The sequence below is a fragment of the Streptomyces sp. NPDC107517 genome (assembly GCF_055582645.1).
In genome coordinates, this window is the sequence record NZ_JBVJPM010000027.1 from 57,118 (window position 1) to 97,741 (window position 40,624).

General features: G+C 70.7%; 45 protein-coding genes and 1 pseudogene (1 of these 46 cut by a window edge). 19 read left to right on the forward strand and 27 right to left on the reverse strand.

Going from position 1 to position 40,624, the window contains the following annotated elements; translation table 11 throughout:
• Window positions 1-132, forward strand: partial view of an ATP-binding protein gene (locus tag ACZ67T_RS37810; RefSeq protein ID WP_469990441.1) — the 3' portion only. Its footprint begins 918 nt before the window's first position; 132 of the gene's 1,050 nt are visible here — the last part of the coding sequence; its start codon lies off the left edge, out of view; it ends in the stop codon at window positions 130-132.
• Here the strand turns inward: ACZ67T_RS37810 and ACZ67T_RS37815 are convergent.
• The gene (locus ACZ67T_RS37815) at window positions 129-1,556 is read right to left on the reverse strand and encodes an MFS transporter (RefSeq protein WP_469990443.1); all 1,428 of its coding nucleotides are present in this window, start codon (window positions 1,554-1,556) and stop codon (window positions 129-131) included. The two genes, ACZ67T_RS37810 and ACZ67T_RS37815, sit on opposite strands and share 4 nt — an antisense overlap.
• A gap of 264 nt (window positions 1,557-1,820) precedes the next feature.
• Here ACZ67T_RS37815 and ACZ67T_RS37820 point away from each other — a divergent pair, with 264 nt between their 5' ends.
• The 3 genes and pseudogenes from ACZ67T_RS37820 to ACZ67T_RS37830 all read left to right on the forward strand — a co-directional run bounded on the left by ACZ67T_RS37820 (window position 1,821) and on the right by ACZ67T_RS37830 (window position 3,877).
• Complete coding sequence (locus ACZ67T_RS37820) at window positions 1,821-2,693, forward strand: helix-turn-helix domain-containing protein (RefSeq protein WP_469990445.1); 873 nt, start codon at window positions 1,821-1,823, stop codon at window positions 2,691-2,693.
• A gap of 162 nt (window positions 2,694-2,855) precedes the next feature.
• Window positions 2,856-3,026 (forward strand): annotated as a pseudogene (locus ACZ67T_RS37825) (3-oxoacyl-ACP reductase); the annotation flags it as partial.
• Window positions 3,027-3,031: 5 nt separating this feature from the next.
• Window positions 3,032-3,877, forward strand: coding sequence for a MaoC/PaaZ C-terminal domain-containing protein (locus ACZ67T_RS37830; RefSeq protein ID WP_469990510.1), 846 nt, complete (start codon window positions 3,032-3,034; stop codon window positions 3,875-3,877).
• Here the strand turns inward: ACZ67T_RS37830 and ACZ67T_RS37835 are convergent.
• From ACZ67T_RS37835 to ACZ67T_RS37845, 3 genes are all read right to left on the reverse strand, one after another.
• A complete protein-coding gene (locus tag ACZ67T_RS37835) occupies window positions 3,857-4,504 on the reverse strand; it encodes a TetR/AcrR family transcriptional regulator (protein ID WP_469990447.1) in 648 nt (215 codons plus the stop codon). The two genes, ACZ67T_RS37830 and ACZ67T_RS37835, sit on opposite strands and share 21 nt — an antisense overlap.
• 126 nt (window positions 4,505-4,630) lie before the next feature.
• Window positions 4,631-5,977: a dicarboxylate/amino acid:cation symporter gene (locus ACZ67T_RS37840; protein ID WP_469990448.1), complete on the reverse strand. Its 1,347-nt coding sequence runs from the start codon at window positions 5,975-5,977 to the stop codon at window positions 4,631-4,633.
• Between the two features lie 397 nt (window positions 5,978-6,374).
• Window positions 6,375-6,671, reverse strand: a complete 297-nt coding sequence (locus ACZ67T_RS37845; RefSeq protein WP_469990450.1) for a DUF4229 domain-containing protein — start codon at window positions 6,669-6,671, stop codon at window positions 6,375-6,377.
• A 106-nt stretch (window positions 6,672-6,777) separates the two neighbouring features.
• On the opposite strand from ACZ67T_RS37845, the gene ACZ67T_RS37850 reads away from it, so the two are divergent.
• Window positions 6,778-7,302 (forward strand): GNAT family N-acetyltransferase, encoded by a 525-nt coding sequence (locus tag ACZ67T_RS37850; RefSeq protein ID WP_469990452.1) that lies wholly within the window; start codon window positions 6,778-6,780, stop codon window positions 7,300-7,302.
• Window positions 7,303-7,391: 89 nt separating this feature from the next.
• On the opposite strand, the gene mqnE is transcribed toward ACZ67T_RS37850, so the two are convergent.
• Both mqnE and ACZ67T_RS37860 read right to left on the reverse strand, forming a co-directional pair.
• On the reverse strand, window positions 7,392-8,555 hold the full coding sequence (gene mqnE, locus ACZ67T_RS37855; RefSeq protein ID WP_116511303.1) for an aminofutalosine synthase MqnE: 1,164 nt from the start codon (window positions 8,553-8,555) through the stop codon (window positions 7,392-7,394).
• A gap of 90 nt (window positions 8,556-8,645) precedes the next feature.
• Window positions 8,646-9,101, reverse strand: a complete 456-nt coding sequence (locus ACZ67T_RS37860; RefSeq protein ID WP_329571395.1) for an Lrp/AsnC family transcriptional regulator — start codon at window positions 9,099-9,101, stop codon at window positions 8,646-8,648.
• Between the two features lie 172 nt (window positions 9,102-9,273).
• Here ACZ67T_RS37860 and ACZ67T_RS37865 point away from each other — a divergent pair, with 172 nt between their 5' ends.
• The gene (locus tag ACZ67T_RS37865; protein WP_267893758.1) at window positions 9,274-9,405 is read left to right on the forward strand and encodes a hypothetical protein; all 132 of its coding nucleotides are present in this window, start codon (window positions 9,274-9,276) and stop codon (window positions 9,403-9,405) included.
• Here ACZ67T_RS37865 and ACZ67T_RS37870 read toward each other — a convergent pair.
• The 3 genes from ACZ67T_RS37870 to ACZ67T_RS37880 are packed head-to-tail and all read right to left on the reverse strand — an operon-like array spanning window position 9,402 to window position 12,464.
• Window positions 9,402-10,082: a UbiX family flavin prenyltransferase gene (locus ACZ67T_RS37870; RefSeq protein ID WP_469990454.1), complete on the reverse strand. Its 681-nt coding sequence runs from the start codon at window positions 10,080-10,082 to the stop codon at window positions 9,402-9,404. The genes ACZ67T_RS37865 and ACZ67T_RS37870 overlap by 4 nt on opposite strands.
• Window positions 10,083-10,113: 31 nt before the next feature.
• Window positions 10,114-11,016 carry a menaquinone biosynthesis prenyltransferase MqnP gene (gene mqnP / locus ACZ67T_RS37875; RefSeq protein ID WP_469990456.1) on the reverse strand — a complete coding sequence of 301 codons (903 nt, stop codon included), beginning with the start codon at window positions 11,014-11,016 and terminating at the stop codon, window positions 10,114-10,116.
• The gene (locus ACZ67T_RS37880) at window positions 11,013-12,464 is read right to left on the reverse strand and encodes a menaquinone biosynthesis decarboxylase (RefSeq protein ID WP_100597997.1); all 1,452 of its coding nucleotides are present in this window, start codon (window positions 12,462-12,464) and stop codon (window positions 11,013-11,015) included. Before ACZ67T_RS37880 ends, mqnP begins: the two co-directional genes overlap by 4 nt.
• An 88-nt stretch (window positions 12,465-12,552) precedes the next feature.
• Between ACZ67T_RS37880 and ACZ67T_RS37885 the strand changes: the two genes are divergently transcribed.
• From ACZ67T_RS37885 to ACZ67T_RS37895, 3 genes are read left to right on the forward strand one after another with little or no spacing between them, the layout of a single operon-like run.
• Window positions 12,553-12,948: a PLD nuclease N-terminal domain-containing protein gene (locus ACZ67T_RS37885; protein ID WP_469990457.1), complete on the forward strand. Its 396-nt coding sequence runs from the start codon at window positions 12,553-12,555 to the stop codon at window positions 12,946-12,948.
• Window positions 12,945-13,403, forward strand: coding sequence for a nucleoside deaminase (locus ACZ67T_RS37890; protein WP_469990459.1), 459 nt, complete (start codon window positions 12,945-12,947; stop codon window positions 13,401-13,403). Before ACZ67T_RS37885 ends, ACZ67T_RS37890 begins: the two co-directional genes overlap by 4 nt.
• A gap of 59 nt (window positions 13,404-13,462) precedes the next feature.
• Window positions 13,463-14,446 (forward strand): isopenicillin N synthase family dioxygenase, encoded by a 984-nt coding sequence (locus ACZ67T_RS37895; RefSeq protein WP_469990461.1) that lies wholly within the window; start codon window positions 13,463-13,465, stop codon window positions 14,444-14,446.
• Between the two features lie 15 nt (window positions 14,447-14,461).
• On the opposite strand, the gene ACZ67T_RS37900 is transcribed toward ACZ67T_RS37895, so the two are convergent.
• From ACZ67T_RS37900 to hemL, 10 genes are all read right to left on the reverse strand, one after another.
• Complete coding sequence (locus ACZ67T_RS37900) at window positions 14,462-15,010, reverse strand: SRPBCC family protein (protein WP_469990462.1); 549 nt, start codon at window positions 15,008-15,010, stop codon at window positions 14,462-14,464.
• 84 nt (window positions 15,011-15,094) lie between these two features.
• Window positions 15,095-16,093: a CU044_5270 family protein gene (locus ACZ67T_RS37905; RefSeq protein ID WP_469990464.1), complete on the reverse strand. Its 999-nt coding sequence runs from the start codon at window positions 16,091-16,093 to the stop codon at window positions 15,095-15,097.
• Window positions 16,090-16,722, reverse strand: coding sequence for an RNA polymerase sigma factor (locus ACZ67T_RS37910; protein WP_469990512.1), 633 nt, complete (start codon window positions 16,720-16,722; stop codon window positions 16,090-16,092). Before ACZ67T_RS37910 ends, ACZ67T_RS37905 begins: the two co-directional genes overlap by 4 nt.
• Before the next feature lie 73 nt (window positions 16,723-16,795).
• Window positions 16,796-17,887, reverse strand: a complete 1,092-nt coding sequence (gene ccsB, locus ACZ67T_RS37915) for a c-type cytochrome biogenesis protein CcsB (protein WP_469990466.1) — start codon at window positions 17,885-17,887, stop codon at window positions 16,796-16,798.
• Window positions 17,884-19,584 carry a cytochrome c biogenesis protein ResB gene (gene resB, locus ACZ67T_RS37920; protein ID WP_469990468.1) on the reverse strand — a complete coding sequence of 567 codons (1,701 nt, stop codon included), beginning with the start codon at window positions 19,582-19,584 and terminating at the stop codon, window positions 17,884-17,886. The genes ccsB and resB overlap by 4 nt, the downstream gene beginning before the upstream one ends.
• Before the next feature lie 3 nt (window positions 19,585-19,587).
• A complete protein-coding gene (locus ACZ67T_RS37925; protein WP_469990470.1) occupies window positions 19,588-20,364 on the reverse strand; it encodes a cytochrome c biogenesis CcdA family protein in 777 nt (258 codons plus the stop codon).
• 6 nt (window positions 20,365-20,370) lie between these two features.
• The gene (locus ACZ67T_RS37930; RefSeq protein WP_469990472.1) at window positions 20,371-20,991 is read right to left on the reverse strand and encodes a TlpA family protein disulfide reductase; all 621 of its coding nucleotides are present in this window, start codon (window positions 20,989-20,991) and stop codon (window positions 20,371-20,373) included.
• 99 nt (window positions 20,992-21,090) lie between these two features.
• A complete protein-coding gene (locus ACZ67T_RS37935) occupies window positions 21,091-22,341 on the reverse strand; it encodes a polysaccharide deacetylase family protein (protein ID WP_469990474.1) in 1,251 nt (416 codons plus the stop codon).
• Window positions 22,342-22,518: 177 nt separating this feature from the next.
• Window positions 22,519-23,214 carry a histidine phosphatase family protein gene (locus tag ACZ67T_RS37940; RefSeq protein WP_469990476.1) on the reverse strand — a complete coding sequence of 232 codons (696 nt, stop codon included), beginning with the start codon at window positions 23,212-23,214 and terminating at the stop codon, window positions 22,519-22,521.
• A complete protein-coding gene (gene hemL, locus ACZ67T_RS37945) occupies window positions 23,211-24,575 on the reverse strand; it encodes a glutamate-1-semialdehyde 2,1-aminomutase (RefSeq protein ID WP_469990477.1) in 1,365 nt (454 codons plus the stop codon). Before hemL ends, ACZ67T_RS37940 begins: the two co-directional genes overlap by 4 nt.
• Window positions 24,576-24,858: 283 nt before the next feature.
• Between hemL and ACZ67T_RS37950 the strand changes: the two genes are divergently transcribed.
• Window positions 24,859-25,458, forward strand: coding sequence for a hypothetical protein (locus ACZ67T_RS37950; protein ID WP_469990479.1), 600 nt, complete (start codon window positions 24,859-24,861; stop codon window positions 25,456-25,458).
• Between the two features lie 3 nt (window positions 25,459-25,461).
• On the opposite strand, the gene ACZ67T_RS37955 is transcribed toward ACZ67T_RS37950, so the two are convergent.
• The gene (locus ACZ67T_RS37955) at window positions 25,462-26,931 is read right to left on the reverse strand and encodes a sensor histidine kinase (RefSeq protein ID WP_469990481.1); all 1,470 of its coding nucleotides are present in this window, start codon (window positions 26,929-26,931) and stop codon (window positions 25,462-25,464) included.
• Window positions 26,932-26,933: 2 nt separating this feature from the next.
• Window positions 26,934-27,641 (reverse strand): response regulator transcription factor, encoded by a 708-nt coding sequence (locus tag ACZ67T_RS37960; protein ID WP_469990514.1) that lies wholly within the window; start codon window positions 27,639-27,641, stop codon window positions 26,934-26,936.
• Window positions 27,642-27,851: 210 nt separating this feature from the next.
• Between ACZ67T_RS37960 and ACZ67T_RS37965 the strand changes: the two genes are divergently transcribed.
• Together ACZ67T_RS37965 and ACZ67T_RS37970 are read left to right on the forward strand one after the other, a co-directional pair.
• Window positions 27,852-29,126 carry a glycosyltransferase family 4 protein gene (locus ACZ67T_RS37965; protein WP_469990483.1) on the forward strand — a complete coding sequence of 425 codons (1,275 nt, stop codon included), beginning with the start codon at window positions 27,852-27,854 and terminating at the stop codon, window positions 29,124-29,126.
• Between the two features lie 19 nt (window positions 29,127-29,145).
• On the forward strand, window positions 29,146-30,915 hold the full coding sequence (locus ACZ67T_RS37970; protein WP_469990485.1) for a hypothetical protein: 1,770 nt from the start codon (window positions 29,146-29,148) through the stop codon (window positions 30,913-30,915).
• Window positions 30,916-30,944: 29 nt separating this feature from the next.
• On the opposite strand, the gene ACZ67T_RS37975 is transcribed toward ACZ67T_RS37970, so the two are convergent.
• The 3 genes from ACZ67T_RS37975 to ACZ67T_RS37985 form a co-directional block, all read right to left on the reverse strand.
• The gene (locus tag ACZ67T_RS37975) at window positions 30,945-31,544 is read right to left on the reverse strand and encodes an FMN reductase (RefSeq protein ID WP_469990486.1); all 600 of its coding nucleotides are present in this window, start codon (window positions 31,542-31,544) and stop codon (window positions 30,945-30,947) included.
• On the reverse strand, window positions 31,541-32,656 hold the full coding sequence (locus tag ACZ67T_RS37980; protein WP_469990487.1) for an LLM class flavin-dependent oxidoreductase: 1,116 nt from the start codon (window positions 32,654-32,656) through the stop codon (window positions 31,541-31,543). Before ACZ67T_RS37980 ends, ACZ67T_RS37975 begins: the two co-directional genes overlap by 4 nt.
• Window positions 32,657-32,765: 109 nt before the next feature.
• The gene (locus tag ACZ67T_RS37985) at window positions 32,766-33,347 is read right to left on the reverse strand and encodes a TIGR03086 family metal-binding protein (RefSeq protein ID WP_469990516.1); all 582 of its coding nucleotides are present in this window, start codon (window positions 33,345-33,347) and stop codon (window positions 32,766-32,768) included.
• Window positions 33,348-33,593: 246 nt separating this feature from the next.
• Between ACZ67T_RS37985 and ACZ67T_RS37990 the strand changes: the two genes are divergently transcribed.
• Complete coding sequence (locus ACZ67T_RS37990; protein WP_469990488.1) at window positions 33,594-34,121, forward strand: GNAT family N-acetyltransferase; 528 nt, start codon at window positions 33,594-33,596, stop codon at window positions 34,119-34,121.
• Here ACZ67T_RS37990 and ACZ67T_RS37995 read toward each other — a convergent pair.
• Both ACZ67T_RS37995 and ACZ67T_RS38000 read right to left on the reverse strand, forming a co-directional pair.
• A complete protein-coding gene (locus ACZ67T_RS37995; protein WP_469990490.1) occupies window positions 34,102-34,533 on the reverse strand; it encodes a GNAT family N-acetyltransferase in 432 nt (143 codons plus the stop codon). The genes ACZ67T_RS37990 and ACZ67T_RS37995 overlap by 20 nt on opposite strands.
• Window positions 34,534-34,653: 120 nt before the next feature.
• Window positions 34,654-35,052 (reverse strand): hypothetical protein, encoded by a 399-nt coding sequence (locus ACZ67T_RS38000; RefSeq protein ID WP_469990492.1) that lies wholly within the window; start codon window positions 35,050-35,052, stop codon window positions 34,654-34,656.
• 309 nt (window positions 35,053-35,361) lie between these two features.
• Here ACZ67T_RS38000 and ACZ67T_RS38005 point away from each other — a divergent pair, with 309 nt between their 5' ends.
• The 3 genes from ACZ67T_RS38005 (at window position 35,362) to ACZ67T_RS38015 (ending at window position 36,712) form a co-directional block, all read left to right on the forward strand.
• Window positions 35,362-35,700, forward strand: coding sequence for a YnfA family protein (locus ACZ67T_RS38005; RefSeq protein ID WP_469990494.1), 339 nt, complete (start codon window positions 35,362-35,364; stop codon window positions 35,698-35,700).
• Window positions 35,701-35,762: 62 nt separating this feature from the next.
• Complete coding sequence (locus tag ACZ67T_RS38010) at window positions 35,763-36,539, forward strand: SDR family NAD(P)-dependent oxidoreductase (RefSeq protein ID WP_469990496.1); 777 nt, start codon at window positions 35,763-35,765, stop codon at window positions 36,537-36,539.
• Window positions 36,539-36,712: a hypothetical protein gene (locus tag ACZ67T_RS38015; RefSeq protein WP_469990497.1), complete on the forward strand. Its 174-nt coding sequence runs from the start codon at window positions 36,539-36,541 to the stop codon at window positions 36,710-36,712. The genes ACZ67T_RS38010 and ACZ67T_RS38015 overlap by 1 nt, the downstream gene beginning before the upstream one ends.
• 20 nt (window positions 36,713-36,732) lie before the next feature.
• On the opposite strand, the gene ACZ67T_RS38020 is transcribed toward ACZ67T_RS38015, so the two are convergent.
• Window positions 36,733-37,926, reverse strand: a complete 1,194-nt coding sequence (locus tag ACZ67T_RS38020) for an RtcB family protein (protein ID WP_469990499.1) — start codon at window positions 37,924-37,926, stop codon at window positions 36,733-36,735.
• A 213-nt stretch (window positions 37,927-38,139) separates the two neighbouring features.
• Here ACZ67T_RS38020 and ACZ67T_RS38025 point away from each other — a divergent pair, with 213 nt between their 5' ends.
• The 3 genes from ACZ67T_RS38025 to ACZ67T_RS38035 form a co-directional block, all read left to right on the forward strand.
• Window positions 38,140-39,033: a DUF3558 domain-containing protein gene (locus ACZ67T_RS38025; protein ID WP_469990501.1), complete on the forward strand. Its 894-nt coding sequence runs from the start codon at window positions 38,140-38,142 to the stop codon at window positions 39,031-39,033.
• Window positions 39,034-39,162: 129 nt separating this feature from the next.
• Window positions 39,163-40,038: a DUF3558 domain-containing protein gene (locus ACZ67T_RS38030; protein WP_469990503.1), complete on the forward strand. Its 876-nt coding sequence runs from the start codon at window positions 39,163-39,165 to the stop codon at window positions 40,036-40,038.
• 199 nt (window positions 40,039-40,237) lie between these two features.
• The coding region (locus ACZ67T_RS38035) for a DUF2637 domain-containing protein (protein WP_469990505.1) at window positions 40,238-40,624 on the forward strand (387 nt) is incomplete at its 3' end.

Here is a 40,624-nt window from a genome sequence, read left to right on the forward strand (position 1 = left end):
GGTGCCTTCCGCATGACGGCGGCCACCCGCGCGTACGGAAAGCATCTGCTGGAACGGCTCGGCGAGGACGCCGAGTTCCGGCGGCGCTGCCTGGCGCACTGCCTGCACAACGCCCCCGCCCTGCCGTCCTAGCCCTTCTTCCCGGGCAGGGCCCAGGCCGCCAGCGCCGCCGTCACGCACAGGAGCCCGCCCGCGACGATCAGGCTCGTACGCATGCCCCCGAGGGAGAAGCCGTCGCTCGTGCCGCCCGCGACGAGGGAGCCGAAGAGGGCGACGGCGAGGGCGCCGCCGGTCTGGCGGAACGCGTTCAGGAGGCCGGAGGCCGTGCCCGCGCGGGCCGCCGGGACGCTGTCCATGAGCAGGGCGGTGAGCGCGGGGACCGCGAACGCGCCGCCCATGCCCGTCGGGACGAGCAGCAGAAGGATCAGCCAGACCGGGGTGTCCGCGGCCAGCGGCAGGAGGCAGAACATGCCGAGGGCGAGGACGGCCTGCCCGGTCACGATGACGGGACGGCGGCCGAAGCGTTCGGCCATCGGCGGGGAGATCAGGTTGGTCGACGTGATGATCGCCGCCAGTGGTACGAACATGAGGCCGGCCTCGGTGCCGGACATGCCGCGCAGCTGCTGGTAGTAGAGGCCGAGCAGGAAGATCGCGCCGTAGAAGGCCACGTTGACCGCGAAGCCGATGGCGAGGGACACGCTCACGTCGCGCCGCCGCAGCAGGGGCAGCGGGACCATGGGCGCGCGGTGGCGCTTCTCGGCGGCGAGGAAGGCGAGCGCCCCGGCGACGGCCACGGCGAGTGCCGCGAGGACCGACGGGGCGGTCCAGCCGGCGTGGCCGCCCTCGATGACCGCGAAGGCGAGTCCGGCAAGCGCGAGGACCGCGGTGACCTGACCGGCCAGGTCGAGCGGGGCGGGACGGCGCGGGGAGCGCGGGACGCGGACGAGGAGGACCAGGATCAGGGCGCCCACGGGCAGGTTCAGGAAGAAGACGGCGCGCCAGCCGGCGGCCTCGGTGAGTATGCCGCCGAGGACAGGGCCTACGGCCATGGCGACCGAACCGCCCACGGTCCACAGCGCGATGGCCCGGGCGCGGTGCCGCGCGTCGTCGTAGGCCTGGCGGATCAGCGCGAGCGAGGCCGGCATCACGACGGCGGCGGCGCCGCCCTGGACGACACGGGCCGCGACGAGCGTGCCGATGCCGGGCGCGAGGGCGCAGGCGAGCGAGGCCAGCGTGAACAGTCCGACGCCCCAGGCGTAGGCCCGCCGCGCACCGGCCCGGTCGGCGAGCGCACCGGCGGAGAGCATGAGCGCGGCGAACATCAGGGTGTACGCGTCGACGATCCACTGAAGCCCGGTGATGCCGCCGTGCAGCGACGTACGGATGGCGGGCAGGGCGATGTTCACGGCGGACACGTCGATGGTGATGACGGTGAAGCCGAGGAGCGCGGCGGCGAGGGCGTATCCGGACGCGGGTACGCGTGCCGGGGCACCGGCCGCCGGGCTCGGGGCACGGGTCGGGTTCCGCTGGTCGGGGCGGATGGCGACGGACGGCATGTTCGGGGCTCCTCGGGTGGAGAAACGGGTGGGCGACGTGGTCCGTCGTTCCTCCCCGGTAAGGCTTCGTGCGGGCGGCTCCGGCGACCGCGTCCGCGGCCCGGTGTCGTGCACCCCCTGGGTCCGCGGTGGCCGGGCCGCCCGCAACGGGGTCCACTCTGCGCGGAGTTGGCGCGAGGTGGCAGGGCGCCGTTCACCGGGGCGCACTGTTCCTGGCCCTGACACGGCCCCCCACAGACGTCGCCGGGCAGGGAGAATGGGGGTATGGCTGGTGGAGCGACGCAGGACGGCACGGAACTGGGCAGGTACCTCAAGGCGCGGCGCGCGCTCGTGAGCCCGGCGGACGCGGGGCTGCCCGCGGGCGCGGGCATCCGGCGGACGCCCGGCCTGCGCCGCGAGGAGCTGGCGACGCTCTCCGGCGTCAGCGTCGACTACTACACGCGGCTGGAGCGCGGCCGCGAGACGAACCCGTCCACGGCCGTGATCGACGCCATCAGCCGGGCCCTGCGGCTGTGCGGCGACGCGCACGAGCGCCTCCACGACCTGGCCGAGCTGGCTTCGGGCCGCCTCACGGAGCCCCACCCCACGACCGACCGCACGGTGCGCGACTCGGTCCTGCGGGTCCTGGAGGCGCTCAGCCCGCTGCCCGCGTACGTGGTGAGCCCGCACAACTACGTGCTGGCGGCGAACCCGGCGGGCCGCCGCCTCCTGCCCGGTCTGTGGGACTGGCCGGACGAGGAGCGCAACATCACGCGGTATCTGTTCCTGCACCCCGTGGGCCGCAAGCTCTACGTCCCCTGGGAGGAGACGGTCGCGCAGTCGGTGGCGCACCTGCGCGCGGTGGGCGGCAAGGACCCGAACTCGCCGGAGCTGGCCGCCCTCGTCGGTGAACTCGTCCTGAAATCACCGGAGTTCGCGAAGCTCTGGGACCGTTACGAGGTTCTGGAGCGCGGCGGCGGCACCAAGACGTTCGCGCACCCCAAGGTCGGCGCGATGACCCTCACGTTCGAGGTCATGCAGCTGGCGCGCACGGGCGGGCAGCGCCTCGTCACCTATCAGGCCGAGCCCGGCAGCCCGGACGAGGCGGCGATGCTGCGCCTGGACCCGGCGGCCCGCGCGGACCGCCGGGAGTCCTGAACCCCCTTACGCCTCAGTCCCGTTGGAGCGCCCCTGCACGCCTGGCGCGCAGGGCGTTCCGTCTCGACCAATTCCTGACTCTTGAGTAACCTTACTGTGAAGTAAATTACCGACAGCGCAGGAAGTTGGACCATGGCCGACCGCTATCCGAACTTCACCGGCACGGCCGCGGTCCCCCTGTTCCGCCGCGAGGCGGGCCGCCGCATGAACTCGCTCGGGCAGGGCGGGCTGCCGGTGGACGTGGCGGAGCCGACGGCGTGGTTCGCGCGCCCCACCGGCGCCGTCAACGGCCAGGTCGTCCGCGTCTGCGGCCAGAGCCTGCTGGGGGCGTGACGACCATGACGACCGTCACGCTCACTGCCGCCCCGTCCCTGCCGCCGCTCCTGGCCCGCGGCGCCCTGTTCTCCCCCCTCAAGCGCCCGGGCCCCGGCGCCGAAGCCCCCGCGACCCGCCTGGTCCTGCCGGCCGCACGCGCCGACCGCACCCGCCTGGCCGCGTACCGCGAGGTGTGCGGCTTCGACCGGGACTCCGCCGCGCTCCCGGTCACGTATCCGCACGTCCTCGGCTTCCCCCTGGCGATGCGGATCATGGCCGAGCGGCGCTTCCCGCTCCCCCTGCTCGGCCTCGTCCACACCTCCGTCACCGTCACCCAGGGGCACGACCTGCCGGTCGACGAGGCGTACGAACTCTCCGTGCACGTGACGGAGCTGGCGCCCCACCGGCGCGGCACCGAGGCCACCGTCGTCACCGAGCTGTGGGCGGGCGACACGCGCGCGTGGACCTCGACCAGCACCTACCTGGCGCGCCACCGCACCGACGCACCCGCCGGAGCGGCGGCCGAGGAGCGTCCCGAGCCGCTGCCCGCAGTGGCCGAGTGGAAGCTGCCCGGCGACCTGGGCCGCCGCTACGGCGCCGCGTCCGGCGACCGCAACCCCATCCATCTGCACCCGCTCGCGGCCCGCCTCTTCGGCTTCCCGCGCGCCATCGCGCACGGCATGTGGACCGTCGCCCGCTGCCTCGCCGAACACGGCGCGGAGGGCGAGGTGCAGGTGCGCGCCGCGTTCAAGGCACCCGTACTCCTGCCGGCGAGCGTGACGTACGCGTCCCGGGGGCCCGCCTTCGAGCTCCGCTCGGGGACGCGCACCCATGTCACGGGCGAGGTGCTACGCGCCGGGGGCGGGTGACCAGCGCCGGCCCTCCATCAGGTTCCCGAGGCCCGACCAGGCGAAGTTCATCAGCGTGGCCGCGGCCTCCTTGGCCGTGACCGACGGGTCCGTGTTGGCCCAGCCGGCCAGCGACTCCGCGGCCCCGACCAGCGCCTGCGCGAGCCCGGCGACCTCGCGGTCGGGCAGCGCGGGATCACCGTGCGCCTCCCTCGCCGCCGCGGCGATCAGCCCCGTCACGAACGCGACGATCTCCTCGCGCATGGCCGTGACCTCGACGGCGAACGGCTCACCGCCCGCCGGCGCGTGACTGTGCAGGACGGCCCAGCCGTCGGGGTTCTGCGCCGTGTGCGTGAAGAAGGCCCGCAGCCCGTCCCACAGCTGCCGGTCGGCGTCCCCACCGCCGGAGACACCCGTGCGGACCGCCGCGATCAGGGCCTCCGACTCGCGCTGGATGCACGACGAGAAGAGCTCTTCCTTGGAGTTCAGATACAGGTAGACCAGCGGTTTCGACACCCCGGCGAGCTCGGCGATGTCGTCCATCGACGCGGCCCGGTACCCACGCTCCCCGAACACCCGCACCGCCGCGTCGAGCATCTGACGCTCCCGCACGGCCCGCGGCATCCGCTTGACCCTCACTTCGCCCACCCCGGCCGCCCGCCTTTCTCCACACCGCGTCCGCCCGCAAGCGTAGCCACCACAACGCACACACCCCGCACCACGACCGGAGGGAACCGGCGGGTGCGGGGCGCGGACGGGTACGAGCCTGGGGACTCAGGCGGCGGCACCCACCACCTGAGGCTCGTCCTCGTGCTGGCTCTCGACCACGAGCTCCTCGACGGGAGACGCGGTGGCGTTGTCGTACTTCACGCGGTCCAGGATGTTCTCGCGGGCGGCCACGATGACCGGCACGAGCGCCTGTCCGGCCACGTTCGTGGCGGTGCGCATCATGTCCAGGATCGGGTCGATGGCGAGGAGCAGGCCCACGCCCTCCATCGGGAGGCCGAGCGTCGACAGGGTCAGCGTCAGCATGACCGTGGCGCCGGTCAGTCCGGCGGTCGCGGCGGAGCCGATCACCGAGACGAACGCGATGAGCAGGTACTCCTTGATGCCGAGCTGTACGTCGAAGATCTGCGCGACGAAGATCGCGGAGATCGCCGGGTAGATCGCGGCGCAGCCGTCCATCTTGGTCGTCGCGCCGAACGGCACGGCGAAGGAGGCGTAGTTGCGCGGGACGCCGAGGCGCTCGGCGGACTGCTGGGTGACGGGCATCGTGCCGACGGAGGAGCGGGACACGAAGGCCAGCTGGATCGCGGGCCAGGCGCCCTTGAAGAACTGCAGCGGGTTCAGCTTGGCGACGGTCGCGAGGAGCAGCGGGTAGACGCCGAACAGGACCAGGGCGCAGCCGACGTAGATGTCGATCGTGAACGTCGCGTAGTTGCCGAGGAGGTCCCAGCCGTACTGGACGATGGCGCGGCCGATGAGGCCGGCGGAGCCGATCGGGGCGAGCAGGATGACCCACCACAGGGCCTTCTGCAGCAGCTCGAGCACCGACTCGGACAGGGAGAGGATCGGCTGGGCCTTCGGGCCGATCTTCAGGATGGCGACACCGGCGACGACCGCCATGAAGACGATCTGCAGGACGTTGAGCTGGGTGAACGGCGTGACGACATCGGTCGGGACGATGCCGGTCAGGAAGTCCAGCCAGGAGCCCGCGTGGTCGGGCTTGGAGCCGTCGGCCGGGGTGAGGTTCGAGCCGTTGCCCGGGTTGGTGATCAGGCCGATCGCGAGGCCGATGACGACCGCGATCAGCGAGGTGATCATGAACCACAGGAGGGTGCGGCTGGCGAGCCGCGCGGCGTTGTTGACCTTCCGCAGATTGGTGATGGACACCAGGATCGCGAAGAAGACCAGCGGGGCCACGGCCAGCTTCAGGAGCTGGATGAAGATGCCGCCGACCTTGTCGAGGGTCGTGGCGAGCCAGGACACGTCGTAGGTGCGGGCGACGTAGCCGAGCACGAGGCCGACGACGAGGCCGAGCAGGACCTGGGCCCAGAAGGGGATGGGTATCCGGAAGCGGGGCTTCTGCTTCTCGGACGCGGACGCGGTGTTCGCGGACACGGACACACTCCAGTGATGACGCGCGGGTGGGGTCGGACGTAAGGAAGCGGCCACCGCGGGAGGAAGAACCAGGGGCGCCGCTGCATCGGGGGGAGTCGCTTCAGAGGCGACAGGCCGCGGACATGCAACGGCAGAGGTCGACATGCAGGCGCGCCACGAGCGGAACGCTCATGGGCATGCGGGCTGCGGATGTCTTCATGCCAATCACGTTAACACTCATGCTTTGAGAACATCAAAGGGGTTCTTTGGGGAAGAAATGACCCGCTCCATGGCCCTTGAGCCTGGAAAACGCAGGTGGCCCCGACATCGGGCGATGCCGGGGCCACCTGCGTTGTGACGAAGCTTACGAGTCCCTTACGCGGGACTTCGGGGACGAGGCTCTCGGGGACGAGGCGCGTTACGAGGCGCTCTGGGCGCGGGCCGCGTCGTCCGCGATGTCTTCCTGCGTGCGGTTGCGTTCGTAGTTGGCCTTCGTGCGGTCGACGCGCTCGACGATCTGGACCGAGGCCCGGTCGCGCTCCTTGCGCAGCACGACGTAGCTGATCGGCGCGGAGATGACGAGACCGAGCAGGGCGATCCACAGGAAGTACGAGCTGCCGGCACCGCGGGGCACGATGCCCGTCGAGGCGAGGCCCCAGACGACAAGGAAGCAGCCCGCGAAGATCCCGAAGCGCATCAGCGTGTAGCGGAGCATGTCAATCCACTCTTCCGTTCCGAATCGGTCCTACGCACCACCAAGTGAAGCATGCGGCCCCGGAAGGGCATTGAGCGGTACCGCAAGTAATGGTTAGAGTGGCCCAATGACCCTTACGTTTCAGCTGGACCCGCCGATCGACCCGGCGCTGCGGGACGACGTCCTCGCACTCTGGGCCGACGTGTCCAACGCGGGCGGAGCGGTCGGCTTCGTCCCGCCCGTGACCACCGAGGACATCCGCCCCGAGCTGGTCAGGCACCTCGCCGCGATGACCGAGGGCCGCACCCGGCTCCTGGTCGGACGCGACGAGGAGGGCGCTGTCGCGGCGACGGCCTTCTTCACGTACAACCAGCACCGCCTGCAGAAGCACTACATCTGGCTGTACACGGTGATGATCCACCCGCGGCACCAGGGCAAGGGGTACGGGCGGGAGCTGATGGCCGCCGCGGCCGACGCCGCCCGCGCCTTCGACGGCATCGAGGCGATCCGCCTCACCTGCCGCGGCGGCACCGGCGCCGACCGCTTCTACGCGGCGTGCGGCTACAAGGAGGTCGGCCGCGTCCCCGGCGCGATCCGGGTGGCCCCCGGCGACGATCGCGACGACATCACGATGCTGCTGCCGGTGATCTGACCTGAGCGAAGAGGGGCCCCGGCCACCGGCCGGAACCCCTCTTCACCCTTGCGCCTGCCGTCGGAGACGTCGTCGGATCAGCGACGACGTCAGACCCGCATCGCCTGCGGCGTCTCGCGCCGTGCCGGGTCCGGGCCGTCGTACTCGCGGATGATCTCGTACCGGGTGTTCCGCTCGACGGGCCGGAAGCCGGCGTCGCGGATCAGGTCGAGCAGGTCCTCGCGGGTCAGCTTGTTCGGCGTCCCGTAGTTGTCCGCGTCGTGCGTGATCTTGTACTCGACGACCGAGCCGTCCATGTCGTCGGCGCCGTGCTGGAGCGCGAGCTGGGTGGTCTGCACGCCGTGCATGACCCAGAAGCACTTCACGTGCGGCACGTTGTCGAACAGGAGCCGGGAGACCGCGAAGGTCTTGAGCGCCTCGGCGCCGGTCGCCATGGTCGTCCGCGCCTGGAGGCGGTTACGGACCTTGCCGTCCTTCATGTCGACGAAGTCGTGCTGGTAGCGCAGCGGGATGAAGACCTGGAAACCACCGGTCTCGTCCTGGAGTTCGCGCAGGCGCAGCACGTGGTCGACGCGGTGACGGGGTTCCTCGATGTGCCCGTACAGCATCGTGGAGGGGGTCTTGAGACCCTTCTCGTGCGCGAGGCGGTGGATCCGTGACCAGTCCTCCCAGTGGGTGGCGTGGTCGACGATGTGCTGCCGGACCTCCCAGTCGAAGATCTCGGCGCCACCGCCGGTCAGCGACTCGAGGCCGGCGTCGATCAGCTCGTCGAGGATCTCGGAGGCGGAGAGCCCGGAGATCGTCTCGAAGTGGTGGATCTCCGTCGCCGTGAACGCCTTCAGCGCGACGTTCGGCAGCGCCTCCTTGAGGGCCTTCAGGGAGCGCGGGTAGTAGCGCCAGGGCAGCGTCGGGTGCAGGCCGTTGACGATGTGCAGCTCGGTGAGGTTCTCGTTCTCCATCGCCTTGGCGAGGCGGACGGCCTCCTCGATGCGCATCGTGTACGCGTCCTTCTCGCCCGGCTTGCGCTGGAACGAGCAGTACGCGCACGAAGCGGTGCACACGTTCGTCATGTTGAGGTGGCGGTTGACGTTGAAGTGGACGACGTCGCCGTTCTTGCGTGTGCGCACCTCGTGGGCGAGCCCGCCCAGCCAGGCCAGGTCGTCCGACTCGTACAGCGCGATGCCGTCCTCACGCGACAGCCGCTCGCCGTCCCGCACCTTCTGCTCCAGCTCGCGCTTGAGCCCTACGTCCATTGCCATTGCTCCTCACCAAAGACTGCGGCCAACCGTACTCCCCCACCCTTCGGGCGGGAGGGGCCCCCATCAGGCACTTCGCGCCCGCCTCTACTCCTCCTCGGGCAGCTCCCCCACCCGGTTCTCCCACTTGGTGGACAGCACGATCGTGGTGCGCGTGCGCGAGACGCCCTTCGTGCCGCTGAGCCGGCGGATGGTGCGCTCCAGGCCGTCCACGTCGCCGACCCGCACCTTGAGCATGTACGAGTCGTCGCCCGCGATGAACCAGCAGTCCTCGATCTCGTGCAGGTCCTTGAGCCGGCGCGCCACGTCCTCGTGGTCGGCGGCGTCGGAGAGCGAGATGCCGATCAGGGCGGTGACGCCGAGGCCGAGCGAGGGCGAGTCGACGGTCGCGCGGTAGCCGGTGATGACGCCGGCCGCTTCGAGACGGTTGATGCGGTCGGTGACGCTGGGCCCGGACAGGCCTACGAGGCGTCCCAGCTCGGCATACGAGGCGCGGCCGTTCTCGCGCAGAGCCTGAATGAGCTGCCTGTCCACGGCGTCCATAGGTCCATGCCTTTCATTATTCTGCGTTGACGCGAGTTTACGTGTAGAATCTAAGGCGCGCAGGGCATTGACCCTGTGAATCTTTCAGCCGAAACCCAGTTTCGCCTTCGGCTGCCCTTCCAAGCGATCTTCGACTACCGATCAAAGACGATCATTCAGGAGTGTTGCCACCGTGTACACGATCGAGATGGCCTACGCCCGCATGCGCGAGCTGCAGGACCAGGCCAACCGCTCGCGTGCCCACCAGTCCGCCGTCGAGGCGCGTGCCGCTGAGAAGCGGGCCGCGCGCGCCAAGAAGCGCTAACGGTCCAAAGAGCCGCCCCCGAGCTCTCCCTGCCACCGGCGGTAGAGCCGATGCGGCACCTCCGCCGCGTCGAGCGCCCGCCCGGCGACGAAGTCCACCAGATCCTGGATGTGCGTCGCCCCCGCGTAGAACGCCGGAGAGGCGGGCAGCACCACGGCGCCCGCCTCGTCCAGCGCCACCAGATGCTTCAGCGTCTGCCCGTTCAGCGGCGTCTCGCGCACCGCGACGACCAGCCTGCGCCCTTCCTTGAGCGTCACGCTCGCCGCGCGCTGAAGCAGATCCTTCGAGAGGCCGAGCGCCACGCCCGCCACGCACGCCGTGGACGCGGGCACGATGATCATGCCCTTGGCCGGGTACGACCCGGACGACGGTCCCGCCGCCAGATCCCCGGCGGACCAGTACCTGACCTGGTCGAGGCGGTCGCCCACCGCGAACGTGTCCGGCTTCCCGTCCGCCCCGCGCGCCAGCCACGCACCCAGGTCCTCGTGCCAGTGCGCGTCCCGGAACGCGATGCCCGTCTCGTCGAGCAGCGTCAGCCGCGAGGCCCGCGAGACGACGAGGTCCACGCTCTCCCCCGCGTCGAGCAGCGCGCGCAGAACCGCGGCGGCATACGGGGTCCCCGACGCGCCGGACACCCCCACGATCCAAGGCCGGCGCCCAATTTCTCCTGCGGTCATGCCGTCGAGCCTATCCGGCACCCGGCCGCGGTCAGACAGTCAGGCCGCGCACGAGGAGGTCGAGCAGCGCGCACACGAACAGGGCGATCCCGATAAAGCCGTTGACCTGGAAGAAGGCCCGGTTGAGCCGGGACAGGTCGCGCGGCCGCACGATCGTGTGCTCGTAGAGGAAGGCACCCGCGACGACGGCGAGGCCGAGCCAGAAGAACGCACCCGCGTCCGTGGCGAGCGCGTACCAGACGAACAGCGCCGTGGTGAGCGTGTGGCAGCCGCGCGCTCCCCAGATCGCCGCCGGGATTCCGAAGCGGGCCGGCACCGACATCACGCCGACCTCACGGTCCGTCTCCACGTCCTGGCAGGCGTAGATGAGGTCGAAGCCGCCGATCCAGATGCCGACCGCGAGCCCGAGGATCACCGCGTCCCACGACCACTCGCCGGTGATCGCCAGCCAGGCGCCGACCGGCCCCATCGCCTGAGCGAGACCCAGGATGGCCTGCGGGAAGTTCGTGAACCGCTTGCCGTACGGATAGACGACCATCGGGATCACCGCGATGGGCGCGAGCGCCAGGCACAGCGGGTTGAGCAGGGCGGCCGCGCCGAGGAAGACGACGAGCGCGATGAGCGCGCCGGTCCAGGCGGACTTCACGGACATCGCGCCCGTGACGAGTTCGCGGTGCGCGGTCCTCGGGTTACGGGCGTCGATCTCGCGGTCGATGATCCGGTTCGCGGCCATCGCGAACGTGCGCAGACCGACCATCGCGATCGTCACGAGCAGCAGCCGCCACCAGTGGATGTTCCCGTCCATGCGGAACATCGCGGTGAGCGCCGCGATGTACGCGAAGGGCAGAGCGAACACCGAGTGCTCGATCATGACGAGCCGCAGGAACGCCTTGGTGCGGCCCGGCTGCGGGATCGCGGCGGAAGCGCTGGTCACAGGCCGTACTCCTTCCAGCGGCGGTCGACCGTCGCCGCCGTCTGCGGGTCGGACAGCACCATCTCGGGCCAGCCGCCGTCCCGCGTGTAGCCCTCCTCGGGCCACTTCTTCGTCGCGTCGATGCCCGCCTTGCCGCCCCAGAACTGCTGGTACGACGCGTGGTCGAGGTGGTCGACGGGACCCTCGGCGACGGTCAGGTCACGGGCGTAGTCCGTGTTCCCGAGCGCCCGCCACGCGACCTCGTGCAGATCGTGCACGTCGCAGTCCGAGTCGACGACCACGATCAGCTTGGTCAGCGACATCATGTGGGCGCCCCACACGGCGTGCATCACCTTCTGCGCGTGTTTCGGGTACTTCTTGTCGATCGAGACGATCGCGCAGTTGTGGAAGCCGCCCGACTCGGGCAGGTGGTAGTCCACGATGTCCGGCACGATGATCTTGAGGAGCGGCAGGAAGAAGCGCTCCGTGGCCCGGCCGAGGGGACCGTCCTCCGTCGGCGGGCGGCCCACCACGATGGACTGCAGCAGCGGACGCTTCCGCATCGTCACGCAGTCGATCGTCAGCGCGGGGAAGGGTTCCTGCGGCGTGTAGAAACCGGTGTGGTCGCCGAACGGGCCCTCGGGGAGCATCTCCCCGGGCTCCAGCCAGCCCTCGAGGACGACCTCGGCGTTCGCCGGCACCTGGAGCGGCACCGTCTTGCAGTCGACCATCTCGATCCGCTTGCCCTGGATGAACCCGGCGAAGAGGTACTCGTCGATGTCCCCGGGCAGCGGCGCCGTCGACGCGTACGTCACGGCGGGCGGGCAGCCGAAGGCGATCGCGACCGGCAGCTTCTCGCCCTTCCTGGCGGCCACCTGGTAGTGGTTGCGGCTGTCCTTGTGGATCTGCCAGTGCATGCCGATGGTGCGCCGGTCGTGGCGCTGGAGCCGGTAGAGCCCGAGGTTGCGGATGCCGCTCTCGGGGTCCTTGGTGTGCGTGAGGCCGAGGTTGAAGAAGGAGCCGCCGTCCTCGGGCCAGGTGAACAGGGCCGGAAGCTGGTCCAGGTCCACGTCGTCGCCGCGCAGGACGACCTCCTGCACCGGAGCGTCCTTCACCTTCTTCGGCGGCACGTGCACCATCGAGCCGAGCTTGCCGAACGCCTCACGCACGCCCACGAAACCGTGCGGCAGCTCGGGGCGCAGCAGGCCGCCGATCTTGTCGCTGATCTCCTCGTAGGACTTGAGGCCGAGCGCCTTGAGCAGGCGCCGGTCGGTCCCGTACACATTCATCGCGAGCGGCATCGAGGAGCCGCGCACGTTCTCGAAGAGGAGAGCGGGGCCGCCGGACTTCTGCACCCGGTCGACGATCTCACCGACCTCCAGATAGGGGTCGACCTCGGCCTTGATGCGCTTGAGGTCACCCTCGCGCTCCAGCGCCCGCAGGAGGGAGCGAAGATCGTCGTAAGCCATGCGTCCCAGTATCGAGCACCGGCTACCCTGACCCGGTCACCGGGGGCCTGCGTCGGCCCCACGCCGCTCCTTGGGGGATCGCGACACCATGCTCCGCTACTTGCCGTTCCTGTTGGTACTGGCGTTGTGGATCTACGCCTTCATCGACTGCCTGAACACTCCGGAGGAGGAGGTCAGGGGCCTGCCGAAGGTCGTGTGGGTCATCATCATCCTGCTCTTCGGCGAGGTGCTCGTCGGCCCGATCGCCTGGCTCGTCGCGGGCAGGCAGCGGCACGCGCCCGCGAACGGCTCGACACCGTCCGAGTGGCACCGCAGCCACCGCACCCCCTTCGTCGCGCCCGACGACAACCCCGAGTTCCTGCACTCCCTGCGCGAGGAGAACAAGAAGGACGAGGCGCTCCTCAAGGACTGGGAGGCCGATCTGCGCCGCCGCGAGGAGGAGCTCAAGAAGCGCGAGCGCGAACAGGGCGGCGAGCAGGCGTGAGCGCCTTCGACCCCGAACTGGCGCGGACCTGGCTGGCCACGGCCGTCGAGGAGGCGCGGGCGGGGCTCGCCGAGGGCGGCATCCCGATCGGCGCGGCCCTCTACTCGGCGGACGGGAAGGTCCTCGGGCGCGGGCACAACCGCCGTGTGCAGGATGCGGATCCGTCCGTGCACGGCGAGACCGACGCCTTCCGCAACGCGGGCCGGCAGCGCTCGTACAAGGGCACGACGATGGTGACGACGCTCTCGCCGTGCTGGTACTGCTCCGGTCTGGTGCGGCAGTTCGGCATCTCGCGGGTCGTCGTCGGTGAGGCGCGGACGTTCCACGGCGGGCACGACTGGCTGGCCGAGCACGGCGTGGAGATCGTGGTCCTCGACGACCCCGGGTGCGTCGCCATGATGGAGGAGTTCATCGCGGCCCGCCCCGAGCTGTGGCACGAGGACATCGGCGAGTAGGCGGCTCCGGCCGGTCAGGCGTCATTGCCCAGGTGCTGCGCCACGTCCACAGTGGGGGCATGACGCAGCCCCCTACGCCGCAGCCCCGTATCCCCACGATCGATCTGCGGCCCTGGCACACGGGCGGCCCCGACGCGCGGGCCGAGATCGCCCGTACCGTCGACGAGGCACTGCAGACCGCCGGATTCCTGCTGGTCACAGGGCACGGCGTGGACCCGGGCCTGCGTTCCCGGATCCGGGAGGCGGCCCGCGGCTTCTTCCGGCTGCCGCCCGCGGTGAAGGAGCCGTACGCCGTGAAGGTGGGCGGGCGCGGCTGGCTGGGCCCCGGCGCCGAGGCGAACGGCCACGCGGAGGGCACCGAGACCCCGCCCGACCTCAAGGAGTCCCTGTCGTACGCCTCCGAGCTGCCCACCGGGGACGCGGAGATCGACGCGGAGTGGTTCCTGCCCAACACCTGGCCCGCCGAGACGCCCGAGCTGCGCGCGCTCGTCGAGACGTATCTCGGGCGGATGCGGGAGCTGTCCGACCTGCTGCTCGAACTCCTCGCGGTCGCGCTCGGCGAGGAGGAGGACTTCTTCACCCGGCACACCGCGCACCCCACCTGGGGCTTCAACATCAACTGGTACCCGGGCACGGACGTCGTGGGCGCGCCCGAGGAGGGCCAGTTCCGCATCGGCCCGCACACCGACTTCGGGACCGTCACGGTCCTCGACCGGCAGGCCGGCAGGGGCGGGCTCCAGGTCTACACCGACGAGGGCGGCTGGGAGGACGCGCCCTTCGACCCGGACTCGTTCACCGTCAACATCGGTGACCTGATGGCGCGTTGGACCGGCGACCGCTGGCGCTCCGGCCGCCACCGCGTCCTGCCGCCCCCGGCCGACCTGCCCGCCGAGGAGCTGATGTCGCTCGTCTACTTCTACGAGTGCGACCCACGCACGACCGTCAGCTCCGTTCCCGCGCCGAAGGGCCGGGTCGCGCACGAGCCGGTCGACTCGCACACGTATCTGCGGGCGAAGCTGGACGCGATCACTGTGGAGTCTTGATCACTGGGGGCCAGATCACTGTGGAGCCTCGAGATAACCGTCCCTGAGCTGCTGCCAGCGGGCCGGGGTCCAGGCCGCCCAGGCCCGCTCGTCCGTCGGTCGCCCGTCGAGCGCGGCGGCCAAGTGCTCGAAGTGGTCGTGCCAGGCGGCCAGATAGTCCAGGCGCGCCGCGTCGTCGCCGTCGATCTCGCCGGTGAACCGCAGGGTCGTCGCGTCGGGGGCCGTCGGCTCCAAGTGGAAGCGCATCCGGCCGTGCCCGCCTTCGAACGTGTACTCGGCGACGCGCTCGCCGTCCCACGCGGTGACCCGGCCCTGGTGGGCGCGCCCGTTGTTGAGCCACCGCAGCGTGACCGCGCCGCCGAGCCGTGGTTCCAGCACATCGGCGGCGGCCAGCCACCCCGGCAGACCCTCCGGGGTGGCCACCGCCGCCCAGACCTCCTCCACAGGGTGCGGAAGAGGGATCGTGAAGTGCAGGGTGTGGGTGTGACCCGCGGTCCGGCTCGTGCCGGGCGCGACGGGTGTGGCAGGTGCCGCGGGCTCGGTGGGGTGGCTGGATTCGGTCATACCTCCAGGCTGGCGCGCCCGCGCGCTTCGCGCACCCGTACGGACCGGATCCGCTGCCCTCGTACCCAGGGCCTTTCGTTCGGATCAGGCCGGACCGGGGAGCGGGTGGATCAGGCCGGACCAGGGAGCGGGGTCATATCCAAACCAAAAGCCCTGGGGCCGCTGCCCCGGCTTGTCGACGACGGCCCGGTTCACGACCGCCGTATTGCTCGTGACCTGGCCCTTCTTCACCCCGCCCGACCAGGCTTCGGTGGCGACGGTGCGCTCGCCCAGGAACTCGTGGGTCTTCACGTCGAAGATCCACTCGTCGCGGCTGGGGTTGTCGGGGTCCTTGCGGGCCACGGCGATCCCGGGCCGGCCCGCGGCGTCCTTCACGCCCTTCACCACGGTCACGCCGGGGATCCTGGCGGCGGCCCGGTAGAGCGCGGCGCCCACCTCCGGCGGCACGAGCGCATCCCTGATCAGGTCGCCGACCAGCACGAACATGGCCTGGTCGGCCTTCCGGCCGCTGCGCTCGGGGGCCGCTGCGCGCAGCCGGCGCAGCATCGCGTCGGGGTCGGTGGGCAGGGTGGCCAGGTGCCGGTAGCCGGTGGACGTCTCGTAGCCGGGCGTGCCCGGGACCGGCCCGGTTTCGGTCGCCCACTGGCCTCGGCCCTTCTCGCGTACGAGTCCCTTGCGGGTGCCGTCCACGGACTGCCAGGTCTCGAGCCGGTGCAGCGGCGGAATGCTCGTCTTCATGCCCTCGCCGCTCTGCGAGTACGACACGAGGCTGTCGACGTAGACGAACTGGTCGTCGCGGATGCGGGCGGGCGTATCGGCGCGCTCGGCGGCGAGCGCGACGTCCTCCAGGAGCGCCACGGCCTCCTTGGTCGGCGGCGGGGCGCCCGCGCCGTCCGACGGCAGCGCGACGAAGGTGACGGCCGCCGCGGTCGCCACGGCAACGGCGGCGACCGCGGGCCGCGGCCAGTTCCGGCGACGCGGTGCCCGCGCGGGTGCTTCGGTCTCCCGGATCTCGGTCATCAGATGCTCCTTGAGGAGTCGGTGCTGGCCCGGCGGAAGGTCCTTCTCAGGAAGCGTGTTCATCGGTTTCCCTCCTGCATGGGCCCGGCCACGGGAGCGTGGCCGCCTTTCATCTGTCCGTCGGGAGGCGGGAGTTCCATGGCGCGGGCGAGTTTCGCGCGGGCTCTGAAAAGCCGGGAGCGGACCGTGCCGGCGGGGACGCCGAGCGCCCTGGCGGCGGTCGGGTGGTCGAGGCCCGACCAGACGCACAGGGCGAGCACCTCGCGTTCGGGGCGCCGCAGTGTCGCCAGCGCGGTGTGGACGAGGGCTATGCGGGTCTGGTCGTCGATGCGTCCCGCGACGTCGTCGGCGAAGTCGGCCTCGGCTTCCGCGCGCGGGAGGCGGGAGACCGCGGCGGCGTGTCTGCGGGTGGCGCGGCGCAGGTTGCGCGTGACGTTCGTGGCGCCGCCGAGCAGCCAGGGCCGCAGCGAGCCGCCCTCGGGCTCGACCCTGTCGCGCAGCCGCCACGCTTCGAGGAAGGTCAGCGAGACGACTTCCTCGGCGGTCGACCAGTCGCCGGTCAGGCTGTAGGCGTGGTTGTAGACGGATCGGGCGTAGGCGTCGAAGAGCTCGCCGAACGCGTCGGCGTCACCGTCCCTCACCCGGGTTCTGCGTGCTTGATGTGCCCCCTGATTCTTCTTCACGCCCCCCATCTGTCCGTACGACGAAGGCCGGTTCCCGTGACTCACGTCACATGGGAACCGGCCGTCGTGGGCTGCCGCGGTGTCAGACGCCGGCGTAGGAGTGTTTACCGGTGACGAAGATATTTACGCCGTAGTAGTTGAACAGCCAGCAGGCGAACGCGATGAGGGCCAGGTAGGCGGCCTTGCGGCCCTTCCATCCGGCGGTCGCGCGGGCGTGCAGGTAGCAGGCGTACGCGACCCAGGTGATGAACGACCAGGTCTCCTTGGGGTCCCAGCCCCAGTAACGGCCCCACGCGTCGCCGGCCCAGATCGCGCCCGCGATGATCGTGAACGTCCACAGCGGGAAGACGGCCGCGTTCACGCGGTAGGAGAACTTGTCGAGCGAGGCCGCGGCGGGCAGGCGCTCCATGACGGAGGTCGCGAACTTCCCGGGCTTGCCGCCGTTCGCCAGCTTGTTCTCGTACGAGTCGCGGAACAGGTAGAGCAGCGTGCTGACCGCGCCGACGTAGAACACCGCGCCGCAGAAGATCGCCGTGGAGACGTGGATGTACAGCCAGTACGAGTGAAGGGCGGGAACCAACTGGTCGCTGGCGGTGTACAAGACAGTGACAGCGAGGCCGAGATCGAGGAGGACCGTGGTGACCAGCGGGAGGCCGAGCCAGCCGATGTTCTTCTTCGCCACGAGCAGGCCGAGGTACACGGCGACTGCGACGGTGGAGAAGGTGATGTTGAACTCGTACATGTTGCCCCACGGCGCGCGCTGCACGGAGAGCGCGCGGGTGAGCACACCGCTCGCCTCCACGAGGAACGCGAGCACGGTGAGGGACACCGCGATACGGCCGTAGAGGTCGCCCTGCTCGTCGCCGCCGGAGGCGCCGGGGCCGTCCGGCACGTCACGCGTGCCGGAGACGGCGCGCGTGACGACACTGGGCCGCTCCAGGACGGCGGTGCCGCCGTTCTTCTCCTTGACCTGCACCTTCACGGAGCCGGCCGTGGCCTGCGCGGTGGCCTTCTGCGTCAGCGCGGCAGCGGTGCGGCCGACCTTGCTGCGGCTGCCGAAGAGCCACTCGGCCATGTGCGCGAAGAAGGCCAGGAGGTACACGGCCATCGACGAGTAGATCAGCACATTGCTGATGTGCGCGAGATTCTCGTTGGTTGCGGCGGCGAGATTCACTTCTCAGCCCCTTCGGCAGGAACAGCAGGTTGGGGATCGGCGGCGCTGGGCGCCTGTTCGTGGAGGTGTGCGGCCAGGTCGCCGAGCTCTTCGGCCACCTTCGAGGACTCACTGCGGCCGAGACCGCCCATCTCGACGACGGTGACTCCGTCGGCCCCGGGCGTCGCCCGGACCCAGACGCGGCGGCGCTGGATGAACAGGGAGCCGGCGAGGCCCGCGATGGCGGCGAGCGCTCCGGCGAGGGCCCAGCCGTCGCCGGGCTGATGGGTGATCTGGAAGCTCGCCCACTGCTTGATGTCCTTGTCGAACGTGATCGACCCGGCACCGTTCGGAAGCTTCATGGTCTCGCCGGGCCGCAGCCGCGTCTTGAGCAGCTCCCCCTTCGAGTCCGTGAACTTCTTCATCTTGGAGGTGTCCAGTTGGTACACGTTCTGCGGGATACCGGAGTCGACACCCAGGCTTCCGTGGTACGCGGACAGCGCGAGGACCGGATAGTCGAGCGCGGGGAACTGGGAGAACATGTTGCCCTTCCCGGACCCCGCGAAGGTCGGCACGAAGAAGGCGTTGAAGCCGAGCTGTTCCCGCTTGCCGTTCTTGTCGCGGTAGCCGTCCATGACCTTGATGGCACCGGTGGAGGTGACGTTCGAGTCGATGGGCAGCAGTGGCACGGCCTGCCGGGAGACGATCTTGCCGCGGCCGTCCCGGACGGTGACGGTGGGCGCGTAGCCGTGGCCGTTGAGGTAGACCTTGGTGCCGTTGATCTCAAGGGGCTCGTTGACCTGGATCGCGGTCTTCTGCTCCTTGCCGGTCGCGCCGACGCTGTAGGTCACGTTGGCGCGGTAGACGCGCGGGCTCCCCTGGTTCGGCCCGTTGCGCTCGTACGTCCCGTCGAACTTGTCGAGCTGGAAGCTGAACGGCGTCAGATCGGTGTCGGAGTTGAAGAGGTTGCCCGACTTGAAGTCGTCGTACATCGGCAGGGCGTTGGAGAAGCCTCCGTCACCCTCGACCATCAGCTTGCCGCCCTCGGACTTGAAGAGCTGGCCCCAGGCGAAGGCGATCAGCATCACGATCAGCGCGATGTGGAAGACCAGGTTGCCGGCCTCGCGCAGATAGCCCTTCTCGGAGGCGACGGAGTCACCGGAGACGTGGGCGCGGAAGCGGCGCTTGCGGAGGATCTCGAGGGCCGCCGCGCGGACCTGCTCGGGCTCGGCGTCGGTGCGCCAGGTCGCGGACGCGGGCAGGTGCGTGAAGCGCTTGGGTGCGCCCGGGGCGCGGCCGCGCAGCTGCCCGACGAACTGCCAGGTGCGCGGGACGATGCAGCCGATGAGGGAGATGAACAGCAGGATGTAGATCGCGGAGAACCACACCGAGCTGTAGACGTGGAACAGACCCAGCTTGTCGTAGACCGGCGCGACCGTCGTGTGCGCGTCCTTGAACGTCTGCACCTTCATCTCGTCGACCCCGGACTGCGGGATCAGCGAGCCGGGGATCGCCCCGAGCGAGAGCATGAAGAGCAGGATCAGCGCGACGCGCATCGAGGTGAGCTGCCGCCAGAACCAGCGGATCCAGCCGATGACGCCCAGCCGGGGCAGGGTCGGGTCGCGGTCCTCCTGCGGAGCGGTGGACAGGTGCGAGCCGGCCGCGCCGAGCTCGTCGCCGCGCACCTCGCCGGTCTTGCCGGATTCAGTCGTGCTCATGGATCAGATTCCCACCGTGAAGCCGTTGGACCAGGTCTGCATCTGCTGGACGAGGGTGTCCCAGGCTCCTGTGAGCAGCAGCACTCCGGTAAAGATCATCATGATGCCGCCGATCCGCATCACCCAGGCGTAGTGCTTCTTGACCCAGCCGAAGGCACCGAGCGCCTTGCGGAAGGCGACCGCGGCGAGCACGAAGGGGACACCGAGCCCGGCGCAGTACGCAACGGTCAGTATGGCCCCGCGCCCCGCGCTCGCCTCGTTGAACGACAGGGCGGTCACGGAGGCGAGCGTCGGACCGATGCAGGGGGTCCAGCCGATGCCGAACAGGGCGCCGAGCACCGGGGCACCGATCAGCCCGGTCACCGGCCGCTTGTGGAAGCGGAATTCGCGCTGCGTGAGCCAGGGCATCATGCCCATGAAAAAGATCCCCATGAGGACCATCAGGACACCGAGGATCTTGGTGAGGGTGTCCTGGTACTCCTGGAGCGTCTCGCCGAAGTAGCCGAAGAGGGCCCCGCCGGAGACGAAGACGGCGGTGAAGCCGAGGACGAAGAGTCCGGCGCCGAGCGCCATCCGGCCGCGCCGCGCGTCGGCCAGGTCGGTGCCGCTGACCCCTGTCACGTAGGACAGGTAGCCGGGCACGAGAGGCAGGACGCAGGGCGAGAAGAACGAGAGGAGACCGCCGAGCACGGCGATCGGCAGAGCGAGCAGGAGCGTACCGCTCTCGACGGTGTTGCTCACTCCGCCTTCAGCGGCGAGAGCGGTGAGCGTGACGTGCACCGTCGCTCACTTCTCCGCGATCACGGGGTCGACCATCTTGCGCAGCTTGTCCTCGCTGAGCGCGCGCAGCGAGCGGGCGGCGATCTTGCCGTCGCGGTCGATGACGAGCGTGGACGGGATGGACTGCGGGTTGAGGGTGCCCTTGTCGAACCGCAGCATCAGCTTTCCCGAGGGGTCGTAGAAGCTCGGGTACGGGATGTTGTGGTCCTTCTCGAACTGGAGGGCCGGTTCGGTCTGCGGATCACGGGTGTTGATCCCGATGAACTGGGCGTCCTTGCCCTTGGTCTCGTTCGCGACCTTGGCGAAGTAGTTGGCCTCGGCGCGGCACGGCGGGCACCAGGAGCCCCACACGTTCAGCACGATGACCTTGCCCTTGTAGTCGGCGAGGTCGAGGGGCTTGCCCTCCAGGTCCTTGCCGTCCAGCTTCGGGGCGTCGTGCCGGTCGCCCTTGTCGACGGTGGAGATGCCGCCGGAGTTCGTCACGAAGTTGGTGTTGTTGCCGCCGCCCGACGTTCCGCCGGAGCTGCATGCGGAGAGCGTCAGCGCGGCGACCGCGGCTCCCGCGGCGAGGAGGGCGGTACGGCGCTTGGATGCAGCGAGGGGGGAAACGCGGCAGTCGGCACTCATGTGAAAAGTTTCGCATGTCTGTTTAGGGGATCTTCCGCACCCCCCTTGCGTACGGAAAACCCCATTTCAGGAGGGGTCATTCAGGGCGCTGCGCGAGGCTCACGCCGCGGCTTTCAGATAGCTCTTCCAGCCGCCGTCGGGGCGCACTCCGACGTCGAGCGAGCGCAGCTTGTCGAGGACCTTCGGGTCCTGGACGTCCAGCCAGTCGACGAACTGCCGGAAGGAGACGAGGCGTACGTCCTTCTGGCCGGCTATGTGCTTGAGTGCCTCTTCGACGGCGTCCATATAGATCCCGCCGTTCCACTCCTCGAAGTGGTTGCCTATGAAGAACGGCGCCCGGTTCGTCTCGTATGCCCGGTTGAAGCCGGCTATGTAGGCCTCGGCCGACTGCTTGCGCCAGCGCGGGTAGTTGTAGGCGGGTGCCCTGGTCGTGTTCACCGACTGATTGGCCAGCATGTTGTAGTCCATCGAGAGGACCTCGAAGCTGCGCCCGGGGAACGGCACGGCCTGCAGCGGCAGATCCCACACCCCGCCGCGCTTGCAGGGCCAGCGCTGCCGGCCGCCCGGCGAGGAGGCGTCATAGCGCCAGCCGAGCTCGCGGGCCGTGGGCAGCAGATTGTCCTGGCCGAGCAGACAGGGCGTGCGGCCGCCGACGAGTTCCTTCTCGTAGTCGAAGGGCAGCGAGGGCAGGTCGTGCCGGCCCGTGTTCGTGCGCCACTCCTTGACGAACGACTTGGCCTGGTCGATCTCGCTGCGCCACTGCGCCGGGGTCCAGTTGGCGACGGTGCCGGTGCCCGCGCAGAAGTGGCCGTTGAAGTGCGTGCCGATCTCATGGCCTTCCAGCCAGGCCTGGCGGACGCACTTCAGCGTCTCCTCGATGTGGGCATCGGTGAGATAACCGATGTCGGAGGCGCCGACCCCGTTGTTCGGCGGGCGGTAGAGCCGCTTCTTCGACTCCGGCAGCAGATAGAGGCCGGAGAGGAAGAACGTCATGTGCGCGCCATGGTTCTCGGCCAGTTCGAGGAAGCGCGGGAAGAGGCCGTTGCCGACCTCGCCCGCGCCGTCCCAGGAGAAGATCACGAACTGCGGCGGCGTCTCGCCGGGTTCGAGGGGGACGGGCTTGCCCGGCTGGTTCGGCTGCCTGCCGGTGTACGACGTCGAGCCGTCGCCGATCGGCCGGGCCGCGGGCTTGTCGGGCTTGGCGGGCTTACCGGGGCCGCCCTCACCCTTGCCGCCCGGCGGCACGGACCCCTCGCCACCTTGCCCGTTCCTGGTACCGCACCCGGCGAGCGCGGCGGCCGCCGCCCCCGCTCCGAGCCCGATCAGTCCCCTTCGTGTGATGTCCGGCATTGCCTGGTCCCCATTCGTCGCGCCCCGTTCCCGTACGAGACGGGCACTCCCTTAGAGGGCGCGACGAACACTGCGGTTCCGGCACGGAGAACAAAGTTGGGCAATGCCGACGGCTTTGCGCCGTATGTTCCGGGTGCCGAATCCGCTCCGGACCGAAGGTGCTCAGGACCGAAGGCGCTACGCGCCGAACGCCTTGTCCTTCCCCTTCACGGGCTTGGCACCCGCGAGGAGATGGGCGGGCACGAGATCGCGCGCGGGCTCCGTGTAGCCGACGGACACGATCTTGTCCCCGCGATAGGTGAACGTCGTGAGCGAGGCGAGCGTGCACTGCCGCTTGCGCGGGTCGTGCCACAGCCGGCGCTTCTCCACGAAGCTGCGCACGATCCAGATCGGCAGCTGATGGCTGACGCACACCGCCTCGTGACCGCGCGCCGCTTCCTTCGCTGCGTCGAGGGCGCCCATCATCCGCACGACCTGCTCGACGTACGGCTCGCCCCACGACGGCTTGAACGGGTTGACGAGGTGCTTCCAGTTCTCCGGCTTGCGCAGCGCGCCGTCGCCGACGCCGAACGTCTTGCCCTGGAAGACGTTGCCCGCCTCGATGAGCCGGTCGTCGGTCGCCAGGTCGAGCCCGTGCGCCTTCGCGATCGGCGTCGCCGTCTCCTGCGCCCGGTCCAGCGGGGAGGCCACGACGTGGGTCACATCACGCGAGGACAGGTGCTCTGCGACCCGGTCGGCCATCTGCCGGCCGAGCTCGGAGAGGTGGTAGTCGGGCAGGCGCCCGTACAGGATCCCCTCCGGGTTGTGCACCTCTCCGTGCCGCATCACGTGGACGACGGTGATGTCCTGGTCGGACTTGCCGGCAGTGGTCATGCTTGCGTGGCCTCCGCAGCCGCGCGCGCGGCACCGGGGAGCGCGGCGGCGATGCGCTCGACCGCCCGCTCGTCATGGGCAGTGGAGACGAACCAGGACTCGAAGGCCGACGGCGGCAGATAGACGCCCTGCTCCAGCATCGAGTGGAAGAACGCGGTGAAGCGGAAGGACTCCTGCGCCTTCGCGTCCTCGTAGTTGCGTACCTCGTTCTCCGTGAAGAACACCGAGAACATGTTGGAGGCGCTCTGTACGCGGTGCGCGACGCCCTCCTTCGTGAGCGCGGCGCCCACCAGGGTGCGCAGCTGCTCGGAGACCGCGTCGATCTTCGCGTACGCGGCGTCGTCGAGCAGCCGCAGCTGCGCGACGCCGGCCGCCGTCGCGACCGGGTTCCCGGACAGCGTGCCCGCCTGGTAGACGGGTCCGGCCGGGGCGAGGTGCCCCATGACGTCCGCGCGGCCACCGAACGCGGCGGCCGGGAAGCCACCGCCCATGACCTTGCCGAACGTCATCAGGTCGGGCACCACACCGTCGACGCCGTACCAGCCGGCCTTCGACGTGCGGAAGCCGGTCATGACCTCGTCGGAGATGTACAGCGCGCCGTTCGCCCGGCACAGGTCCGCGAGTCCCTGGTTGAAGCCGGCGAGCGGCGGCACGACGCCCATGTTGCCCGGCGACGCCTCGGTGATGACACAGGCGATCTGGCCCTCGTTCGCGGCGAACGCGGCCCGCACGGCGTCGAGGTCGTTGTACGGGACGACGATGGTGTCGCCCGCCTGGGCGCCGGTGACACCCGGGGTGTCCGGCAGCCCGAAGGTCGCCACACCCGAACCCGCGGCGGCGAGCAGCGCGTCCACGTGCCCGTGGTAACAGCCGGCGAACTTGATCACCTTGGCGCGTCCGGTGAACCCGCGGGCGAGCCTGATCGCGGACATGGTCGCCTCGGTGCCGCTGGACACCAGCCGCACCTGCTCGACCGGCGCGATCCGCGCGACGATCTCCTCGGCCAGGGCGACCTCGCCCTCACCCGGCGTACCGAAGGACGTGCCGCGCGCGACGGCTTCCTGGACGGCCGCGACGACCTCGGGACGGGAATGGCCGAGGATCATCGGCCCCCAGGAGCAGACGAGGTCGACGTACTCGCGACCGTCGGCATCCGTGAGGTACGGACCGGTACCGGACACCATGAACCGGGGCGTACCGCCCACGGCACGGAACGCGCGTACGGGCGAATTCACGCCGCCCGGCGTCACGAGGGCCGCACGGTCGAAGAGACCCTGCGAGACCGGTGCTTCATAGGGATACGGTGCGGTCGCGCCCGACGGCGGCGCCGCGGACCCGGGGATGTTGTTCGCCTCTGCCATGCCTCTCAGCGTACGGGCAGGCTCCCCGGAGCCCGGCTCATCCCCTGCTTCTCTGGCCACGGCGGGAACCGACTACCTAAACTCCCAGGGGATGGGCCGCTCGCGGACCGTTCACGCTGCACGCCGGCACGGGGTTCGCTCCCCGGCCCGCGCAGGTGTTTCACCGCACGTTTCGGCGAGTGACCGTGGGGGAGGTCACTGACACGATGATCGGGTTGCGCGGTGGTGGCCGCGCGGCCTAGAAAAGGGGCGAGGCGCCCTGGAAAAGCAGTCGGGTGGAGATATGCATCGCGGTGGCGGACTGGGCGAGGGGACCGACGATCTGGGCCCCCGGCGTGCCCGGCGGGGAAAGCACCGGCGCGACGCGGAGGCGGCAGCGGCACCGGCGGAGGAAGCGGACGCCGGGCAGGCACTGGGCGGGACCGGGAGCAGGAATGGTGGCCGGGTGGGGGTGACGTACAAATACTTCGGCGCGCCCGACGGCGCCACGGCGGCCCGTGTCCCCATCTCGATGCGCCCCGAGGAGCTCGGCGGCGACGAGCTCGGCATGGGCGGCATGTTCACCAAGATCAAGCCGGAGACGATGGCCGCGATGGTCCTCACCGGCATCGAGGGCATACCACTGCACAAGGTCCCCCCGCTGGAACTGGTCGTCCTGCATCCCGACTACGCGGTCGTGAAGCTGCCCATGACGGTCGTCGACCCGCTGCGCGGAGTCGGCGAGGAGGCCGTGGGCGCCGCGGCGTTCATCTGGTCGACGGTCCCTGACCGCGGCGGCCCGCGCGACGCGTTCTACGTGTACCAACTGCTGCACGAATGGCAGGACTTCAGCCACCGGCTGCACGACGCGGGACACCAGGCCTACTGCCTCGTCTGGCCCTGACCCTCACTCCTCGCCGGGCAGCACACCCCGCACCGTGAACCCGATCGCCGCTCCCCCGCCCGTACGCGCCTTCGCGAACGGCACGCCCCCGTGGGCCGCAGCCACCTCCTGGACGATGGACAGGCCGAGGCCGGAGCCCGGCAGGCTGCGGGCGGCCGGCGCGCGGTAGAAGCGGTCGAAGACCCGGTCCAGATCCGAGTCCGCGACACCGGGACCCCGGTCGAGCACCTCGACACGCACGCCGTCCGGGAGGCCTCCCGTGACCACGATCTCGATCGGCTCCGTGCCGTCGCGGTCGAACTTGGCGGCGTTCTCCACCAGGTTCGACACCGCGCGCTGGAGCGAGGCCGGCCGGCCCCGGACCACCGTGTCGCCCCGCGAACGCACCGCGATCGTGCGGCCCGTACGGCGGCGCGCGAGGACCGCCGTGTCCTCCGCGGTCTCGGCGAGCGCCACCTCGACGACCGGCTCGTCGTCCTCCTTGCCCGCGGCCAGCTCCACCAACTCGTTGACCAGATCGGTCAGTTCACGCGACTCCTGAGCCAGGTCGGCGATCAGCTCCTCGCGGGCGGCGGGCGGCAGGTCCTCGATACGGCGCAGCAGCGAGATGTTCGTACGCAGTGAGGTGAGCGGCGTGCGCAGTTCGTGACCGGCGTCCTGCACCAGGCGGCGCTGGTCCTCCATCGAGCGCGCAAGCCGCCCCAGCATCCGGTCGAAGGAGCGCCCCAGGCTGCCCACCTCGTCACCGCCGGCGACCGGCACCCGCACATCGAGGTGCCCCGTCCCCGCCACGTCCTCCGCCGCCTCCGCGAGCCTCACCAGACGCCCCGTGATCCGGCGCGCCAGCCACCAGCCGACAAGTCCCGCCGCCACGATCACGGAACCCGCCAGCAGGCCCGTGCGCTGCTGGAGTTCACGCAGCAGGTCCTCCGTGTCACTGAACTCCTGCGCGACCTGCACGGCGCCGCGCCCGCCGCCCAGCGACACGGCCGTCATCCGGTACTCGTCCCCGCCGATCTCCACATCGCGCCGCGAGCCGCCCTTCTCCGCCCCCTCGGCCTTCTCCGTCACACCGGCGTGCGCCTCGTCGGCGGTGCGCCGGTCCGCCGCGTTCACCGGCAGCTGCGGGCTGCCGCGGTCGACGACCCGGCCGCCGGGCCCGAGCACCTGGACGTCCGTGCGGGCCGGCCGGATCAGGTCGTCGCGCGGCCCGTCGTGGTCGGGGTCCCCCGACGCGAAGTCGTACGGAGTGAGCCTGGCCTCCTTCACCTGCTGCCGCAGATCGGTGACGACCTCGTCGAACACGGCCTGCTGGTCCACGCGGACGAGCCGCGCCGCGGCGTCGTAGGAGAGGAAACCGACCAGGACGGTGACGGCCGCCGCGACGGCCGCGAACGACACGGCCAGCGTCGTCCGCAGTGACCGGGCGCGCGGTCGCCCGTGCAGGAACGCGCGCAGGCGGCGACGCGGCATCCTCAGTCCTCCCGCAGCACGTAGCCGACGCCGCGGACGGTGTGGATGAGGGAGGTGGCACCGGGTTCGTCGACCTTGCGGCGCAGATAGCCGACGTAGACGGCGAGGTTCTTCGACCCGGGACCGAAGTCGTAGCCCCAGATGCGGTCGTAGATCGTGGCGTGGTCGAGGACGATGCCCGCGTTGCGCACGAGCAGCTCCAGGAGGTCGAACTCGGTACGGGTGAGCTCCAGTTCGCGCTCCCCGCGCCAGGCCCGCCGCGCCTGCGGGTCCATTCTGAGGTCCGCCGCCACGACCTGCCCGTCCGGCTCGGGCGACTCCTCGCGCCCGCCGCTCCCGTCATCGGAGGAGGCGCCGTCGCTGCGGCGCAGCAGGGCACGGAGCCGGGCGAAGACCTCATCCACGTCGAACGGCTTCACGACATAGTCGTCGGCGCCCGCGTCCAGGCCCGCGATCCGGTCCGGCGTCTCGACGAGCGCCGTCAGCATCAGGATCGGCGTGCGGTCCCCCTCGGCGCGCAGCACCCGGCACACCTGAAGACCGTCGATGCCCGGCATCATCACGTCCAGGACGAGGATGTCGGGCGCGCTGCGGTGCGCCTGCGCGATCGCCTCCACCCCGTCGGCGACGGCCGTGACCTCGTAACCCTCCAGAGTCAGGGCCCGCTCCAGGGCATGGCGGATGGCACGGTCGTCCTCGGCGAGCAGCACGGTCGAGGACGCGGCGTGGGGCGTGGCGGACGCAGCGGTAGGGGACACGCGTTCCAGTGTGCCCCCCTCGACCGGCGGCCTCCCCCCTGCCCGGGGGCCCGCCCGGCGCCTTCTTACCTGCATCTCACCCGGGCGCGAACGGTGGCTTACCTGGCTGGACCAGGCTGCCGCCGTATGTTGCGGGCACAGCGCCCGCCGGGAGGGTTGTCCATGAAGATCGTGTTCCTGCTGCACAACGCGTACGCGATCGGCGGGACCGTGCGAACCACGCTCAACCTCGCCTCGGCGCTCGCCGGGCGCGGCGGCCACGAGGTGGAGATCGTGTCGATGTCCCGGCATCGCGAGGTGCCGCGCTTCACGGTCGACCCCGCCGTCTCACTGGTCCCACTCGTCGACACGCGTATCGGCGGCGTCGACACGCGGTACCCGGCGTACGAGGAGCCCGCGCGGGACTTTCCCGCCGCCGAGAAGCGGCACAAGCAGTACACCCGTCTGCATGATCTGCGCGTGCGCGAGTACCTGGAGCGCTGTGACGCCGACGTCGTGATCGGTACGCGCCCCGGCATCAACGTCTATCTGGCGATGTACGGCCCGCGCACCGCACTGCGGATCGGGCAGGAGCACCTGCGCCACGACGCGCACAGCAAGAAGCTCCGGGCGGTGCTCGCCCGCCACTACCGCTCCCTCGACGCCGTCGTCACCATGACCGCGGCGGACGCCGAGGTGTACCGGGCGCGCATGGCCCTGCCGGGCGTACGGGTCCTGTCGGTCCCCAACATCGTGCCGGAGGCACCCTGCCCGCCGTCCGACGGCGCCGCCAAGGTCATCGCGAGCGCCGGGCGTCTCGCGCCGGGCAAGCGCTTCGACCTGCTCCTGGAGGCGTTCGCGGCCGTCGCCGCGCAGGAGCCCGAGTGGCAGCTGCGGATCTACGGCGGCGGGCCCGAGGAAGCGAAGCTGCGCGATCTCGTCGCCGGGCTCGGACTGACCGGGCGCGCCCACCTGATGGGGGCGCGCTCGCCCATCGAGCCGGAGTTCGCGAAGGCCTCGATCGTGGTGTCCGCGTCAGATGCGGAGTCCTTCGGGATGACGCTCGTCGAGGCGATGCGGTGCGGGGTTCCGGTGGTCAGCACCGACGCGCCGCTCGGCCCCGCCGAGATCATCACCGACGGCGCCGACGGCCTGCTCGTGCCGGTCGGGGACGCGCAGGCTCTCTCCGAGGCGGTCGTCGGCCTCATCCACGACGCGCCGCGCCGGCACGCCATGGCTCGCGCCGCGTTCGCGTCCGCCCGCCGCTACGACCCCGATCCGATCGTCGCCCGGTACGAGCTCCTGTTCGCCGAACTCCGTGAGACGCGGCGCCAGCGTTCGTGGCAACGGCTGCGCTCACGCGCGGCCGAATGGGCCCGCCGCAAGGCCCGGTCGACCCACGGCCCGGCGCGGGCCGCGTCCGCGCGCGGCGCCCGCTCGGACCCACGCCCCACGTGACGCACGAGCGGGAAGGCACATGACGACCAACGACACCCAACTCACCCCTGAACCGGCCCGCCCGCAAGGCCCCAAGGCCCCCGGAGCCAAACGGGACCGGGCCACCGAGGGCCGGGGCAGGCGGGCCGACCAAAACCGGCGGCGGCCCGCCCCCCGGCCCGACCCCCAGCCGGGCACGGCAGCCACGACTGCCCGACCGGACACAAGTCCGGCAGTCACCACAGCCCCGCCCAAGGCCGGCACCCCGGCCACCACCCCCGGCCGACACACCGAGCCCGGCCCCCGAACCGCCACAGCGGCCCCCGGCGCCCCCGCCCCCATCGGCGCCACCGCCATCCCCCACCCCCCGTCCTCCCCCGCCACCACATCTGACGCCCCAAAGCGGCGCCCCCGCGCCAGGCCCTGGCTGGCTCTCGTCGCTGTCGTCTACGCCCTCGTTCAGTTCGTGCTCGTCGTGCCGGCGTTCGCGCACGCGCTCGGGTGGGACGAGGCCGTCTATGTGTCGCAGTACGACCCGCGCGTCCCCGCCGCCTTCTTCAGCGCGCCGCGCTCCCGTGGCGTCAGCTTCCTGACCGCGCCGTTCATCGCGGTCACCCCGTCCGTGCTCGTCCTGCGCATCGCGCTCACGCTGCTCTCCTCGGCCGCTCTGTACGCCGCGTTCCGTGTATGGCGTCCCGTCGTCGGGGCCCGTACCACCGCCCTCGCCGCGCTGCTGTTCGCGGGGCTGTGGATCACCCAGATCTCCGGGCCGCAGGCCATGCCCAACCTCTGGGTGGCGTTCGGCTCGGTCGCCGCCACCGGCTGGTTCCTGCGCGCGGTGATCCGGCGCGAACCCCGCGCGTACAGGTGGCTCGCGGGCTGCGTCGCCGTGACCGCCCTGTTCCGCGCTCCGGACGCCGTCTGGCTCGCCCTGCCCCTGATCGCCACGGCCCTGTTCCGCGGCCGCCGCACCCTGCCCTACCTGGTCGGCGGACTCGCGATCGGCCTCGCCCAGTGGGTCGCGGAGGCGTACATCCGCTTCGGCTCCGTACAGGAACGGCTGCACGTGTCGAGCGCCACCGAGGGCGACATGGGCCTGCACCTCAATTTCGACAACGCCTGGTCCAGCCTCAACGGCCCCCTGTTGTGCCGCCCGTGCACGGTGACCCTGCAGTCCCCCGGCCTCACCCTGTGGTGGCTGGCCCTGCCCGTCCTCGGCGCCGCCGCACTCGCCTACGCGGCGCGCGAGCGCCGGCTCCTGGCGACCGCGCTCCCCGTGGCCGTCGCCGCCGCGCTCGCCGTGCCGTATCTGCTGATGATCGGCTACTCGGCCCCGCGCTTCCTGCTCCCGGCCTACGCGCTCCTCGCCCTGCCGGTCGCGAGCCTGGTCACGCGCCTGACCTCGCGACGCGCCCTCATCCTCGTAGGACTGATCGTCGCGGCGCAGTGCCTCTCGCAGTCCACCGTCCTGACCGAGGTCACCGCGGCGACCGCCGGCACGAACCAGCGCTACCGCGCCGCCGCCGACAGCCTGCGCACCCTCGGCCTGCGCCCGCCCTGCCTGGTCTCGGGCCCACGCGCCCTCCCCATCGCCTACGACGCGGGCTGCGCCTCCGCCCAGATCGACGGCAACAACGTCTCGACAACCGTCGCGGGCATCCTCCGGCGCGCCGCGAAGGTGCCGACCGCCGTCCTCACGAAAAAGGGACAGCGCCCACCGCACTATGCGCGCGACTGGACGCCGTACCCCCTGCCCCACACCCGCGGCTGGACGGCCTGGCTCGCGCCGGCCGTCCCGCAGGGCCCTTGACCTCTTCTTGCTACGGCCGCAGCTTCTTACTACGTCCGCAGCGCGGCAAGCTGCCGCTCGAAGGGGATGACGTCGTCGCCCCACTCCACCGGCGCCGGGCGGGCCGCCGCGAGGCCGGTCATGAGCCGCGCGAGCTCACCGCCCGCCCGTTCGACGCGCTGCTCGAGCCCTTCCGCTCCCCAGTCCTGCGACGCCGCGTACACGGCGGTCGGCACGACCACGGCCCGCAGATGCGCGAACAGCGGACGCATCGCGTGCTCCAGGACGAGCGAGTGCCGCGGCGTGCCGCCGGTCGCCCCGACGAGCACCGGCTTCCCGGTGAGCGCGTCCTTGTCGAGCACGTCGAAGAACGACTTGAACAGACCGCTGTACGAGGCCGAGAACACCGGCGACACGGCGATCAGGCCGTCCGCCCCGGCCACCGCGTCGAGCGCCTCCTTGAGGGCGGGCCCGGGGAACCCGGTGACCAGGTTGTGCGCGATCTCGACGGCCAGGTCACGCAGTTCGACGACGGTCACCTCGGCATCGGCGCCCGCGACCTGCGAGGTCACCGCCTGCGTGAGCCGGTCCGCGAGGATCCTGCTCGACGACGGGGCGCTCAGCCCCGCCGACACGACGACGAGCTTCATACGGACGGCACCTCCTTCTCGTTCTCCTGCTGAGCCTTCAGCCCCGCCTCCGCGACGCGCGAGGCGTGCGTCGGCGCGTCCGGCACGTTTGCCGGGCGGCTGTTGGCGAACTCCTTGCGCAGCACCGGCACGACCTCCTCGCCGAGGATGTCGAGCTGCTCCAGGACGGTCTTCAGCGGCAGACCGGCATGGTCCATCAGGAACAGCTGGCGCTGGTAGTCACCGACGTGCTCCCGGAAGCCGAGGGTGCGCTCGATCACCTGTTGCGGGGATCCCACGGTCAGCGGGGTCTGCGAGGTGAAGTCCTCCAGGGAGGGGCCGTGTCCGTAGACGGGCGCGTTGTCGAAGTACGGGCGGAACTCCCGCACCGCGTCCTGCGAGTTCTTGCGCATGAACACCTGGCCGCCGAGCCCGACGATCGCCTGCTCGGGGGCGCCGTGCCCGTAGTGGGCGAAGCGCCGGCGGTAGAGGTTCACCATCTGCTTGGTGTGCTCCATCGGCCAGAAGATGTTGTTGTGGAAGAACCCGTCGCCGTAGAACGCGGCCTGTTCGGCGATCTCCGGCGAGCGGATCGAGCCGTGCCACACGAAGGGCGCGACCCCGTCGAGCGGGCGCGGCGTCGAGGTGAAGGACTGCAGCGGCGTGCGGAACTTGCCCTCCCACGTCACGACGTCCTCGTCCCACAGGCGGCGCAGCAGGGCGTAGTTCTCGACAGCGAGGTTGATGCCCTCGCGGATGTCCTTGCCGAACCAGGGGTAGACGGGGCCGGTGTTGCCGCGGCCCATCATCAGGTCGACGCGGCCGTCCGCGACGTGCTGGAGCATCGCGAAGTCCTCGGCGATCTTCACCGGGTCGTTCGTGGTGATCAGCGTCGTGGAGGTGGAGAGGATCAGGTTCTCGGTGCGGGCGGCGAGGTAGCCGAGCATCGTGGTCGGCGACGACGGCACGAAGGGCGGGTTGTGGTGCTCGCCGGTGGCGAAGACGTCGAGCCCGACCTCCTCCGCCTTCAGGGCGATGGCGAGCATGGCCTTGATGCGCTCGTGCTCACTCGGCGTACGGCCCGTCGTCGGATCGGCCGTGACGTCACCGACGCTGAAGATCCCGAACTGCATGACTGCTCACCCTCCGAGGTTGTTGACGATTCAACTATACCCTCGAACGGTGACGGTGCCGCCCCTATTCCCTGGCCTCGACCTCAGCCCCTGCGCCTTCCCCAGACCTTCAGCGCCCGGGCGGGGCCCACCGCGGATCACGCCCCGTCGCCGCGAGCAGCCGCTCGAACGCCGACGCGTCCGCGGGCTCCGGCACCGCCTCCCCGAACACCCCCATCGACCGCGCCGTCGGCGCCAGCTGCGCGACGGCCCCGGCCAGCCGCTCCACGACGGCGAGCGCCTCCCCCTCGGGCACGTACTCCTGCCCGGTCGCCCGCGCCAGGTCCCAGATGTGCACGGTCAGATCGAGCAGCACCATGGAGCCGACCGTGGCCGCCGGCATGCTCATCGCACCGGTCTTCCCCTCCTCGGCGCCCGGCACCGACCAGGCCGCCACCAGCTTCCGCGCCTCCTCACCGAACCGCTCACGCCAGTCGGGCCCCTCGGCCACCCGGTCCGCGGCGGACTGCGTGAAGTCGGAGTCCTGCTTCGCGGCCAGCCGCTGGAACTGCTCCATCACCTGGAAGACGTGGTTGACCAGGGCCTTCACGTCGTACTCCGCGCACGGCGTCGCCGCTTCGAGACGGTCGTCGGGCAGGGCGCGGACGACCGGGACGGCCCGCTCCGCGGCCACGCCCAGAAGTTCACCGATGCCGCGCGGCTTCTCCTGGCTGTCGTCGTGCTCGTGACGCTCGTTGTTCTCATGGGTGTCATTCACGCCGCCAAGCTACGAGCCGGAACCCGGCCCGCGCCGAAGAACGGCGACATACGATCCGGCTCGTCACCGATGAGCCGACGAGCCGACGGCCCGTGACGCACAGCACCGGACCCAGGACGGCCGCGGAAGAGATGACGGGCCTGATTCTGAGACGAAAGAGACGAAAGAGCGGAACGTTCGATGACGGACATAGACCTCGTGCCCTGGACGGACGACGACTTCGATCTGCTGCTCAAGAACAACGCGCCCGAGATGACGGCCCACCTCGGCGGCCCCGAGACCCTCGACCAGCTCATGGACCGCCACCGCCGCTACCTCGCGCTGTCCACGCTCGACGGGCACGGCCGGATGTTCCGCATCACCGCGGGACCCGACACCCCCGCGGCCGGCTCCATCGGCTACTGGGCGACACCGTGGCAGGGCGAACGGGTCTGGGAGACCGGCTGGGGCGTCCTGCCCGGCTACCAGGGCCGCGGCATCGCCGCCGCGGCCGCCCGCCTCGTCGCCGCCCACGCGGCCGCCGACCGGGCGCGCCTGCGCCATCTGCACGCGTTCCCGCCCGTCGACCACATCGCGTCGAACGGCGTCTGCCGCAGCGCGGGCTTCACCCTGCGCGGCCCCTGCGACCTCGAGTACCCGAAGGGCCGCGCGATCCGCTGCCACGACTGGCACCTCGACCTGCGGACCCTCAGCCGAGCTTCTTCGTGAAGTGGAACGCCGTGATGTCCATACGCTCCCGCAGATAGAAGCGGTGCGCGTCCGTCCGGCGCGTCCCCGAGTCCAACTGGAGCGTGCGGCAGCCCAGCTCGCGCGCCCGGTCCTCCAGATACGCGAGCAGTGCCCGGCCCACACCGCCCGACCTGGCCCGCTCGGCGGTCACCAGATCGTCGACGTACAGCTTGCGCAGCGCGCTCGTGCTGGCCGCCACGCGCCACCCCGCGACGCCCGCGCACGACCCGTCGTCGGTGTACGCGGCCGTGAACCGCAGCCCCTGCGGATACCCCTCCGCGTACACCTCGGAGAACAGCTCGCCGGTCAGGTGCGGGCGCAGCTCCTGGAGCACGGGCAGGACCTCGGCGCCGAGGCGCGGATCGCCGGGCTCCATGTCAGTGATCTTCATACCCGAACGATAGGAGCCACGGCTCCGACCTCACACCCCTGTCTCAGAAGCGGCACCGGCTCAGAAGCGTCAGGGGTGTGAGAAGCACAGAGGCGTCAGGGGTGTGAGAAGTGCAGGAGGTCAGAAGTAGTAGACATCCCCGGTGTCCAGGGCCAGGACCCGATGGGTGCTGTTCTGCGGATTGTGGTCCGCCGACCCGCCGCTCCACATCGTGTCGATCCGCACCGTCACCTCCGAAGGCGCCCCCGCCAGCCGCACCGGCACCCTGATCCGCCGGCCCCTGCTGTCCGCCGGCAGCGCGCCCGTACGGCACAGCACCGTCCGCGCGGCCGCCCGCACGCACATCGGCGGCAGCCGCCGCGCGTCCGCGACCGGCGCCGACCAGCGCAGCCGCACCGTGGCGTCGGCCACCGCCGTCGGACCGTGGTTCTGCGGGATCAGCCAGGTCTCCACCCGGCCCCGGTCCATCGTGACCTGCCCGTGATACGCCAGATCGACCTCCGGAACGGACCGCGGCACAGGCCCGTCGGCAACGGCGGGACCAGCCCCCAGCAGCACGACGGCGCTCAGCCCCGCGACCCCGAGCCCACGCCCGGCTCCACGGCCTGCACCGCGCCGGATCCCACACCCGATTCCACGCCTGACCAGCATGTTCTCTCCGCCCTCTCGTCCATCGCCGCAGATCACCGACCACGAGGCGCCGGTCACGAATCACCGGTCACGGTCAGGCGGGTCTCCTGATGTATCCCACGCATCCCGCCCGTCAGGCGCCGTCCAACAGGTGACGGTGCGGCGGCCGCGCACGAGCGCCGTGGCAGCCTGTCCCCCATGCTCGTCGCCCGCTCCGCGCTCCTCTTCGTCGTCGCCGCCCTCTTCGAGATCGGCGGTGCCTGGCTCGTCTGGCAAGGCGTACGCGAACACCGGGGATGGGCGTGGATCGGCGCGGGCGTCATCGCCCTCGGCATCTACGGCTTCGTGGCCACGCTCCAGCCCGACGCCGAGTTCGGCCGCATCCTCGCGGCCTACGGAGGCGTCTTCGTCGCGGGCTCGATCGCCTGGGGCATGGTCGCGGACGGCTACCGGCCCGACCGCTGGGACGTCACCGGAGCCCTCATCTGCCTGGCCGGCATGGCCGTGATCATGTACGCGCCCCGCGGCGGCCGGTGACACCACCGCGCGCCGCCTGCCTATCCTGGCGGGAGTCGATCGCCCGTCCGAGGAGACAAGCCATGACCGCCGCCGCGCCCGCAGCCGCTTCCCGCATCGCCGTCATCACCGGCGCGAGCAGCGGAATCGGCGCAGCCACCGCACGTCAGCTGGCGGCGGCCGGATACCGGGTCGTGCTCACCGCGCGCCGCAAGGACCGGATCGAGGCGCTGGCCGCGGAGATCAACGACGCGGGCCACCAGGCCGCGGCCTACGCGCTCGACGTCACGGACCGCGCCGCGGTCGACGAGTTCGCCACGGCCTTCAAGACCATCGGCGTCCTCGTCAACAACGCGGGCGGCGCGCTCGGAGCGGACCCCGTGGCGACGGGCGACCCCGCCGAGTGGCGCCAGATGTACGAGACGAACGTCATCGGCACGCTGAACGTCACGCAGGCCCTGCTCCCCGCGCTCACCGCGAGCGGCGACGGCACCGTCGTCGTCCTCTCCTCCACGGCCGGACACGGCACGTACGAGGGAGGCGCCGGCTATGTGGCGGCCAAGCACGCCGAGCACGTCCTCGCCGAGACCCTGCGCCTGGAGATCGTCGGCACCCCGGTCCGCGTCATCGAGGTCGCGCCCGGCATGGTCAAGACCGAGGAGTTCGCCCTGACGCGCTTCGGCGGCGACACCGAGAAGGCCGAGAAGGTCTACGCGGGCGTCGCCGAACCGCTCTCGGCGGACGACGTGGCCGACACCATCACCTGGGCGGTCACCCGCCCCAGCCACGTGAACATCGACCTGCTCGTCGTCCGCCCCCGCGCCCAGGCCTCCAACACCAAGGTCCACAGGGAGCTGTGATGCCCCCGGAGCCCCCGGACCCGCTGCAGATCCTGGAGCGCGAGGCGGACGAGCGCCGCCGCGCAGAGGAAAAGCGCGGCGAACGCCACATGTGGTGGTACCTGGCCTACTTCCTCTTCGGCATCCACCTGGTCGCCCTGGTCATGATCTACGCGGTCACGCACGCGAAGTAGGCGCGCGGGCCGGGGGCGGTTCAGCCCTTGACGCAGACGACCTGCTTCAGCTTCGCGACGACCTCGACCAGATCGCGCTGCTGGTCGATGACCTTCTCGATCGGCTTGTACGCGCCCGGGATCTCGTCCACGACGCCGGAGTCCTTACGGCACTCCACGCCCCGCGTCTGCTCCTCCAGGTCCTTCGTCGAGAACTGCTTCTTCGCGGCGTTCCGGCTCATCCTGCGGCCGGCACCGTGCGACGCCGAGTTGAACGACGCCGCGTTCCCGAGGCCCTTCACGATGTACGAGCCCGTGCCCATCGAGCCCGGGATGATCCCGTACTCACCGGAACCCGCGCGGATCGCGCCCTTCCGGGTGACGAGCAGGTCCATGCCGTCGTAGCGCTCCTCCGACACGTAGTTGTGGTGGCAGGAGATGACCGGCTCGAACGTCGGCCTCGCCTTCTTGAACTCGCGGCGAATCACGTCGAGGGAGAGCGCCATCATGACCGCGCGGTTGTACTTCGCGTACTCCTGCGCCCAGAACAGGTCGTTCCGGTACGCCGCCATCTGCGGGGTCTGCGCGATGAACACCGCGAGGTCGCGGTCGACCAGACCCTGGTTGTGCGCGAGCTTCTGCGCGACGCCGATGTGGTGGTCGGCCAGCTCCTTGCCGATGTTCCGCGAACCCGAATGGAGCATGACCCAGACAGAATCGTCCGTATCGAGGCAGAACTCCCAGAAATGATTTCCGGAGCCGAGCGTGCCCATCTGCTTGGCGGCGCGCTCCTCGCGGAACTTCACCGCGTCCGCGATGCCCTCGAACCGGCCCCAGAAGTCGTCCCAGGCCCCCACGCCGAAGCCGTGCAGCCGCCCCGGATCCACCGGGTCGTCGTGCATGCCGCGACCCACCGGGATCGCCTGTTCGATCTTCGAGCGGAGCCGGGACAGGTCGCCAGGCAGGTCGTTCGCCGTGAGGGACGTCTTCACCGCCGACATGCCGCAGCCGATGTCCACGCCCACCGCCGCCGGGCAGACCGCGCCGTGCATCGCGATGACCGAGCCGACCGTCGCGCCCTTGCCGAAGTGCACATCGGGCATCACTGCCAGACCCTTGATCCACGGCAGCGTCGAGACATTGCGCAGCTGCTGCATCGCCACGTCCTCGACCGACGCCGGATCCGTCCACATCCGGATCGGGACCTTCGCCCCCGGAACCTCTACATACGACATGGTGTCCTCGTTTCCCCCGTACGCTCCCGTATGTTCGCGTACCCGATCAGAAGTAAGTAATCGCAAATACCGGCGCCAAGGTCGACGAATGGGATATCGGACCGGCGTTCACAGCAGTGCGTGCGATACACATTGTGTCCACCGGCCGTCCTGTGACGGCAACCGAATAAGCGCGTCCGACGACGTGTCACCTTGTCGAGAGGGGCCATCACCGTGCAGCGGAAGGCGTACGTACCCGGCGTCGCCGCGCTCCTCGCAGCGCTGCTCACCGGCTGCACCGGAGGTTCGGGTGCCGCCGGTGACGCGACCGACTCCAAGCCCGGCGACGTCGGCACCACCGCCGTGGCCGCCCGGCCCGGCAAGTACCGCACCCTGCCCGAGCCGTGCCGTCAGCCCGACACGGGCACCCTCAACAAGATGCTGCCGGGCATCAAGGAGCTCCCCGAGGGCGAGCAGCGCGACAGGGCGTACGAGGGCGCGGCCACGGTCACGTACGACACGGACCGGCGCGTGGGCTGCCGCTGGAAGGACGACGGGACGGACGCGACGCATCTTCTGCTGGTCGACTTCGAGCGGGTCGTGTCCTACGACAACACGGTGAGCGACGACACGGAAGCCCGCCAGGTCTTCGCTTCGAAGCAGACCGAGGCGCATCTGCCGAACCCGGTCCCCACGGACCCGACGTCGCCGACCACCTCCCACTCCTCCGCCGCCACCAACAAGGACACCGCGGACGCCGAGAACGGCACCGATAAGGGCACGGCGGACGAAGAGAAGAACTCGGGCAAGACGGATGAAGAGACCCCCGACGAGGCGTCGACCGACGCCTCGTCGAGCCCGTCGGACGACTCCGTGCCCGGCGCCGACCTGCAGCCCCGCACTCTCCAGGGACTGGCCGACGAGGCGTTCCTCAACGACCAGCTGACGGCGTCCGCGTCCGCGGGCGGCCACCGCACGGTGACTGTGGTGTTCCGCACGTCCAACGTCATCGTGACCGTCGAGTACGAGCAGCAGCAGGGCACCTCCACGAAGACGCCGGACAGCAAGGAAATGCAGGACAGGGCGCGGGAACTGGCCCGCAAGCTGGCCGGGACGCTGAGCGAGTAACCGGCGGTACGGCGGGCGCGCGGGTCCGTGGAAGCGGAGCCGCGCGGCCCGGCTTGGGCGTACGGTGGCCCATCGGACCCGGGCCGCACCCCTCGGGTACGTACCAGGCAAACCGGAGAATAAGGAACCATGCACCGACCGACCAAGCGACTCACCCGCATATTTGTCTGCGCAGCCGCCGTGCCGGTGATCCTCGTGGCATCCGGCTGCTCCTCCGGCTCGGACTCCGGCGACGGGGCCGACAAGGGCCCTTCGAAGGCGTCGGCGTCCGCGAGTGACGCGGCGGCCAAGGTGAAGGCGGCGGCGTACGACTCGCTGCCGCAGCCGTGTGCCGCGGTCTCGAAGAAGACGCTCGAATCTCTCGTGCCGGAGGCGAAGTCGGGCAAGGCGGGCTCCTCCGACGACGAGTCGGTGCGGGGCACCTGCTCCTGGTCGAGCCTCGACAACAAGGGCGTGAAGGGTTCGCAGTTCCGCTGGCTGAACGCGTCGCTGATGCGCTTCGACTCGGACGCGGCGCGCGGCAGCGGCAACAAGCTGGCCCACGCGTACTTCACCAAGCAGGTGACCGACGCGCAGTCCACGGACGGCGCGAAGTCCCCGAAGTCGGAGCCGGTCAGCGGCACGGGCGACGAGGCGACGGCGGTCACGTACGAGCTGAAGAAGAAGGAAGGCACCTTCAAGCAGCAGACGGTCGTCGCGCGGGTCGAGAACGTCGTCGTGACGATCGACTACAACGGCGCGGGTCTCGCGGGCGAGCAGACGCCGGGCGCCGACGAGCTGGTGAAGGACGCCGAGAAGGCCGCGAAGGAAGCCGTCGCGGCGGTCGTCGCGGCGAACGGGGCGGGTGGCTCGGACACCGCCGGTTCCGCCTCGGCGAAGCCGTCGGACAAGACCTCCTCGAAGCCGTCGGCCAAGACTTCCGGCAAGCCGTCCGAGAAGTCCTCCGCGAAGACTTCCCCGAAGCCTTCGGACGAGCCCTCGGACAAGGCGTCCTCGAAGTCGTGACCCCGTAGGCATCCGGCCGCCAAGTGACCCTCCGTGGCCGCCGGTCGGCACCCGGCAGGCCCCAACTCGCTTTCCGGACACGCCTTTTGCGGAGCCCGGTCCCTTATGGGGCCGGGCTCCCGCCGAACCCGGCCACGGGCCGCCACGCCGATGTGCGAGGCTGTTGCGCGCAACAAGGCGTACAGGGAGGGGAGCACGTGTGGCCGCGCCACAGCTGACACGGACGCACCGCATACTCATCGGCGTGGTCGTCGCCGGTGCGGTGGTCATCGCCGGCATCGGTTTCGCGGGTTCGTACGCGGCCGTTCGCTCGCTCGCGCTCCAGAAGGGGTTCGGGAACTTCAGCTATGTGTTCCCGATCGGCATCGACGCGGGTATCTGCGTACTCCTCGCCCTGGACCTGCTGCTGACCTGGATCCGGATACCGTTCCCGCTGCTGCGCCAGACGGCGTGGCTGCTGACCGCCGCGACGATCGCGTTCAACGGCGCGGCCGCGTGGCCGGACCCGCTCGGCGTCGGCATGCACGCCGTCATCCCGATCCTGTTCGTCGTCTCGGTCGAGGCGGCGCGGCACGCGGTGGGCCGG

Excerpts from the sequence above, each read along its gene's own strand:
- ACZ67T_RS37815 (WP_469990443.1), bottom strand. The coding sequence starts at position 1,556 with ATGCCGTCCGTCGCCATCCGCCCCGACCAGCGGAACCCGACCCGTGCC.
- ACZ67T_RS37820 (WP_469990445.1), top strand. The coding sequence starts at position 1,821 with ATGGCTGGTGGAGCGACGCAGGACGGCACGGAACTGGGCAGGTACCTC.
- ACZ67T_RS37830 (WP_469990510.1), top strand. The coding sequence starts at position 3,032 with ATGACGACCGTCACGCTCACTGCCGCCCCGTCCCTGCCGCCGCTCCTG.
- ACZ67T_RS37845 (WP_469990450.1), bottom strand. The coding sequence starts at position 6,671 with ATGCTCCGCTACACGCTGATGCGCTTCGGGATCTTCGCGGGCTGCTTC.
- ACZ67T_RS37850 (WP_469990452.1), top strand. The coding sequence starts at position 6,778 with ATGACCCTTACGTTTCAGCTGGACCCGCCGATCGACCCGGCGCTGCGG.
- mqnE (WP_116511303.1), bottom strand. The coding sequence starts at position 8,555 with ATGGACGTAGGGCTCAAGCGCGAGCTGGAGCAGAAGGTGCGGGACGGC.
- ACZ67T_RS37860 (WP_329571395.1), bottom strand. The coding sequence starts at position 9,101 with ATGGACGCCGTGGACAGGCAGCTCATTCAGGCTCTGCGCGAGAACGGC.
- ACZ67T_RS37870 (WP_469990454.1), bottom strand. The coding sequence starts at position 10,082 with ATGACCGCAGGAGAAATTGGGCGCCGGCCTTGGATCGTGGGGGTGTCC.
- ACZ67T_RS37880 (WP_100597997.1), bottom strand. The coding sequence starts at position 12,464 with ATGGCTTACGACGATCTTCGCTCCCTCCTGCGGGCGCTGGAGCGCGAG.
- ACZ67T_RS37885 (WP_469990457.1), top strand. The coding sequence starts at position 12,553 with ATGCTCCGCTACTTGCCGTTCCTGTTGGTACTGGCGTTGTGGATCTAC.
- ACZ67T_RS37895 (WP_469990461.1), top strand. The coding sequence starts at position 13,463 with ATGACGCAGCCCCCTACGCCGCAGCCCCGTATCCCCACGATCGATCTG.
- ACZ67T_RS37900 (WP_469990462.1), bottom strand. The coding sequence starts at position 15,010 with ATGACCGAATCCAGCCACCCCACCGAGCCCGCGGCACCTGCCACACCC.
- ACZ67T_RS37905 (WP_469990464.1), bottom strand. The coding sequence starts at position 16,093 with ATGAACACGCTTCCTGAGAAGGACCTTCCGCCGGGCCAGCACCGACTC.
- ACZ67T_RS37910 (WP_469990512.1), bottom strand. The coding sequence starts at position 16,722 with ATGGGGGGCGTGAAGAAGAATCAGGGGGCACATCAAGCACGCAGAACC.
- resB (WP_469990468.1), bottom strand. The coding sequence starts at position 19,584 with ATGAGCACGACTGAATCCGGCAAGACCGGCGAGGTGCGCGGCGACGAG.
- ACZ67T_RS37930 (WP_469990472.1), bottom strand. The coding sequence starts at position 20,991 with ATGAGTGCCGACTGCCGCGTTTCCCCCCTCGCTGCATCCAAGCGCCGT.
- ACZ67T_RS37935 (WP_469990474.1), bottom strand. The coding sequence starts at position 22,341 with ATGCCGGACATCACACGAAGGGGACTGATCGGGCTCGGAGCGGGGGCG.
- ACZ67T_RS37940 (WP_469990476.1), bottom strand. The coding sequence starts at position 23,214 with ATGACCACTGCCGGCAAGTCCGACCAGGACATCACCGTCGTCCACGTG.
- hemL (WP_469990477.1), bottom strand. The coding sequence starts at position 24,575 with ATGGCAGAGGCGAACAACATCCCCGGGTCCGCGGCGCCGCCGTCGGGC.
- ACZ67T_RS37950 (WP_469990479.1), top strand. The coding sequence starts at position 24,859 with ATGCATCGCGGTGGCGGACTGGGCGAGGGGACCGACGATCTGGGCCCC.
- ACZ67T_RS37955 (WP_469990481.1), bottom strand. The coding sequence starts at position 26,931 with ATGCCGCGTCGCCGCCTGCGCGCGTTCCTGCACGGGCGACCGCGCGCC.
- ACZ67T_RS37965 (WP_469990483.1), top strand. The coding sequence starts at position 27,852 with ATGAAGATCGTGTTCCTGCTGCACAACGCGTACGCGATCGGCGGGACC.
- ACZ67T_RS37970 (WP_469990485.1), top strand. The coding sequence starts at position 29,146 with ATGACGACCAACGACACCCAACTCACCCCTGAACCGGCCCGCCCGCAA.
- ACZ67T_RS37975 (WP_469990486.1), bottom strand. The coding sequence starts at position 31,544 with ATGAAGCTCGTCGTCGTGTCGGCGGGGCTGAGCGCCCCGTCGTCGAGC.
- ACZ67T_RS37980 (WP_469990487.1), bottom strand. The coding sequence starts at position 32,656 with ATGCAGTTCGGGATCTTCAGCGTCGGTGACGTCACGGCCGATCCGACG.
- ACZ67T_RS37990 (WP_469990488.1), top strand. The coding sequence starts at position 33,594 with ATGACGGACATAGACCTCGTGCCCTGGACGGACGACGACTTCGATCTG.
- ACZ67T_RS37995 (WP_469990490.1), bottom strand. The coding sequence starts at position 34,533 with ATGAAGATCACTGACATGGAGCCCGGCGATCCGCGCCTCGGCGCCGAG.
- ACZ67T_RS38005 (WP_469990494.1), top strand. The coding sequence starts at position 35,362 with ATGCTCGTCGCCCGCTCCGCGCTCCTCTTCGTCGTCGCCGCCCTCTTC.
- ACZ67T_RS38010 (WP_469990496.1), top strand. The coding sequence starts at position 35,763 with ATGACCGCCGCCGCGCCCGCAGCCGCTTCCCGCATCGCCGTCATCACC.
- ACZ67T_RS38015 (WP_469990497.1), top strand. The coding sequence starts at position 36,539 with ATGCCCCCGGAGCCCCCGGACCCGCTGCAGATCCTGGAGCGCGAGGCG.
- ACZ67T_RS38020 (WP_469990499.1), bottom strand. The coding sequence starts at position 37,926 with ATGTCGTATGTAGAGGTTCCGGGGGCGAAGGTCCCGATCCGGATGTGG.
- ACZ67T_RS38030 (WP_469990503.1), top strand. The coding sequence starts at position 39,163 with ATGCACCGACCGACCAAGCGACTCACCCGCATATTTGTCTGCGCAGCC.